This is a genomic window from Carboxydothermus ferrireducens DSM 11255 (genome assembly GCF_000427565.1).
Lineage (GTDB): Bacteria > Bacillota > Z-2901 > Carboxydothermales > Carboxydothermaceae > Carboxydothermus > Carboxydothermus hydrogenoformans.
The window spans coordinates 1-57,671 of the sequence record NZ_ATYG01000009.1 but is presented as its reverse complement, the minus strand read 5'-3'; the positions used below and the strand labels follow the sequence as shown (position 1 = coordinate 57,671).

The window sequence follows — 57,671 nt, the reverse complement described above, 5'->3', positions numbered from 1 at the left end:
TTAGCCCTTAATAAACGGCTTCATATCTACCCTTAATTAATGTTATACTTAATTAAGTAATTTCCACCAGGGAGGTATGTCTATGCTTAGCCAAAAGCTTTTAGCCGCTTTAAACGAACAGCTTAAATGGGAGTTTTATTCGGCTCATCTTTATCTTGCCATGGCCGCTTACTGCCACGACCAGGGGTTAGACGGCTTTGCCAATTTCTTTCGGGTCCAGGTCCAGGAAGAAACCTTCCACGCCATGAAATTTTTTGACTACATAAATCAACGGGGAGGAAGGATATTTATTTCCGGTATCGATCAACCCCAAAACGAGTACGCTTCTATCTTGGACGTGTTCACCAAAGCTTATGAACACGAGCAAATTGTCACCAAACGTATTTACGCTTTAAGCGATATCGCCCTGGAAGAAAAAGAGCACGCCACGATAAGCTTTTTAAAATGGTTTATCGATGAGCAGATGGAGGAAGAAGAAACATTTGGTAATCTCGTAAAGAAACTCTCCCGGATCCAAAATGACCAGCATGCCATTTACACTTTAGATGCCGAACTGGCTCAACGGGTCTTTACCCCTCCCCCCTCCGGGAAGTAATAATTTTAGGGACAGTCCCTAAAACTATACTTTAAGTATAAAAAAGGGGACTGTCCCTAATTTTCTACTTTGGCTACCAAGTATGCTCCGAAAAGCACCAGCACGCCTCCGGCAATTTGCCCGGGAGTTAATTTTTCCGCAAATAACAGGGCCGCAAAAATAACCGTTATCACCGGTTCAAACATGCTAATAATCGAAGCACGGGCCGGTCCCAAAAGCTCAATTCCCCGAAAAAAGGTAAACATTGCAAGAAGGGTAGAAAATACCACAATACCGGAAATTGAAAACCACACTTTTTCCGGGGGCAGAAGATCAAGAGTGCCGCTTAATAAACCGACCACCAGAAAACAAATCGCCGCAAAAACTGCAATAAAACTGCTGGCGGTTAGAGAGGGAATTTGTGTTAAAACCTTTTTCCCCAGCGTTATATAAACCGAATAAACTAACGCCGTAGCCAGAGCAAAAAGTACCCCAGTTGGATTTAATTTGCCGCTTATATTCCCCAAAACCAAAATTAGACCGGCAAAGGCTAAGGCTACCGCAACAAATCCTTTAAACCCCAGCCGGTCTTTATAGACTATGCTTGATAAAATCGCCACCAGCGCCGGGTAAGTATAAAAGATTAACGATGTCAGCGATGCTGAAATGTATTTAACCGAAAGAAAAAAGCAGGAAGACTGTATTGTATATAAAATCCCCATCGCCAAAACATATAAAATCTCTTTTTTGGTAATGCCAAAACCCTTATGAACATAATAGTTATAAACCTGAAAAATAAGCCCCGCCAAGAAAAACCGCCAAAAAAGCAGCGTATAGGGCGAAGCTCCCTCCTTATACGCAAACACCGCAAAAATCGGAAGTAAACCAAAACCCGCCGCCGATAAAAAAGTAAGTAAAACCCCCCGGTAGTACTGACTCATTCCCCGCTCCCCCAAAATTTTTTATCAATAATAACATATATGAAGGATATTGAAAACAGCGAACCTCTTTAGAAAAAAGGCTACTTTTTTCGGTAGCCCTTTTTAAACTAACGAAAAATTTTTAAAATCAAATAAATATAAATTCTTATTTTTTTTAGCCGCTTCAATAAGTTCAGAAGAAAACCCTTCTTTACTGAAAATTATAAAACTCTCGTTTCGCTTTCCTTTATTCCACTGTACTTTTTGCGCTTTTGCAATTAAATTGCTATAAACTTCATAACCAACTTTACGGTTCTGGTATTTGCATTCACCAAAGATAATTTCTCCCGAATCCTTATTAAGCCCAACTACATCAATTTCGGTTTGTCTATCCCACCATTTCCCTATTTTTGTATATTCTGTGTTTAAGTCTCCCCTTTTCACTAAATACCTGAGGAGTTCCTGGCAAACTTTTTCAAATACAAAGCTTAGATGATTTTCAATAAAACTTTCCCGGATTTTCCTTAAAACAAATTCTTTTTCGTTAATTTCAAGAAAACTTTTATAAGGATAAACAAATTTAAACCAAAAGTCCAAAAAATTATCTTTTAAAAAATATAACCCTTTTTTACTCTTTTCGGGATTATCTTCGGTAATAGGAGTAATTCTTTCTAAAATATCTAATTCAATTAAAGTTTTTAAGTATTTCGTAAGACCGGTCTGCGAAATTCCTAACGCAGTAGCTAACGCCCCTAACTTGTGATTTCCGGCAGCAATGCTTTTTGCTATAGAAAAGTAGCTACCAATATCTCTTAATTCCTTTTCCAGTAAGAATACTGGTTCTTCATATAAAAAACTATTTTTACTTAAAATATTTTTAGCAATAGCCTGATAAATATCTTTTTCTTCCTGAAAAACTTCAATATATTTAGGAGTGCCGCCGGTAACTGCATATATTTCTAAAACTTCTTCCCAGTTTTTCCCGGGAAAAAATTCGGACATGTGTAAAAAGTCAATTGATTGTAATTTAATTTGTCCCGTTCTTCTACCATAAAGAGGACTACTATAAGAAAGGGTTTGGGATTCCATTAAACTAATTAAAGAACCACATAAAATAAGCATAATATTTTTTTCTTTTAAAAAACTATCCCAGATCTTTTGCAAAATCGATGGAAAAGCCCTATTGGCCACGCCTAAATATTGAAACTCATCAATGACCAAAACTCTTTTTTCATCATCTTTTACAAAAAATTTAAATATCTCTTCCCAGCTCAAATCACTTTTTAAAATAAGCTCATTATTTAAAAATTGACCAAGTAATTTAATTAAAGCTTTCCTGTTTTCACCTTCCGATTCCTCGGTTGCTAAAAAATAAAGAGCAGGTTTATTTTTTATAAATTCTTTTATAAGAGTTGTCTTCCCCACTCTGCGGCGCCCGTAAATCACCACCAGGGAAGAACCCTGACGGTAATATTCTTTTTCTAAAAAGGAAAGCTCTTCGTCCCGGTTAACAAATTTCATAAAACCACCTCATAATAATTATACCCTAAATTATTATAATTTAAAGTATAATTTTTGGTGGTTTGGGCCCAAAGAACTGATAAAACTGGGTTTCAATCTTCCCGTTATAAAGCTTACGCCGTTTATCCGCTTTTCTGCCATAAAGTTTTTCAAAAGCCGGATGACTGGTTAAAAAATAAAAAGACCATGTGGGAAGTTTCTCCCTTAAGATTTTTAATTCCCGGTACAGTTTCTCCACTTCCCGCACATCCCCAATTCTCTCCCCGTAGGGTAAATTAGAAATTAACCAGCCGTACTCTTCAGTGAATTTAACTTCCCGGAAATCTTTTTTAAAAAACCGGATACTTTTTTCTACCCCTGCCGCTTTAGCGTGATAGCGGGCATAACTTAATTCATCTTCGGATATGTCGCTGCCGTAAATTAAAAGCTTTAGATTACGCCGTTTGCTCCTTGCCTCCTCCCGGGCAAGCTCTAATTCTTTTTTAGGAAACCAGGGCCATTTCATAAAAGCAAACTCCCGGTTTATTCCCGGTGCAATATTTAGCCCAATTAAAGCCGCTTCCACCGGTATGGTGCCGGAGCCGCAAAAAGGGTCAGAAAAAGCTCTGTCTTCCCGCCAGCGGGAAAGAATTACCAGAGCTGCCGCCAGAGTTTCCCGCAAAGGTGCCCGGCCGGTTAATTTTCGGTAACCCCGTTTATGTAAACCAGCACCGCTGGTGTCAATGGTCAGGGTAGCCAGGTCTTTTAAAAGCGAAACTTCGATCTTAAACTCCGGCCCATCCTCCGGAAACCAGTTAAGACGGTACTTACCCTTTAATCTCTCCACAATGGCTTTTTTTACAATTGCCTGACAGTCGGAAACGCTCATAAGCTTAGACCTGACAGCTTTACCGGTTACCGGAAAATTAGCGTTTTTCGGTAAAAACTCCTCCCAGGGTAATGCTTTGGTTTTTTCAAAAAGCTCCTCAAAGCTTTCAGCATAAAACTCCCCTACTTTTATTAAAACCCTGTCAGCAGTTCTAAGCCAGAGATTGGTCCGGGCAATAGTAGAATAATCCCCGAAAAACTGCACCTTCCCATTTTCCACCATGACATCGTTAATCCCAAGATTTTTTAATTCTAACGCTACCACCGACTCCAAACCAAAAGCTGCAGTAGCAATTAAGCTTAGTTTCACAAAGCCCCCTCCAGTTGCCGTAAGTATAAGACCGCTATCGCCCCTGCTAAAGCCAGTACTCCGGAAAGAAGCCATAAAAGTTTTAAACCATATAACGAAGCTACCGCTCCCATTACTACAGGCCCCGCTGAAAAACCCGCCCGGGACATGATATGTAAAAAAGCATTTACCCTTCCCCGATGGGTAACCGGAGTACGGTCGGAAATATAAACATTTACCGTGACCGCTCCCGCCACTTCCCCGGCCGTCCAGATAAAAGCCGAAATTAATAGGAAAAGATAGCTTTTGACAAAGGCAAGCATGCCAAACCCAACAGCATAAAGAATTCCGGAAATATAAATTGCCGTTAAAGGCTCCCGGTGTTCAAAGATTTTCGTTAGAGGCCCGGTTAAAAGCACTACTCCCAGCCCATTTACCGTCATTAAACTTCCTAACACCTTAGCCCCGGTTAACTCCCCAAATAAATCCGTCACCGTTAAAGACATCCCGAAAGTCGACTGGACATAAACAAAAGAATATATAAACCAGATTAGTGAAAAGAAAAACAGAGAAGGTCTAAGCTTTAAAACATCGATTAGTCCACCCTTTACTGGCGCTTCTAAACTATTTTTAGCCTCAGAAGGAGTGGTCGGTTCCTTCACAAAAAATGCCGATAACATCGAAGAAGCAAGGCAAGAGAAGGCATTCCCCAGAAAAATAACCTTGATCCCGTAGGCATAAAGAAACCCCGCCAAAAGGGGGCCCAAGGCAAAACCAATGTTAACTCCAAGGTATGTCAATGAGAAAGCCCGAATCCTCTGTTCTCCCTGGGTAAGGTCGGTAATTAAAGCTCTACTTACCGGCTGCACCCCACCCCAGAAAAACCCAGAAATAACAACAATTGTAGCTATCGCGTAGGGATCGAGCATAAAAGCCGCCGGAATAAATAAAAAACCCGCAGCGCTTTGATAAAATACCAGGACTTTTTTGCGCCCCACCTTATCGGCAATCTTTCCGGCAACAAAAGCCCCGGGGAGCTGGAATAAAATTGCTATGGTTACAATTAATCCTGCCTTTTCCGCTCCCAGCCCGAGTTTCCTGGTAAAAAGGATCGTTAAAAAAGGCCAGACAAAATTACCCATATTATTAACAATATTTGCAACAAACAAAACATATATGCTCTTGGGAAGGCCGCTATAAACTTTAAAGCTTTTTTTTAAAGATGTCGCTACCTGCAAAATCCCCTCTCCCCTCAAGAAAACTACCAGTAATTATATTACATTAGCTTCGTTTATACAAATATACAAATTACAAAATAATTATTTTAAAAATTTTTAAAATACTGTTTTTGGCTGTATTTATTGACAGCGAAATTTTTTATAAATATAATCGTAAATTGCAAAATCTTATCAGGTAAAGGAGGTAAGGAAAATGCAGCAAAAGAAAATGTCTCGTCGGGAGTTTCTGCGAAAAAGCTTAATCGCCGGAGCAGCCGGGGTAGTTGCCCTTCATGCAAAACCTAGCTACGCTTCTCCCAATACCCAAAAAAAGTATGCCATGATGATTGACCTGACCAAATGTACCGGTTGTGAAAGTTGCGTTTTAGCCTGCCGTGAAGAAAACCGTCATAAATTTCCCGAACCGGTCCACCCAATACCGGTAAACTGGCCTACCGGAAAGTACGATGACTGGTCTGATAAGCGAGAGGTTCGCGACCGATTAACGCCCTATAATTGGACAATAGTTCAAACAGTTGAGATTTTAAGGAATGGTCAGATTGAAAAAATAAATATCCCCCGGCACTGCATGCACTGTGATAATCCTCCCTGCGCCAACCTTTGTCCTTTTGGAGCAAATACCCAAACTCCGGAAGGCGCAGTGGTTATAGATGACAGCAGTTGCTTGGGCGGCGCCAAATGCCAGGCAGTCTGCCCCTGGGGAATACCCCAGCGTCAGGGGGGAGTTGGTCTTTACATGAAAATTGCCCCTGGCCTTCTTGGCGGTGGCGTGATGTACAAATGCGATTTTTGCCATCACCGCCTTACAGCAGGCAAGGTTCCGGCATGTGTCGAATCGTGTCCTCACGGAGCAATAACCTTTGGGGAAAAAGAAGAAATAATTAAATTAGCCAGGGAACGGGCCAAAGAAATAAATGGCTACATATACGGCGAAAAAGAAAACGGTGGAACTTCTGTTTTATACGTTTCCCATATTCCGTTTTCAGAAATAAATGAAGCCCTAATAAAGCAAGGAGCAGGAGACAAAAAATCTGGGAAACCAGCAATGCCTACATTTACGGATAATCCTTCCGATGCTCCGGAACACCTTGTTAAAAGCCTTGCTCTTGCTCCCTTGGCTGGCCTTTTGACAGCAGGTATTACAGCCTACAAGACTTTTACCAAGGAGGGAAGTAAACATGAAAATGATTAAGAGGCATGATTTCTCGGCAATTATAACCCATTGGCTGGTAGCTTTATCAACTTTTACATTATTTTTTACGGGCTTTGTGCAGTTGCCGGTAGCAAAAAGGTATTTTATTTCTACCCTTCCGGGTCTTAGCTGGTCAGCCGATTATAGCTTTACCCTGAAGCTTCACTACCTGGCCGCAGTGGTTTTAACTTTTGCCTTATTTTTTCATTTGGCCAGTAAAATAATTACCCGGGATTTCGACCTTTGGCCACGCCGGGGCGACATAAGGGAATCTTATTTAATTATCAAAAGTTTAATAACGAAAAAACCCGAACCCCCCAGCGATAAATACCTTGCCGAACAGCGTCTTGCCTATGCATATATGGCCTTTAATTTCTTGATCATAGTATTAACCGGCATGATTAAGGTATACAAAAATCTGCCAGGTATAAGCCTTAACCCAAAACTCGTTTGGCTGGCAACTACTTTGCATAACATCTCCTCCTTTTTATTAGGACTTGGGATCTTCGCCCATTTGTTAGCCTTTATTCTTTTTCGGGAAAACCGAAACCTCATACCCAGCATGTTTACCGGAAAAGTAAGTTTGGAATATGCCAAGCATCGTCACCCGCTGTGGTTAAAGCGTATAAAGAACAATGATAACGACCAGCAAGAAAGACCCCAAACCTTTAAGCAGCAAATTTTTGATGAAGGATAATTTATAAAAAGGGCAAATCCATTTGCCGGACTGCCCTTTTTGCTTTTTTATCTTTTATATCTTTTATGCTTGGGCTATTTAATTAAATTAAGCTTAAGTTTTTTTCCAAAGGAAAGCCAGTAGTGATATTCTTCCCTTGTAATCCTCCGGGAAAGTTCACTAAAACTGTAAGCCTTATGAGCCGGCCAGTACTGGTCCATAAGGTTTACCGCCACGTCCGAAGATAACTCCTTAGAAATAAATTCCAGAACTTTATCGGTTTTAGCTAAATTTTCCGGTAAAATTAGATGGCGAATTAAAACTCCTCTACAGGCTACTCCTTTTTCATCCAATTTAAGTCCTCCTACCTGACGGTCCATTTCTAAAACCGCCTTTTTGGTAATTGCAAAATAGCCCGGAGCCTTGGCATATTTTTTCCCGATTTCATCATCCCCAAATTTAATATCCGGCATGTAAATATCAACTATACCTTCTAACAACCGTAAAGTCTCAACGTTTTCATAACCACTGGTGTTATAAACAAGAGGAATTTTTAACCCTTCTTCTGCTGCTATAAGGACGGCTTTTACAATTGCCGGTACATAATGGGTAGGGGAAACTAAATTGATATTGTGGCATCCTCTCCTTTGTAAGATAAGCATTATCTTGGCTAAAGCTTGGGGCGTAACTTCCTCCCCTTCGCCGTACTGACTTATCTCACAGTTCTGGCAGAAAACACATTTTAAAGTACAGTGGCTAAAAAAGATTGTGCCGGAACCATGTTCCCCCACTAAAACCCTTTCCTCTCCAAAATGCGGTCCATAGCTTGCCACTACCGGTAAATAACCTCCACCGCAAAATCCCCTTTCCCCACGGCTTCGATTTACTTGACAGTTATGAGGACAAAGGGTGCATTTTTTTAATACCTCCTCTAACTTTACAACTCTATCCCTGAGTTCACCGGTCTTTAAAAGTAAGAGGTATTGAGGCTCCATTATCTTCTACCCCCATAATTAGTCTTACTGGCAATTACCGAACACAACGTTCCCTCCATTGAACCTTCCAGCTTTATTTTAAAAATTTTCCCAGAAAAATGCAGTGGTTGCGGCAACTGCGTTAAAAAATGTCAAATTAACGCTCTATCGCTAATAGAAACCGAACCGGGCAATCCAAAAAGCAAAAAAGCCCACGTAAACAAAAACCGCTGCATTGGCTGCGGCCTTTTAAGAGAAGCCGCCAAAAAAGCCGGCCGGTTAAAAGACAACAATCGAAGTAACCAGTCAACATGTAAATTTCCCTCGAACCTCCATTTTCCAACCTCTAATCTCTAATTGGCCATAGACCGCAAAACCGGTAGCCTACACCCCAGATGGTTTCAATATACTGGGGGTTAGAGGGATCCTTTTCGATTTTTTCCCGAAGTTTTCGAATATGCACAGTAACTGTAGATAAATCGCCCAGGGAATCCATCCCCCAAATCCGCTCAAAAAGTTCTTCTTTGGTAAATACCCTGTTGGGGTTTTTAGCTAAAAATAAAAGTAAATCAAATTCTTTCCCGGTTAAATTTACTTCTTTATCTCCTGCAAAAACCCGGCGGGCAGCGGTATCAATCACTAAACCCGGAAATTCCAAAAGATCTTGATTTTTTCATCCGCCGGTTAACCGCTCGTACCGGGCTATATGAGCCTTTACCCGGGCTACCAGTTCACTGGGGCTAAAGGGCTTGGTGATATAATCATCCGCTCCCAACCCCAACCCCCGGATCTTATCGATATCTTCCCGGCGGGCCGACACTAAAAGCACCGGTGTATCTTTTTCTGCCCGCACTTTGCGCAGTATCTCAAAGCCATCAATTCCCGGAAGCATTAAATCCAATAAGATTAAATCATACTCTTCTTCTAAAGCTTTTTTTAAGCCCTGATCACCATTAACTGCAATCTCCGCCAAAAACCCCGCCACTTCCAAATAATCCCGCTCAAGTTCCGCAATACTCCGGTCATCTTCGATAATAAGCACCTTTTTCATGCGCCTTCCCCCAGTTTTTTCAAGGTAAAACCGATAGTGGTTCCCTCATTTAAAACACTATTGGCCCAAATTTCCCCACCGTGCTCTTCAATAATCTTAGCAGCAATTGAGAGCCCCAGACCCGAGCCGGAAGTTCCTGTACGGGCTGAATCTACGCGGTAAAAACGCTCGAAAATTTTCGGTATTGCGTCAATCGGTATTCCCCGGCCATTATCAGTAATTTCTATAATAACCCGATTTTCCTCATCTTTAACATTAATAACCACTTGCGAATTTTCTTTATCCATAAATTTAACGGAATTATCCACAATGTTGTTGATAACTCGCTTTAGTTTTTCGCGGTCGGCCCAAACAAAAACTTGCTGGCAAGGCAGATGAAGTTTAAGCTTAATCCCCTTCTTTCTTAAATCAAACTCCAACTCCTCGGCCACATCGCTTAAGTAACGGTTTAAATTAACTTTTTCAAAATTAAAAGGTAGCTTTTTTAAATCCAGCTTGGAAAAAAGAAACAGCTCATCGATAAGTCCATCCACTTCTAAAATTTTACGGTAAATGGTATCAACATACCGGGATAACTTTTCCGGACTGTCCGCCACCCCATCCCGGATCCCTTCTACATAACCTTTTATCGCAGTAATCGGTGTTTTTAAATCGTGGGAAATGTTGGCTATTAGTTCCTTGCGATTTTCTTCGTATTGTTTTTTTAATTCTTCGGACTCTTTAAGCCTTTTTCGCATCTCCTCAAAAGCAACAAAAAGCTCTCCAATCTCATCTTTGGCACTGTTTTTAACCGTAAAATCAAGATTGCCATTTTTTATCTGCTCCGAAGCTTGTTTAAGCTGGGAAAGAGGTTTTAAAATACTGTGGGAAACAAGAAAAGTTAAAGTACCGTTTGTCGCTACCAGAATTAAAAGAAAAACTACCAGCATGGTAATGCTAAAGCGAGTCAAGATTTTACGGACATTTTCGACATCGGTAATAAAATAAATACTTCCCGGAGTCTTATCACTAAAGTAAAAATCAACCTGTTTTAATAAATAACGTTTCCCATCCGGCGCCTTTATTGCCCCTTCTTCTTCAGGATTCCCAAAGGCAGGTAATTGCTCTAAAAGCTTTTGTTCCCGCATAAGATCTGACGCATAAATTAAATCCTTTCCTTTTTTAACTACAAGATAAGTTTGGTGATTTACCAGTTTTTTCTCCTCAGCGGCCCAGAAACTTTTACTTAAAGCCTTTTCCGGCTGTTTTAAGATATTTATTTTAACTTCATTAATTGTCTCCTGGCGCTCGCGAAAAACTTCTCGAAAGGCTTTAGGCCCATGGGGAAGATTAAAAGCCTGGCCGGCGTCTCCAATATAAATTAAACCCACTAAAAAGCTGGCTACCGCCGATAAAAAAATAGGTATCACTAACATTGCCAAGTAAGACAGTATAAGCCGAAACTTTAAAGACACCGGCCCACCTCCTTTATTCATACCGTAGTGATTCAATCGGATCTAACTTAGCTGCTTTTCTTGCCGGATATATCCCAAAGAAAATTCCCACCGCCGAAGAAAAAACAAGCGCTCCTAAAACCGCCGTTAGCGACAAAGCCGGTACTACCCCTATCATACTTCCCACAATATTTGCCCCCACAATGCCGACAAACATGCCAATTAATCCACCAATCAAAGAAATAATGATCGATTCCATTAAAAACTGGATTAAAATATCGGTGGTAGTCGCACCTATGGCTTTTCTGATCCCTATTTCTCGAGTCCTTTCGGTAACCGACACCAGCATGATATTCATAACCCCGATACCGCCAACTAATAGGGAAATAGCCGCTACCGCTCCGATAAAAGCCGTAAAGATGCCTAAAACATTGTTTATCTGTTCGAGCTGCTGCATCACATTTTGCGCCGTATAAATTTCGTTACCCGCATTGTTATGCCGGGCCTCTAAAAGGCGAATGGCCGCATTTCCGGCATCCTCGACCGCATCCTTTGAAGTAGCCATAATGGTTAAAGTATCAAAGACAACCTCGCCGGAAAATAGTCCCTGAAAAAAGGTTACCGGCACCGTTACAAAAACCGGCATGTTATCGCCGCCGCCAAAAGGTCCGGTAAAACCCTTGGAAACTCCTATAATTGTGACCTTTTTAGGGTTAGTAGCGGGACCAATTTTTAAAGTGTTGCCTACCGCATCTTCATAGCCAAAAAGAGCCTTGGCGGCATTACTGTCAATTATTGCTACTGCCATTCCTTCGTTAAATTCCCGTTCGTTAAAAAACCTTCCGTAAAGGATTTCCACGTTATCAGTATAAAACGAATCCAGCGTTCCTCCAAAAATTACAGCCCGCTTGTTTTTCTGGTCAGTTATTGCCACCCCTTGTTTCTGAACCTCAATAGCCGCATATTTAACCGTTTCTACTTTTTCTTTGATTTTTTCCACGTCATCCAAAGTAAAATAGTCACCGGCACTGGCTTTAGAACTATCAACTTTAATGTTAACACTTGCTACCCCGATTTTTTCGAACTCTCCGGTAATAGCATTTTGCCCGCCCTGCCCCAGGGAAACAATAGCAATAACCGAGCTTATACCAATAATAATCCCAAGCATAGTAAGAAAAGTGCGAAGTTTATTGGCTAAAATACTTTCCAACGCCATTTTCAGGCTTTCATAAATCATAGTAGCCCCCCTATAATACAATCCGGTTTACCACCGGTTCGTCGGATATTATTTGGCCATCACGAAAACGTATTATCCTCTTGGTATGCTGGGCGATATCCGGCTCGTGGGTAACTACCACTATCGTTACCCCCTCATCATTTAGCTTCTGAAAAATTTTCATAATTTCCTCTGAAGACTTGGAGTCTAAGTTCCCGGTCGGCTCGTCCGCTAAAATTACTTTAGGGGTATTAACTATAGCCCGGGCAATGGCAACCCGCTGCTTTTCCCCACCGGAAATTTCATTGGGATAGTGTTTAATACGATGTAGAAGACCTACTTTGGCTAAAGCCTCCAGGGCTTTTTCCCGCCGCACTTTACCAGGGATGCGGGCATAAACCATCGGCAGCATAACATTGTCTAAAACCGTCATGCGGGGAATTAAATTAAACGCCTGAAAAACAAAGCCAATCTCCCGGTTTCTGATAAAAGCCCGCTCTTTATCGGAAAGCTTAGACACATCACGACCGTCTAAATAGTAGCTACCAGAAGTCGCCCTATCAAGAAGCCCTAAAATATTCATCAATGTTGATTTACCGGACCCCGATGGGCCCATAATCGAAGTAAACTCTCCGGCTTTTATCTTTAAACTAATATTTTTTAAAGCCCGAAAGCGCTCTTTCCCTACCTCGTACTCTTTAACCACATCTACTAATTCAATCACTGCATCCGCCTCCCCAGTCCGCCGGCAAAAGGAAGCCTGACCGGAGCACCATCAGTAACTTTTAATCCCGGGTTTAAAATCACCGTTTCCCCCGCTGTTAACCCGGAAGTAATTTCAACTTCATCATCCGACCAAAGACCCGTTTGTACTTCCTTTTGCTTTGCTTTCCCCTGTTCGACTACAAATACCGATGTTTTATCTTTTTCCTGGCGTATTGCTTCCACCGGCACCTTTACCACCCCGGTTTTGCTTCCTATTAAGATATCAGCATCCACATCAAAACCAACCTTTAAATCAGGGTTTTTATCTAAAATTTTAATTTCTACCCCAACAGTGCTTTCCTGCCCCGAGGCAGTCATTGTGGTGCTGGCTACCGGCTCAATAAAGCTAACCTCGCCATTGTAACTCTTTTTGCCATTACGTAAAATTACTTTTTGGCCTAAAGAAACTTTAGCTGCATCAAACCGGCCAAGCTTTGCTACCGCCTTTAAATTAGAAAGATCCATAACGGTCACCGCCGGCTGCATTGAGTTAGCCATAGCTCCTTCCACCACGTTCACCGCGGTAACCACCCCGGAGAAGTCGGCGGTTATCTTGTCCTGGGCCTGAGCTGCTGCTTTTTTGGCATTATCTAAGGCAAGTTTTGCAAGCTTTACCGAGTTTTCCGCTTGCTTAATTTTTGCTTCGGATACCGGCTGGATATTATCCCGCTGTTGTTTTAAGCTTTCAAGTTTTGCCGCATCTTGATTATTGCTTTTTTCTAAGCTACTTATCTGAGCATCAAGTTCTTTTATTTTATCTTCAATATCCTTTTTCTGAGCATAAAGCTCATCCCGCTGTAGCACTGCATTTTCATACTGAATTTGGGCCTGTTCGATTTGCAAGCTTAAATCCTGGGTTTCAAAGGTAACTAAAACATCACCTTTTTTAACCCTATCTCCAACTTTAACATAAACCCTTTTTACCTTAGCTTGAGGAGCATAGTAATCTTTTTTCTTTTGGGACTCAATTGTCGCAGAAACCGAAAGATAAGCTTTCACATCCCCTACGGTAGCTTTAGCGGTTTTAACATCAAGCTGAAGGTTTTTTCTATCCGTCACTGCCCGATAGGAAAAAAACCCCACCACAACTACCGCTAAAACCACCAGCACTAACGCAATCTTTACACCCTTTTTCATAATTCACCCTCCATTTCAAATATTTTAGTTTTATTCTAACTTCTTTTTCTAAATTACGTCTTAATCATTTCTTAAAATTTTCTAAATTAACCAAAGAACTAAAAACTTAACATGCTTTTTTACAAAAAAAAACGGTTTCGAAAACCGCAATAGTTTAAGGACCAGTGTAAATTAAATAAAAAATGTAAAGTACTTTACGGAATTAAGAATTTTTCTCAAGTATACTAAAAGTAATCAAAATCGGAAGGATAAGGGGTAGGTATTATGAGTGTGGCGTGGGAATATTGGCATTCGCGAATTATTCAGAAAAGTTAAATTTATCCCGCAATATTGTCAATTTAATCGAATTACAGAGGCCGGTGAGCCCACTCAGGGAGGAAGGGAAAATGAACAAAGTAATTTTTAATAAAAACCTTTGTGTAGCCTGTCATAGCTGTGAAGTTAGCTGTTCAATCATCCATTCTTCGGAAAAATCACTAATTTCCGCAATATTAGAGGGTATTAGACCAAGACTACAAATTGTTTATACCACCGGCGACAAAACCGAAGGAATTACCATAGAACAATGCAAGCATTGCAAAAGAGCCAAATGCATTGAAGCATGTCCTCAAGGAGCGCTTTTTTATGATGAAGAAGGGAGAGTTGTTTGTTCGGAAGAAAAATGCACCGGCTGTGGGCTTTGTGAAAAAGCCTGCCCGTTTCATGCTATCAGGGTGATTGACCGCTGTATAAAATGCGATTTATGCAAAGATGTTTCCGTCTTTCCGGTCTGCGTTACCTCCTGTCCAGTTGGTGCTCTAACGGTAAAGGAAGTCCAATAAAAAAGGGGTGAAGATTTAATGGCTAAGCAAAATTTAAAGTCTACCGACCGTGCCGTCCAGCAAATGCTGGATAAGGCAAAACGCGAAGGTATCCAAACGGTATGGGATCGGTATGAGGCTATGAAACCTCAGTGTGGCTTTGGTGAAACTGGTTTATGCTGCCGCCACTGCCTGCAGGGTCCCTGTCGCATCAATCCCTTTGGTGATGAACCCAAAGTGGGTATTTGCGGGGCAACCGCCGAGGTGATAGTAGCCCGGGGATTAGATCGGTCCATTGCTGCTGGAGCAGCAGGACATTCCGGGCACGCGAAACACCTGGCTCATACTTTGAAAAAAGCTGTTCAAGGCAAAGCAGCAAGTTATATGATTAAAGACCGGACCAAGTTGCACTCCATTGCCAAACGCCTTGGTATTCCCACCGAGGGACAAAAGGATGAAGATATCGCTTTAGAGGTAGCAAAAGCCGCTCTGGCTGATTTTCACGAAAAAGATACTCCGGTCCTGTGGGTAACTACGGTATTGCCTCCCAGCCGCGTCAAGGTTTTGTCGGCCCACGGTCTGATTCCCGCCGGTATCGACCACGAAATAGCTGAAATTATGCATCGTACTTCCATGGGTTGTGATGCCGATGCTCAAAATTTATTACTGGGCGGTCTACGCTGTTCCCTGGCCGATTTAGCCGGTTGTTATATGGGTACCGATTTAGCCGACATTCTCTTTGGTACCCCCGCGCCGGTAGTTACCGAGAGCAATCTTGGAGTGCTCAAAGCCGATGCGGTCAATGTGGCCGTTCATGGGCATAACCCGGTCCTGTCCGACATCATCGTTTCGGTAAGCAAAGAAATGGAAAACGAAGCGCGCGCAGCCGGCGCTACCGGTATTAACGTGGTAGGTATTTGTTGTACGGGCAACGAGGTTTTGATGCGTCATGGCATCCCCGCCTGTACTCACTCGGTAAGCCAGGAAATGGCCATGGTTACCGGAGCCTTAGATGCCATGATTCTTGATTATCAATGTATTCAGCCTTCCGTAGCTACCATAGCCGAATGTACCGGAACTACCGTTATCACCACTATGGAAATGTCAAAAATTACCGGGGCAACACACGTGAATTTTGCCGAAGAAACGGCCGTTGAAAATGCCAAGCAAATCCTTCGCCTGGCCATCGATACTTTCAAACGGCGCAAAGGTAAACCGGTCGAAATCCCCAATATAAAAACTAAGGTAGTTGCAGGGTTTTCTACGGAAGCCATCATCAATGCTCTCAGCAAACTGAACGCCAATGATCCGTTGAAACCGTTAATTGATAATGTAGTTAACGGTAATATCCGGGGAGTTTGTCTCTTTGCCGGTTGTAACAACGTCAAAGTTCCCCAGGATCAAAATTTCACCACAATTGCCCGCAAACTACTAAAGCAAAATGTTCTCGTAGTAGCCACCGGCTGCGGTGCCGGCGCTCTGATGCGTCACGGCTTTATGGATCCAGCCAACGTAGAAGAGCTTTGTGGTGACGGCCTTAAAGCGGTACTGACTGCCATTGGGGAAGCCAACGGTTTAGGTGGCCCTCTGCCACCGGTCCTTCATATGGGTTCCTGTGTGGACAACTCCCGGGCAGTCGCTTTAGTGGCCGCTTTAGCCAATCGACTGGGGGTAGATATGGATAAACTTCCGGTGGTAGCCTCAGCCCCAGAAGCTATGCATGAAAAGGCCGTTTCGATTGGCACCTGGGCCGTAACCATAGGCTTACCCACTCATATCGGTGTTTTACCGCCCGTTACAGGCAGTTTACCGGTGACCCAAATCCTTACGAGCAGCGTCAAAGATATAACCGGAGGCTACTTTATTGTCGAACTCGATCCCGAAACAGCGGCCGATAAGCTCCTTGCAGCAATCAACGAACGCCGGGCCGGCCTGGGATTACCATGGTAGAAATTTTAAAAATGGCTTTGGTCCATAACATTGTTATATCCCTCCGCGAAGGAGGGATTTTTTTGCCCAGCCAAACAGGGAATTCTTCGGAAGTCAAACTCAGTGGTATAATGGCTGCAGGGGGCGATTTTAATGCGCAGTTTTGGTTTAATAACCAATAATAAACTGCTCGGTGAGTTATCTTTAGACCAGCTTAAGGAGTTTATCCCCAGTTTTAAAGAGATTTACCTAAAGAAAAAAGAAATAGCCTTTTCCCCAGGAATCTATCCCAACGATATTTTTCTCGTTACCAAAGGCCGAATCAAGGTCTTTCTCACTTATCCCGACGGTAAGGAGTTTATCCTAACAATACTGGATCCGGGAGATATTTTTAGCGGACATACCCGCGCCTTTGGTCAGGCTCTTGAAGATTCGGTTATGTTGCTGATGCCGTTAGATGCCTTTCGGAAAATGCTGGCAAGGTATCCTAATTTAATGTATGGTTTGATTCGGGTGCTGGGAGATGCGTTAAAGCATTCTTTAGACGTAATCGAACAACTGGTATTCATGGAAGCCAAAATCCGCCTGGCTAACCTTTTATATCAGTGGACGTTTAGCCGAGGCATTCATCAGCATGATGGCATTCTGGTGCATACCGGTTTGACCAGGGAAGAACTTGCCTATCTAATTGGAGCTACCAGACAAACACTGACTACTTTATTAAAAGAATTTGAAGCCCAACAAATCATTACAGTGTACAGGAGAAGCATTTTAATACGGGACATCGACGCCCTTAAAAAGGTAATATTTCAGTTAAGTTTGTAACAGTCTTCAGCCATTAATCCAACTCAATTATTCAACGCCTTATCTTACTTTACAATTAGCACCGGGCAACGGGCAAGCTGCGATACTTTGTGGCTGACACTTCCTAAGAGCAATTCCTTTACCCCAGAAATCCCCCGATTGCCCACTACAATTAACTCCACCCCTTTTTCCTGGGCATAATTTACAATAGCGCTGGCCGGTTCTCCCTCTAACACCTTAATTTTTCCGCTAACTCCAGCCTCTTCGACTCTTAAAAGCCTTTCTCTAAGGGTTTTTTCTGCTTTAGCTTTAAGCTCATCGGTAAGCTCCTGGATCACCGATTCCGGCACGTAGGCAATCGCCCCAGGCGGAAAAACATTGGGCAAAGTCGGCCAGGGGGTTACATGGACAAGATGAATTTCAGCTCCACTTTCTTTGGCAAGCCCAATAGCCATCTCCAAAGCCTTATCCCCTTTAGCTGAACCGTCAATCCCCACTAAAATTTTTTTAAACACCTTTTTCACCTTCTTTACCCTTTATCTTTTCTTTTATTATACCTTAATTTGCCAGGAAAAGATACTTAAATCCAGGCTTTTAACCCCTGCCCATAAACTCCTCGGCATTTTTAAACAAGATTAAATCTTCCTTCTCCCGCCCCAGGTTAAAAGAAAAAAGCTCTTCCAAAGCTAATTCAGGTGAATAATCCATTATCGGAAAGTCGCTTCCAAAAATTATCCTTTCCGTATAATTTAAGAGAACATTTTGCAAGTACTTATTATTAAATTTGGGATTTCCCAGGACATAGGCTGTATCGAGCCAGAGGTTTAGATACTTATCTACCAATCTCAAGTACTCATTTAAATAATCCGGTAAGCCAAGATGAGCAACCATAATTTTCATTCCCGGAAAAGTTTCCAGGAGTTTCTCTACCTGCTCCGGTAATATAAACTCCGCTTTTACCGGCATACCGCTTCCATGAAGGACCAAACCTTTTCCTTCTTCAGCTAAAATTTTATACACCTCAAAAAACCTGGGGTCATCGGCTCCCACTTTTTGCACAAAACAGTGAATTTTTACTCCTAAAAATCCCTTATCTAAAAATTCCCGCACCATTTTCCCCTTATCCCGGTCGTCTTGATGTACCGCTAAGTAAGGCTTCACCTGCGGATGCCTTTCTTTAACATTATCTAACCATTCGTTTAACCCCCAGCTCATTTCCGGTTTATGGATATACCCCAAAACCATCATTTCAGAAATCCCCAGAGACTCTAAATAATTAAGATAGCCCTCTAAATCATACTTAAACGGCATATTCCAGCCCAAATTTTCCTCAAACCACCGGTATATTGCCCGCATGAGCTTATCCGGCAGTAAGTGAACGTGACCGTCAATAATTTTTCTTTTCATCATTGCCCCCCAACCTTTACCTTATTCTACCGGCACAAAAAAGTATATTTTAGAATCTTTTTGATTCGGGCGGTACCGTTCATTATAAAGTTCAAAATCATAATTACCAACCGGCTTTAAGCCCTCATCCTTTAAGTGGCGACAGTAAATATCGTGGATTAACTTTGGAAGTTTATCCGGATCTCCCGGCAAAGTAAAAACCGCATACTTGGCAGGATCTACTTCTACCGCAACCATTTCTTCAGGTACTTCCTCTATTTTTGCTACTTCCACCGCCGCCAAATAAAGAAACTCGCCGGTAGCAAAAAACTTCTTGCTATAAATACTAAGCCCATAGCACTCTTTCTCATTTACCCGATTTTTAATTTCAAAAATTCTTTCGCTAAACTTTTTCCACAATTCTGAAATTTCTCCGTTTTCATTTCGCCCTTCATATTTCATTCCCACTAAGAAAAATCCCGGTTTGAAAATTATCTCCGGCGTCATCCAATTCCCCCAATCTTTTAACCTAATTATAAACCAAAAACTCCATGCCCGAAATAACGTTACGGACATGGAGTTTAGCTTATAATTTACTCAATTCAACTGCCAGTCTTGCCGCCAGCCGGGCATTATTAAGAACCAATTGAATATTAGCCTCCAAACTTTTACCGCCGGTTATATCTTTTACTTTCGCCAGCAAATATGGAGTTACTTCTTTTCCCCTTACCCCTTTTTCTGCAGCTTCCAAAACCGCACTATCTATCGCTCGCGTAATTTCTTCATAGTCCAAAGAGTATTCTTCAGGTATCGGATTGGCCACTACAACGCCTCCGTTTAAACCTAAATCCCACTTAACTTTAATAATGCGCGCAAGCTCCGCTGGAGTATCAGCAGTAATATGCACCTTATAGCCGCTTTTCCGCGTATAAAAAGCGGGAAACTCATCGGTACCAAAACCTATCACCGGAACTCCATAGGTTTCAAGATATTCTAAGGTAAGTCCAATATCTAAAATTGACTTAACTCCTGCCGACACCACCGCCACATTGGTCCGGGCAAGCTCCTGTAAATCGGCGGAAATATCAAAGCTTTTTTCGCCTCCCCGGTGAACTCCACCTATGCCACCGGTAGCAAAAACTTTTATACCGCTCATCGCAGCAATAAACATGGTTGCTGCTACCGTTGTCGCCCCATCCAACCCTTTGGCTACCACATACGGCAGGTCCCGGCGGCTTACCTTTATAACCTCCGGTCCCTTTTCTCCAAGATACTCTATTTCCTCGCAAGTCAACCCTACCTTTATTTTCCCGCCAATAACCGCAATAGTGGCCGGAACGGCCTCATTTTCCCGAACAACCTTTTCTACCGCTAAAGCAGTCTCTACATTTTGCGGATGCGGCATACCATGAGCAATAATGGTTGATTCCAAGGCTACTACCGGCACACCTTCAGCCAAAGCCTCTTTTACTTCCTTACTTAAAACCAAATATTCATTCATAGTCCCAACACCTCCATTTCCTTTTTAATTTTTTCTTCGGATATTTCAGGATTAACCGTTTCTTCCACCAGAAGAGTTAAAATTGCCGCAGCCGCCCCAAAGCGGGCAGCCCTATCTATATCATATCCTTTTAAATAACTGTAAACAATCGCTGCCGTAAAGGCATCGCCAGCTCCGGTAGTATTAACCGGCTGTACCGGTGGCAATGTTATTTTTCCCCGGCTCTTGGTGTTAGCGTAAAAAACCCCTTCAGCCCCAAGGGTAAAATAAACCTGTTTGATTCCTTTATCCAGGAAAAAGTGTGCCGCTTTTAAAAGCCCCGCCTCGGTATTTAAGTTTTCTCCGGTTACCCCTTCCGCTTCCAATTTATTTAATTTTACCGCATAAAATGTTCCTCGAAGTTCTTTTAATTTAAGAGCTTTGGTCACCGATACCCCATCCAAGAAAAATACTGTTTTTCGCGCATTATCTAAGAGAAACTCTAAACTTTTTACCGGAAGATTGGTATCTACCACGCAAACGGGAGATGAATTTATTATTGAAAGTTTCTTTTTTAGAAAATCTAAACTTAAATGGTTTAAAATATCCATCCCTGCTACAGCCACCGCCATATCCCCGGCTTCATCCATTACGGCAAGATAAACCGAAGAGCTTTCTCCACTTACGGTTAAAATTTCTTCCATGTTCACACCTGCGTCCCGGCAGCGCTCGATAATGTATTTCCCGTAAAAATCATCTCCTATAGCGGTAATAAGTCTTGTAGCTACCCCCAGCCGAGCCAGATTTTCCGCTATATTCCTGGCAACCCCGCCCACGTTTATTTTTACTTTCCCCGGATTTGAATCCTGCAGGCGAAGCTTTTCATAAGGAAAGCCATAAATATCAATATTGGCCCCACCGATAACGGTAACTTCCGGCTCATCGGCAGAAAGAATGTAACCCCGTCCTTTAATTTTACCTTTTTTCATTAAATTAACGATATGCACTCCCACGCTGGACCGGGTAATCCCGAGAATCCGGGCTATTTCTTCTTGATTGATAAAAGGATTTTCCCGAAGTAATTTTAAAATTTCTTCCTCCCGCCGGGTCATAACTCCTCCTAAACTTTTGCTTATAAATTTTAAACATCTATATTATGATTATAAGCAATCAAGCTTATCATTGTACACATTATATAATAACCAATGTTAAATTAACCAAAATATTCTAATTTAATATATTTTTTATTTTCTTAAAATTTAGATAATAATCAAAATATTGTGATTATATGCTCAAAATGAATTTAGAATTATTTAATTTTAAAAAATTCGAACTTTACCCAAAATTAAACACTCATTAAGCTGTTTTAATTTAAATTTTTAAACAATAACGAATATATTTAAAGTTTTTAAAAGTTTCATTTTTATGTTAATATTATGTTAAGCAAATTAAATTATTTTAACAATAAAGTGGGAGGTGGATTTATACTGGCTTCAGCATAAAAAATGCTTTTGAAAGAAAGATTAAGTTTAAACAAAAAAATTGGAGGGTGAGGAGAAAAAATGGATATTTTTCGCAAAAAAACAATTGAACAAGCAAAGGAACTGGCTGAAGAAGAAAAGTATAAGTTAAATCGTGCCCTTGGTCCATGGGAGCTATTACTGCTGGTTCTTGGAGCTACGATCGGCGCCGGAATTTTCGTTTTACCGGGAGTAACCGCTGCCAAACACGCAGGTCCCGGTGTTATCGTATCATTCTTAATTGGCGGTATTATCTCTATCGCAGTAGGTCTTGCTTACGTTGAATTTGCTTCCCTTGTACCAGTTGCAGGTAGTGCTTATACTTACTCCTATGTAGCATTGGGTGAGATTATCGCCTGGATTGTTGGTTGGGACTTATTATTTGAGTTTACCGTTGTTACCAGCACGGTTTCTGTTGGTTGGGGTGGGTACGTAACTTCTCTCCTTAAATCTATTGGCATAAATATCCCTACAGCCTTTAGCCAAGACATTGCTCATGGAGGAATAATTAATATTCCTGCTATAATTGGTATTCTTATTGTGGCCAGTATCGCTTTAAGCGGTATTAAAGCCGTCGGACGTTCGAACACTTTATTTACCGGAGCCAAAGTCTTGGCAATTATTGTTTTCCTGGCAATCGGTATTTTCCATATTAAACCTGAAAACTGGCATCCTTTCACTCCCTTTGGCTGGGGAGGCGTTTTAACCGGTGCAGCCCTTACTTTCTTTGCTTACACCGGCTTTGACGGGGTAACTACCGTCCTCGAAGAAGTTAAAGACCCGCAAAAAAGCATTCCCTTTGCTTTAATAGGTGGTATTGGTGCCATCACCTTCCTTTATATCGCAGTGTCAACTGTTTTAACCGGTATGGTTAGCTTTACCAAGCTTGATGTTCCTGATCCTGCCGCCTTTGCTCTGCAACAAGTAGGTGTACAATGGGGCGGAGCTATGATTTCAGTAGCAGTTATTTTTGGCTTGATTGCTACAATGCTCGGGAATGGTTTAAGTTCGACGCGGATTCTCTTTGCCATGAGCCGCGACGGCCTCTTACCTGAAAAATTTGCTACCGTTCATCCCAAAACTCGGGTTCCAATTGTTTCTTCGATAGTAATTTTTGGAACAGCATTAATTTTAGGTGGTGTTTTATCCATCGGAGAATTAGCTGAATTAGCTAATATTGGTGGCTTAACAGCTTTCGCCTTAACTACATTAAGCGTTATGGTTCTCCGCTATACAAAACCTGATGCTCCACGTATATTCCGTGTTCCAGCATTATGGATTGTAGGACCAATTGGTATTTTAGGTTCGTTAGCACTAATTATAAGCTTACCAAAAATAACAATAATCCGTTTTATAATTTGGCTAATCATTGGTTTATTCATTTACTTTGGCTATGGTAAAAAACATGCAAAAGTTAGTGTTGGTGCTCAAGCTTCAAAAAATTAAAACAAGGTTAAAATACTATACAGGACAGAAGCTACCAAAAAGAGCATTATGGCAGATAAAAATTTGGAACGCATTACGCTCATGTTTTCAAGTTGAAGCGGGGTTAAAACCCCGCTTTTAATTTTTAAACTTCTTTTAAATTAATTTTACTCCCTAGATTTTTTGTATTATCATTTTTAATTTACTTTAACTTTTAAGCTATATTAAGGTGTTATTGTTAAAATTTTAATATAAAATTGAATATTTAAAATTATTAAAATATGTGTCATGATAATTTAGGTGCTGCCTACAAATACTATTTACAAACCACAAACAAAGGAGGTAAGCTATGGCGCAGCTTGTGGACTTCTTAAACAGCCTTGTCTGGAGCAAAGCTCTAGTCTATTTCTGTCTTTTAGCGGGCATTTATTTTTCAATTCGGATGCGCTTTTTCCAGGTAAGGTACATCAAAGACATGTGGAAACTTCTCTTTGGCGGCCAAAGTTCGGAAAAAGGAGTCTCATCCTTCCAGGCATTCGCCATGGCCGTAGCCGGACGGGTAGGTACCGGTAACATCGCCGGAGTAGCTACCGCTATCGCCATGGGCGGTCCCGGTGCAGTTTTCTGGATGTGGGTCACAGCATTCTTGGGTGCTGGTTCTGCCTTTGTCGAAGCAGTCCTTGCCCAGATTTACAAAGAAGAACACGAAGGCGAGTACCGCGGTGGCCCTTCCTACTATATTGAAAAAGGTCTTGGACTTAAATGGTACGCTGTTATTTTCTCGGTAGCTACCATCGTAGCCACGGGCTTACTGCTACCCGGAGTTCAGGCTAACAGTATTGCCGCCAGCATAAACAACGCTTTTGGTGTTGCTCCAGCAATCACCGGCGTTGGTCTTGTTTTACTCTTAGGCCTTATTATCTTTGGCGGTGTCAAAAGAATTGCCAGAGCTGCAGAATTTATTGTTCCTTTCATGGCTCTTGGTTATATTTTGGTTGCTATAATTATAATTGCCGTTAATATTGAAAAACTTCCGGGAGTCCTTGCTCTCATCTTCGAAAGCGCTTTTGGTCTTAAACAGGCTTTTGCCGGAATCTTGGGTTATGCTATTTTCTGGGGTGTAAAACGAAGCGTCTACTCCAACGAAGCCGGTCAAGGTACCGCTCCTCACGCTGCAGCAGCTGCTGAAGTAAGTCACCCAGCAAAACAAGGTTTAGTACAGGCTTTCTCGGTTTACGTAGATACTTTGTTTGTCTGTTCCGCTACAGCTTTTATGATTTTAATTACCGGTAAATACAATGTTTACAACCCAAAAGGCGGCTTTATCGTCGAAAACCTGCCGGGAATGGATATCGGTCCCGGCTACACCCAGCGGGCTGTAGAAACGCTCTTTCCCTCCTTTGGAGCAGCCTTTGTAGCTATCGCCCTGTTCTTCTTTGCCTTTACTACTTTAATGGCATACTACTACTACGCCGAATCCAACATCGCTTATCTTACCCGGAAAGGCAGCAGCCGCTTATTCATTAATGTTTTAAGGGTTGCCCTCTTAGCCTCCACCTTCTACGGCACCATCCGCACCGCGACTTTTGCCTGGGGGCTGGGCGACCTCGGAGTAGGCATCATGGCCTGGTTAAACCTTATAGCTATTATACTCCTCCAGAAGCCTGCCTTAAAAGCTTTTGAAAACTGGAAAGAGCAAAGAGCTAAAGGTGTTGACCCGGTATTTGATCCCATAAAACTTGGCATTAAAAACGCCGATTTATGGGTGCAAAAGTTTGGTAAAAAGCAAGTAGCCGGTGAGTAAAAGCGGGGATTTATTCCCCCGCTTTTAATTTTTCCCAGCATCCTTACGCTTTTAAGAAAACGGAACCGACTTCCCGGTAAAAATTAAATCTTTATAAGCATCTTCCCCATGAACTGTAATATCCAAGCCTATGCTTTCCGCTTCATCTTTAACCCGCAAAGGTAGGAAAATACCGATTAACTTTAAAATTATAACAGTTCCAATTACCGCTAATGCAATCGCTAACCCTACTCCAGCTAACTGGTTTAATAGTTGACCAAAATTTCCGTAAAGTACTCCATCAGCTCCCGCCGGGTTTACCGCTTTAGTAGCAAAAATGCCCGTAGCAATTGCTCCCCAGATACCTCCAACCCCATGACAGCCAAAGGCATCTAAAGAGTCATCATAACCAAGCTTTGTTTTTAAGATACCAACCGCGATATATACTAATAACCCACCTATAAATCCAATTACCACGGAAGATGCTGGAGTAACATAACCCGCTGCCGGAGTTACCGCCACCAGCCCAGCCACCGCCCCGGTAGCAATACCTAAAACCGTAACCTTCCGGCGATGGAGCCACTCGGTCAAGGCCCAGGCCAGAGCTGCCATTACCGCCGAAGTATTGGTGTTAATAAACGCCAGCGCTGCAAGGTTATTAGCCGCCAGCGCACTTCCCGCATTAAATCCAAACCAGCCAAACCAGAGAAGCCCTGCCCCTAAAATGGTAAGCGGTAAGTTATGCGGCATTAAGGGAGCATTTTCCCCTTCTTTTCTCTTACCTAAAATAAGTGCTGCCACCAGGCCCGATATTCCCGAACTTATATGCACCACCGTTCCTCCAGCAAAATCTAAAGCCGGAAGCTTAAAGAGTATCCCACCACCCCAGACCATATGGGCAAGGGGGTCATAGACTAATGTCGTCCAGAGAGCAATAAATAAGATCCAGGCAGCAAAGCTCATCCTTTCTACCACCGAACCTGAAATAATTGCTGCGGTTATGATGGCAAACATTAATTGGAAAACAACAAAAACGTATCCCGGAAGATTAGAAACAGTAAGATCCATTACGTTTTTTAATCCAAGGTAAGAAAAATCTCCGATAATTCCTTTTACATCATTCCCAAAAGAAAGGGTATAGCCTATTAAAATCCATTGCAGTGAAACTACCACTATCGCAATAAAACTCATCGCCACCGTATTTAAAACATTTTTCCGGCGTACCATTCCACCATAAAACAGGGCAAGCCCCGGAGTCATTAAAAAGACCAACGCCGCTGAAAGCAGTACAAAGGTAACATCTCCCGGGTTATACCCTGGCTCTCCGGCTAAAGATAAATTAGGTAAAAGGATTAGGCCAAAAAGCAAGGATAAAAATTTCTTCTTCATCTTTCTCCCTCCTTTGGTGACGTTATAGCTGCTGTCCCCCGTTCACCGGTTCTAATTCGGACCGCATCTAAAACCTCACTAATAAAAATCTTGCCATCACCAATTGCACCCGTTCGGGCACTCTCGGAAATTATCTTAATAATTTCCTCCACCTTTTCATCAACAGTAACAACTTCAATCTTCACCTTGGGCAAAAGATTAATCTCGTACTCAATACCCCGGTAAATTTCCTTCTGCCCTTTTTGCCGCCCGCAGCCCACCACTTCTGTTACCGTCATACCCGAAATACCCAATTTATTAAGAGCCTCTTTTACTTCCCCTAATTTCTGGGGCCTTATTAACGCTTCAATTTTCTTCACGAAAACCACCTCCTAAAAAATTTAGCCCCTGATAAAGGGCGGAGCCGGACCCTTCACCAGAGGCTTCATCGCCTGTAAAAGCAAAAAAGCCTTTTGGAACACTCTCCAAAAGGCTTCATCGCTCTCGATGCAGCACTGCATCGTTGCTAAGTATATTTTCTCATTAGTTTTCTTAAATGTCAATTCACAATCTTCAGGTATACAATATTCTATAAAATATTTCACACTGTTAACTGGAAGAGCTATTTTAATTTTGTTTAAAGGTCCCTTTATAATCTTTTCTCTTTAATTAGAATGTCTTAGTCTTCTCAATAAAACATAAACCAGCAAGGCACTTAAATCAGTAAAAGCAATAACTATAGCCATGGAAATATCTATATTCCTACCCCCAATCCCAACCAGCGGAGCAACAATTGCCCCAAAAATAAACGAAACCAATCCAAGTAAAGCCGAAGCACTACCAGCTAAATGACCGTAATTTTCCAACGCTAAAGCTGAACCAGCAGTACCTACTATCCCTACGCAAGAAACCACAATAAACAAGGGAATTAAGATAGCAAAAAATCCTGCTTTAATCACAACCATAATTAATAAAGAAGCGCCACCTATAGCAGCTAAGATAAGGCCACTAACAAAAAGTGTTGTTCCACTAATACGACCTGCTAACCTCCCGGTTAGTTGTCCTGCCAAAATAATTCCAAGACCATTAATAGCAAAAATAAGGCTAAACATTTGCGGAGTAACTCCAAAAATATTTTGAATAACAAAAGGCGAACCTGCAATGTAGGCAAACATTGCTGCTGAAACAAGCCCCTGAGGAAGAGCATACCTCATAAAATTACGGTCCTGAATTAATCCTCGATAAATAACTAAAGTATTTCTGAGGCCAGCCTGGGAACGACGTTCAAGAGGCAGTGTTTCTGGCAAGCTAAAAAAAAACTATCAAAAACATAACTAATCCAATCAACCCAAGGATAAAAAACACTCCCCGCCAGGAGGTAAAATGCAAAAGTTGAGCTCCAATAACAGGTGCAACTATTGGCCCTAAACCATTAACCAACATTAAATGAGCTGTAAATCTCATCATTTCTATACCCGAATATAAATCCCTAACTATAGCACGTGCAATAACAATTCCAGCTGCTCCCGTTAACCCCTGAATAAAACGTAAAAAAACCAAAGAAAAAATCGAGTTACTAATAGAACATAACAGCGAAGAAAAAGTATAGAAAATTAAACCAACGATAAGTGGAGTACGCCGTCCTCGAATATCACTTTGAGTACCGGCAAGTAATTGTCCCAAGGCCAGTCCCACTAAGCATGCAGTTAAACTTAACTGGGCAAAGGAGATACTGGTATGTAAGTCCTTAGCTAAAAAAGGCAATGAAGGCAAATACATATCAATAGATAATGGTGCAAAAGAAGTTAAAGCTCCTAAGACAATTGCCAGCCACAAACGTTGAGCTCTGGATAAAATTAAAGTGGAAGTATTCATATTCTTTACTTTTTTCACCTCAAATCTTACCAACTTTTTAGAAGGTCTATAATACCCCAAAATATTCCTTGCCCGGTAACTTTTTAAAGCTCTCTCCCCCGATAAAGTAAGACCAATCCTTCTAAATCAATTCCTTTATATATACCGGTAGTTGTTCCAAGAATAAAGCCTCCCACCGCTGAAAGCTCATTAACAAAACTTATTACCTTTTTTCTCCCCTCAGGTTCTTTCGCATTTTTTAGATCCTCCACCGTTAAATGGCCCCAAAGACAAAGATTTTTTCCAACTTCTTTTTTTATGGCTTTTATATCCATTCCCGAATCCCGGTCAAGACAATGTAAACCATCAAAGCCAGCTTTTATAATATCTTCAAGTACCTGCTGATAATTCCCATCGGAATGGAAAAAAGCCACCAAATTTTGCTTTTTTATTTCTTCCACCAATCTTGCATACGAAGGAAAAAAATACTCCCTCAAAAACTTAGGACTTAAATATAATCCCTGTTTAAAAGCTATATCATCGGCTAAAATGACCCCGTTTATACCTCGTCCGGCCAGTTCCCTGATTTTTTCTCGATTTACTTTTTCTATCTTTTCTACTAATTCCAGCACCTGTTGTGGTGATTTTCTAAATAAACCAAAAAAATCGTTTAACCCTAAAAGCCTAAGTCCCCATTCAAAGGGCCCATCAAGAATGGCACAAGTAAATAAAGAGGTAGCTGCCCATTTTTCTACATCCGGAAAAACCAAGTCAGAAGCTTTAGGAACTTCTTTGCCAAACTCTTTTTCTAAAGGAGTAATTGTTACCATATCTAATCCAAGCCACTCTATAAATTCATACTTTTCAGTAAACCCTACTGGTTGTTTGTTTAAAACTTTAGCAACAACCTCATCTTCAATAATCAATTCTCCTTTAACGAACTCTTCCAGCGGTTGTTGCTTTATGGCTTTATATACTCTCTCCCGGGACAAGCTCATTTTTCCCCACCTAAAACTTTAATTTTTTTGCGAATATGGAGGTAAATTCGTTTTTAGCACTAAGCTCAATGTAATGGATCTTTTGGGATAACTCCATCGCCCTTTGATACTCCTCCACCGATAACAGTGCAAACTTAGCGCCAGCGCCTGCAGCATTACCGATTCCTTTAATCTTATCCTCTAATTCAGTAGGAATTAAGCCAATCCGGCAGGCACTATGCGGATTAAGGTAGTTCCCAAAGGCTCCTGCCAGCAAAACTTCGCTAATGTCTTCCACTCTGGCCCCATAGGTTTCTAAAAGTATTTCTATACCAGCGGCGATTGCTCCTTTGGCCAGCTGTAACTCCCGAATGTCTTTTTGAGTAATATATACCCGCTGTCCGGTAGCTTCATTTTCCTCCAGCACAAAAGCTTTTATTCCATCAATTTCCACTACCCTATCTTTATACTTCTGCCCTAACTCATGGGTAATCCGCTCCAGCGGTAATAACCTTCCGGTCTGGTCAACAATCCCCACTTCCAAAAGCCCGGCAACTACATCTAAAAGCCCCGAACCGCAAATCCCCCGGGGGAAAACTTCCCCGATTACCGTGTATTTGTATTCTTCACCAATAAAAACATGGTCAATGGCTCCTTCTGCCCCCAGCATCCCGCAGGCAATCTGTGCACCTTCAAAGGCAGGACCAGCAGCCGTCGAGCAGGCAAGAAGCCGCTCTTTGGTTCCTAACACCATTTCCCCATTGGTACCAATATCGATTAAAAGTCTTAGTTTGTCTCCTCTATCCATCTCCGCCGCTAAGGCCGCAGCAACCGTATCGGCTCCCACAAATCCTGCTATGTTAGGAAGGGCAAAAACCTTACCCGCTTGATTAATAGCTATTTTTAAATCCTTAGCGTCCGCAATTGCCGCATCCTTTACCACCGGCACATAGGGAGCCCGGGCCAAATTCTCCGGAGGTATTTTTAAAAACAAATGATGCATGGTGGTATTTCCGGCAATAGTAATGGCATAGATATCTTGTGGGTTATGTCCAGCTTGCTCCGTAGCTTTTGCTATTAAATTATTAATTTCATTAATAATTTCCCGGTGTAATTTTTCTAAACCATCCTTTTCCTGAGCTGAAAAAGTAATCCGGGAAATAACATCGGCACCGTACTGGGTCTGGGGATTTAGAGTGGAAACATGAGCTAACTCCTTTCCCGTATTTAAATCCAAAAGATATCCCACTACAGTAGTAGTGCCAATGTCAAAAGCCATCCCCAGCAATCTATCCGTCGTATCCCCGGGCTCTACCGCTAAAACTTCATCCTCGGTTAAGACAATAGTAACTTTAAAATCATTTTCCCGGAGCTTTTCCGGCAGCTCTTGCAGCAAATTAACCTTGGTTTTTAAATCTGCTCTTCCCAGGGCCTCTTTGATGCGAGTCCAGTCAGGGCGATTATCTTCTAATGTGGGTTTAGGTAATTCAACGTAAATTTTCCTTACCAGAGGTTTTAACTCAATTTGACGGTTAACCCCTTCGTTTAAAATATGATGTTTTTGTTCCCGCTGTTGAAGGTTAATTCTTAAGTCACTTTCTACCTTTGTTTGACAGGCCAAAACCTCTTCTTCCAAACCGTTATTCCTTAAAATTTTTACCTTGCATTTTTTACATTTCCCCACTCCGCCACAGGGAAAGTCAAACTTTATTCCATTTTCAATAAAAATATCTTTTAGCACAGCATTTTCTTCCGCTTGTAGCTCAACATTTTCGGGATAAATTTTAATAGAAAATTTTTTCATCTTCTCACCGCCCCAAGTTATGCTATTTCGCCAAATCACCCTTAATTCCTTGTACCGAAAAATACATGCCCCTAAAAGCAATCCGACCGGACTTAATAAATTTTAGTCCGGTCGTCATTATATGACACTTTTACATATTTTACTGTTCTTAAAGCTACCTTACTCCTCCAGAATTCCTTCCCGGTGGGCTTTTAAATATTTCCGGGCAAACCTATCTTTACCCATTAAAAGTTCAGTTGTTAAGATAGCAGTAATTATTTTCTTATCCAGCGGGTCTAATATTGCGGCATCCATCCCCCGGCTTATACAAACCGTTAAAAAGTGACGGTTAATTATTCTCCGCTTGGGCAGAGAGTGGGAAACATTACTTAAACCCGATACGGTTTTTAAGCCGTATTTTTCTTTAATTTGGGTTAAGCTTTCAAAAAAGATTAAGGCGTTATTGGTATCGGTCGCTACCGGCAGTACCAGGGGATCAACATAAACTTTGTCTAAATCATAATTATGCTTTTGCAAGATTTCTACCATCCGGTCTAAAATCCGCATCCTATCTTCCACAGTTTTAGGAATCCCGTTATCATCAATGGTGAGAGCAATTACCGGACAGCCAGAATCAATCACTATCGGTAAAATATCCCGGATTCGCGCCGATTCCATATTTATGGAGTTAATCATTGCTTTCCCTTCAGTTAGTTCTAAAGCTTTTTTTACCGCTTCCGGATTGGTGCTGTCAATACAGATAGGAACATCCACTACTTCTTTTATTGCTTTAATAACCCACTCCATGTCGTTAACTTCATCTTCTAAAGCCGTATTGACATCCAGATAATCGGCCCCGGCTTGTACTTGTTTTAATGCTAAATCTTGTATAAAAGCTTTATCTTTATTATGAATGGCTTCTCTAACCTTGGGAATACTGCTATTTAATTTTTCCCCGATAATTAGCATAGTTTTTCCTCCCCCATTTATTTTTACTTCTTAGTATTAGGGGGCCTTACAGGCCCCCGGAATTAATTTTTCCCAAATACTTCTTCCGCAGCTTTCACACCATCACTGGCATTAGTAGCATAAAAATCTGCACCGCAATATTCTTTTACCTTTTCATCCATAAATGGACCACCAATGATTACTTTCGTACCTAACCCTGCTGCTTTCACCGCAGCTACCGTCTCTTTCAGTGATTCCAGGGCTGCAGTAAGAAGCACACTCATTCCTACCAAGGGCGCATTATACTCTTTAATCGCCTCAACAAACTTCTCTTTCGGTACATCTACTCCTAAGTCAATTACATTAAAGCCTGCACCTTTTAAAAGCATAACGACAATATTTTTCCCTAAGTCATGTACGTCCCCTTTTACGGTACCAATTACTATATTACCCCGATGTCCTCCGGAATCTCCTGCTAAATGCGGCTCTAAATCAACCATTACTTCTTTCATAATTTCTCCAGCCATTATTAATTCACTTAAGTAATACTCACCACTTTCAAATAATCTACCTACCTCAGTCATCCCTTCTTGTAATTTGGCTACTATTTCTAATGCCGGCACCCCTGAATCTAAGCGTTTTTTTACCAGCTCCACTACCTTATCTTGATCGAGATCAACCACCGCTTGAGCCAGTTCATCTGATAAAGTTACCATTTTCCTCACCCCTAATTTTTATTTTCTTACCGATGTACCCAGTACCAGATGTATAAGTAAGTAAATACTTCGAGCTTATCCCATTCGTTTTTAATGGTGTTTACATCACCTTTTATTTCTCCCAAATCCTTAAGTTTTTCTTCCCAGGGAATACAAACTCCCGGTGGTAAGTTTTTGAAGGTATTTTTCACGGGATTATTTTCGGTCATCACGTAACCCCCCTTTTTAATACTTGCCATACAGATGGACCGCTTCAACCATAGCTTCAACATTTCTCGGATCGGCATCCGCCTGGATTACCGCTGCTGCATCAACTATAAAGCCCCCATCAGCCGCGTAGGTATCTATTAAGCGTTTGACATAATCTTTTACTTCATCCGGTTTTCCTATTGACAGCAACGAATTTGGAACGTTTCCTTTTAAGCAGAAGCGACCACCAAGAATTTTCTTTGCTTTATCCATATCAGTCTGGTCCACATGGAAGACAATACTTTTCTCCGGAAGTTCGGCAATCTTCTCTAAGTAAGGAGTCCAGTCTCCTTCAGCATAAAAGAGCGTACGCTTCCCTTTAGCCCAAAGTCCTTCGATAACTTTCTTTAAGGTTGGCCAGTAAAACTCGTCCCACTGCTTGGGATTTAAGAAGGGATAGGCTCCCCGGTGAAGTGGTATAAATACGGGAAACTCCGTATCTCCACCTGCAGTAGCCAAACCATAAAAGATGTTATGCTCAACCAGTACTTCCATTGCAGCTTTAACTTTATCGGGTATCCGCCGGATATCCATCATGATTCCCTTTAATCCCCGTAAAGTATCCCCTAAGGTGTCAAAGGGTGCTTTTGTAATACCGGTAATTGCAGTGAAAGAACCGTATTCCTTGGCCCACCTCTCGGCTGCTTTAGCAAGCATTCCAAGTTCCAAAGTCCTTGCAATTGCCCCTTTCATTAATGCAATGCTTGCTCGATAAGACCCCGGCTCAGCAAACTCCTTATGAATCCGTGGCAAAAAAGTAGTAACAATCCATTCGGTAGGATTTTCTATAAAGGCATCGTAATCTTCCGGCCGCATGTATTCGCCTTCAATGTATTGAAATTGAGTATTGACATCCAGCTCTCTTCCTGCAAACTTAAGGTAGACTGCTCCTACTGCATCGTGCAAACCACCCCACCAAAGCATTGGCGCTCCAAAATGAGCATCAACATCATACCTTTGCAAAAAAGCATCCATCGCTTTAATGTAGTTAATTTCAGGATTGTAATAAAAATCTTGCAAAGTAAAACCTGCATATTTGATAATAAATTCATTGCCAGTTATAACTACTGGAACCCTATCTGGTTTTCCACATTCAAGGGCAGTTAAATACCTTTTTTTCCGCTCTTCATAAAGTTTTAACTTATCTGTGCTCATCCAAAACCCCCCTTAAATTTTTAAAACCTTTAAACCTGCACTAATTGTATAATTTTTTAAAAATTTTTCCAATATTCACCTCCTTATATTATAACATAATAATGTCTATACATGATATGTGAAAAAATTATTTAAAATTTATTCTTTTTACTTCATAATTCCCTCAGCAATTTTCTTTATTAGCTCCACTGCCTTAACCACATCATTTTCAAAATAGTCCGCCCCGGTATACTCTAAAATTTTTTCATTTACAGGATAACCGCCAATTACAATCTTTACTTGGTCTCTAAGTCCAGCCTTTTTAATTAAATCGACCGTTTTCTTTACCGAACCAATACAAAAAGTAAGCAGGACCGATATCCCAACGATCCGGGCGCCGGTTTTTATAATGCTGTCAACAAAAGCTTTTGGTTCTACATCCACCCCCAAGTCAATAACCTCAAAACCCGCCGATTGCAGCATGTAACTAACAATATTTTTTCCCAGATCGTGGATGTCCCCCTCTATGGTTCCCATGATAATTTTGGTCCCCTTACTTTCATTTTTAGGTGGAAAGTAGGGCTTTAAAATTTCCATTACGCCTCGGAGAATTTCTTCGGACATAATTAAATCGGATAGGTAATAGGTTCCGTCATTATATCTTTTTCCAACTATTTCGACACCCCGCCGGCAATCTTCCATAATTTCCAGTGGAGTTACTCCCGCTTTAACCCTTTCCCTGACCAGCATTAAAGTTTTTTCCTCATCAAGCTCTGCTACCGCATTAATTAACTCTTTATCCATTTACAAATACCCCTTCTTCCCTATTCCCCGTATTTCGTCCAGCCAACATAGCTTGTAAATTTAAAACGGTCTCCGCGAAATACCGATTTTCCCCAGCCAATCGGTCTTCTCATACTATCATAAAGAGTCTGTTCAACTACAAAAACCGGAGTATTTAACTTAACTCCAAGGACTTCCGCTTCTTCTTCGGTAACCACGGAAGCATGAAGCACCATTTTACTCATTACCGGGAAGCTTTCTCCATGAGCTGCCACCAGATTGGGAAAATTAGCCAGAGATGGGTCTTTGAGCTCTAATTCCAGGATTGGCTTTTTCTTGGTGTAAACCATGTATTTATTTTCAAAAATTAACGGCTCGTCGTTTGCTGAAATAAGGAGGCGTAAATAAAGGCAGGTAGTATTCAGCGGTATTTCAAGTTTCTTAGCTAAAAGCTCATCTGCCCGAACAATTTTGGTCCCTAAAAGTTTAATCCCGGGTTTCATCCCCCGCTTTTTGATTTCCTCGTGAAAATCGCCCAGTTCAAACACCATATTTTCCAACTGCGGCTTAGCGACAAAAGTTCCTTTGCCTTTTTGGGTATAAACAAGGCCGGAATTTATAAGCTCGGCTATTGCTCGTCTCACCGTCATCCGACTTATCCCAAAACGGCGCACCAGCTCATTTTCCGGCGGTAAGGCATCTCCTGGCTTAAGTTTTCCTTCATAAATATCTCGTTCAATTAATTTAGCCAGTTGATAATATACCGGTATCACAGAATTTTTATCTATTTGGTTACTATCTCCTGCAAAGTTTGTGTTCATAGTTCCCAACCTGTATATACATCTTTAGTTTTTTTTATAGTAACATGAAAATTTAAACCCCGTCAACCGGAAATTTGCAAAAAATTTTGATTTATAAAACCAAACATTTCAAAGGTAATTTTTTCTCCTCGTTCAACCACAATAAAATCTTCATCCCAGGGTCCGGTAAAAAGCTTTTTTAAATACGAAAGTGTCCCAGGTACTACCTGGAAGTCAAGACCCACATCTCTTGCAAAACTTTTAACGTTAGCCTCGATTTCGTTTATGGGATAAGCATTGGTATCCAGTAAAATAACCTTCCGGTAATGAGCTAAAATTGCCTTAAAAATTTTTTGTCCCCGCACTTCCCCATACTTTTCCAAACAGCGCTTATGTTCTTTTACAATGTTACTTTCATGAACAAGCCAGCCACGGGTAAGAAAGTAGCTGTGGGCTTCCCGGGATATCTCCATCCTTTTTTGCACCGAACCCAAAAGTAGAGAAATGCAGTCGTCAATTTTGGGCAGTACCAGCCTTCCCGTGGTAGCTCTAATGCCATTTAAGGCATTCCCGCAATTGCCAAAAACAAGAATAAGGTTTTCAACGTTTGAAATCCGGTCAATCTGCTCTTGAATTTTGGTTTTAAGTTTATCGGGATAATTATGGAGTCCCGAATCAATCCAAAGCACCGGATACTTTACCCCTGTATCTTTTAAAGCTTTTTCCACTTCATCCCGGAGGGTTTGGCAGGCAATAATGACATTCATAGGCTTTCTCCTTATTTTTCCTTGGTAATATTAGAGCCATACCTGGCAAAGACTTTATCAATATCCGGGAAAACTTTATTTACTTTTTCAAAATCAACTTTTTTATACTTAATCATAATTTCACCAACCTATATATCCATATAATGTAACCCCTTCATTTTCTATAGTCCTATAAAAAGGTACAACATCTTTATATTTTTTAAATTTATTATAACTAATATCTATAAGCGATATAACTTTAAGATATCTATATCCATATTCCCCAGCAATATCATTAAGTTTCTCTTCATACTTTTTTAATTCTTCATCATCCATATCCACAATTACCGCAATATCTATATCTGATTCCTCGTCTTGTTCTCCTCTACCGTATGAACCAAAAAGGATTACATCTTTTAATTTTGTCCCATAAACTTTTTGCAGCTCCACAACAAGTTCATTTAATAAACTGTCAATCTTCTTGTTTTCGATATAATCATTCATAAACCCCACCACCAAAAATATCCTTTTCCTTATTTTACCTTACATAAGAAAACCAAGCAATTATATTTATTTCTCATGATACCTTATCTCCAGTTCCACAATTTTAATTAACTTCTCAATCACCTTGGGCGGAAGCTTTCCCTGAAGACTGTATTCCAAAGCATACCGGGGATTTCGAAGCTTATAAAGCTTTTCTTCCAGTTCTTTTATTTTCCGCGGATAATCCATTTCTTCACCGTAACTTTTGGAATATAAAACGGCCGGTTCATAACTCTTAAGAGTATTTCTTTCCCGCAAAAAAGGATTGTAATATGAATACTCATCCCTTTCATTCAAAAGTCCTGCCTTTTCGTACACCGTCTCTAACGGCAACTGAAACTTAGCCGCTACTTTTTTTAAAAACTCGACCGAAGTCCCCCGCTCTCCTTTGGCAATTTTGGAAATAAGGCTTGGCGAAACTCCAAGCTTTTCGGCAATCTCGTTTTGCGTAAGACCGGTAACTTCCCGCAGCCACAAAACAAAATTTTCTCCACTCCTGCCCATACATAATTCCTCCCTCAGTCTAACCCTTGCAATTTTACTATATAAAAATTTTAACTCTATGTCAATTTTTATCTTGACATATATTTACTTTTTGTGCTATATTTTTATTGACAATAAGTCAAGGGAGTGAGGGATATGGGTTTAATATTAAACTTTTTTCCAGAATATGAATACTTTCCTGTAAACCACAGCACCACTTTCCATTTACTTTTAGAACTAAACGCCCCTCAAGCAAAGGATTTTAAACGCAGCACCCCGTTAAACTTAGCCTTTGTTTTAGACAGCAGCGGCTCCATGGCCGGAAGTAAAATCGAATACGTCAAAGAAGCGGTAATCTTTGCCTTAAAGCAACTAACCCCCAGCGACTCCACCTCCCTGACTACTTTTAATAGCCATGTTTATACTATTTTCCCAAGCACCAGAGTAGTAAACTCCCGGGAACTTATTCAGGAAGTTTTTAAAATCTATGCCACCGGAATGACCAATTTAAGCGGCGGCATTCTCCAGGGTTACAACGAACTTGACTGCTTTTTCTCCGACCAGGCTATAAACCGGGTAATCCTCCTAACCGATGGTCTGGCCAATGTAGGTATTACAGACCCCCAGGATCTTATCGCAATCGTCGCAAATAATACCCTAAAAAATAAAACCCTGACCTGCCTTGGAGTAGGAATAGATTTTGACGAAGATCTTTTAATGTCCTTAGTCGACGCCGGTAAAGGTAACTACTACTACATCAACACTCCCGATCGCATACCGGCCTTTTTTGAACAGGAGCTAAACGGCCTTGCCAAAATCTCGGCCCAAAACATCAAACTCACCTTAAACTTCCCGGAACTCATCGTCCCGGTAAGAATCTACGACATTAAAGCCAAATTCCACAGCAAAACCAGCCTCACCATCGACCTTGATGAACTGTATGCCGGCCAAAGTCAGCGCCTTTTGCTTTTAATCCAGGTGGAAAACGTCTCTGTACCCCAGGAACTTCCGGTAAATATCGAACTCCAATATTTTGATGCCAACACCCTCGAAACCGTTACCAAAACCTTTACTTTCCCTTTAAAATTCTCGGGCAACCAGTCCCTCTGGGAAAAAAACAATAGAGAAGTTGTCGAGGAAATAGCCTACCGGGAAATCCTTGAAGCCCGGGAAAAAACCATCTTCTACGCCGACCGGGGTGATGTGGAAAGCCTAAAACGCCTCCAGCAAGAATTACAGGCTAAAGAAAAACATTTCGTCTCTTTAAACGCCGAAATCAAAGAAGAATACGTTAAGTTTATGAACATGGAAATTCCCAGCTTTATTCTAAATCGAGACAACCCCGGCTTAAGAAAGCAGTCCACCTATGATATCTACAACAAAAAGAGAAGGAAACGCTAATAATACTTAAAACTAAAGCCATCTTCCCATAAGGGATGATGGCTTTTATCATTACAGCTTTGTCCCGCACCGATCGCAGTAATTACTCGTTTTACCAACCCTTTTGCCGCAAGCCGGACAGGTCCTAACTTCTTTTTTTCCACCAAGATCGCCAATAGTTTCGGTATAAGAAATACCGGTTCCTGGTATACCTACGGTCTTCCTAATCTTTTTATCAGCACCAAGGGATATCCTGAACCCCGGTACTCCTACCGAAAAGCCCACGCCCCTTTTGGAAACATAGATCCGAAAAAGCTTACCAAGACTTATTGACTTACGAAAGCAAAAGCCCATAATACTTCTCACCTTTTTTCAGGCTACTTAAAATAAACACATCCTTGTTCCTTTAAATTTGTAATCAGTTCCCTCAACCCTTCTTCCGTGCATTCCAAGTACTCAGCTAAACAAGCTAAACAGAAAAAACGATCTACATTATTACTAAAAAGTTTTCGGTGTAAAGAAATAACATCTTTTACTACAATTGCCCCACAATTAAAACAAACATTTTTTTTCCGCATAAACCTTCTCCTTAATGGTATATTAAGTTAGAACTTTTATATCAGGAACTGTATCCAAATATTCACTAGGTTCAAGAAGATGTAATTGTCTCTTTATTATCCGCCGCATTTCCTTGGCCGGAGCCAAGCAGTATTTTTCAAACTCCTCTTTGTTAATATCTTCCACTTTGCGCACGTGTGGGAAAAGCAGTTTTAAGAAGCCCGAGCATATTCTTTTGATAGCCGTCGTGTCCCGGTGGTCCGCCGAGCGTGGAACATCGAGAAGAGCGTCTACCAACCCTGGATAAATTAGCTCTTCCCTCAGAGCGTGCATGATCTCGGAAAAATATTCAACATTAAGTGCCCAGCCTTCCGCTTTCATGTTCTCTCTCATTCGCGGAACATCCCAACCTTTAATAAAACCATGAAAGCGGTCGAGTAAAGCTCCTTCTTTGAAAAGCTCGGGTAACTCAACAAACATGTTCTTATTTTCATCCATTCTCTCCTCTGCGATATTCCCCATGAGGACAAGACCCGCGCTGCCCGTGACCCTCTCGCTCCCGATCCGACATTCTCCTGACTCCAAATAACCTTTCAACGCACCCGCTATTTCGCTAACATCGGGAAAGCTGATGGTCTGAACTTCGTCCAGAACTACAAAATCATAGCGGGCAACTAAGCCAGGAGTTCTTCGCTGCATATCGTAAAACAGTTTCGCGCGCGAAATACTTCCACCGCTGACCAGCCAGCCATATTTCGAGATCTGCGACATGATGTAGGATTTACCCGTTCCCTTCGGCGCCAACTCAATCATATTAAGCCGTTTTTCTACAAAAGGCAGCAATCGGCTCAAGAGGGTGAGCTTTTGTTTTTCATTTAAAAAACCGGCGGGATTATAGTCAATCGCCTGCAGCAAAACATCGATCCATTCTTCAAGGGTAAACTCTTTTCTGACTTCCTGAAAAAAACCAACATCAACTTTGTAGGGGCGAAAGGGCCGAAAGTCGGTCATGTAAATGGCTCCTTCTTTACCGTTCATTTGACCGTATTCGCACTCAATTACCCCCCAAGCCTCGTTTTCCCCAAGCAACTCATCTTTATATTTTCTTAACACATGGCTGCTTACAATCGCTTCATATTTGCGGGAGGGAAAACCAAGACCGGGCAGAGAAAACAAACCCTCCCCCGTTTTAACGTCAATCTCCACCCTCACTTTGGCCAAAAAACGCACTCTTTGCCCTTCCTTAATCATCATCCCCTTTAGCTTTTCCCAGTCGTTGGGTCCGGGCAAATAATTCCTGATGAACTCCGATACTTCTTCCAGATCAACTCTCCCGTCTTCGTCAGCAAAACGCATTATCATCCAATCCCGTAAAAAGGAAGGGATACTCTTGGCAGAAAAAAAGCTGTTCTGCTGAGGATTCTTGTAAATAGCCATATCGGAAAAATAGGTTTTAACCTTTTCAGAAAGTTTTTCGTTGACCGTCATTCTTCTCTCACCTACAACCCTAAGTCATCTTTTTTTATCCCTTTGCGCCGTTCAACTGTAAAGGAAACCTCCCCTATCTTCCACGCCAACTCCCACAACTCTGCAGTATATTCCTTCTCTCCAAGCTTTTGGAGGGAAAACTTCCATCGCTGAGGAGATACCTCCTCTCCTGAGAAAACTTTACCGCCTATGCGTAGCTCCAAACTCGCCAGAGGTTTGTCCACCTCAATTTCCAGCCAACCTTCTCCGCGGTGATCAAGTTTTACCCTTTCCCCTTCGTTAAGCACATTAATCCTGACGGCCTTTCTTCCCCGATAGACGATAATCACCGGTACCAAGCACTCCTCTGGTGTTGCCCCACCGTGGACTTCCCCACCAGAAAAACCTCCGCCTTCGAAGCGGTCGTAGGTTAACCAGATCAAATTTCCATCTTTAACTATCATCTTCTTTCTTTCTTCATCCTTAATCTCATAGCCAGCACTCCCTTCTCCGCCCGGGCTTGCGTAACGTCCGCCCCGCTCCACTGCATATCCAGGAGGAAGTTCCTTTTTCTCCTCCCCGGACAACGCAAACCTGCTCAAACCATGGTCAGATGTAATAACCACCCGCGGGCAGAGGTTTAACTCTTCCTTAACCTTGCGCGCCACACTCTTGATAAACTCCATCGATTTAATAAAAGAAGCGGGAAAACTGTAAGTGGAGTCATGAGCAATCTTATCCAGCTCGTATTCGACTCGTTCATCCATTTCCTTCCATTCCTTATTGACTTCGGTAATACTCGGGACCACCGCTCGAACTATCTCAATTTCCGCCTCCACCTCTTCCTCCCCTTTTTGCAACTCACTGGCCAGCAGATTTGCCCACTCTACCCCCATACCGTCTACCCAAATAACTTTCGCTCCCTTTTCCCTCTCCGCTTCAACTATTTCGCGCCGCGGCTTGTAACTCCAGTATTTCTCCTCCGTCCATTCCTCCTGTGCCCTTCTTAGCTCCTCATCAACCCGATTCTTCACTCTACTCACGCAGTAAGCCCGGAAATAATCAGCCGCAAACTCATCCCTTACCGGCACGTTCTGCAAATAGCACCACAGATCCGGATATGCTACCCGCAAATACTCTCTCCAACTACCGTTCGCGTCTTCCTCCAGCAGACTGCCGACGACCATTATCACCTGTTCTTTTTCTCTCTCCGAAAGGTCGGTGAGAACTTGTAATTTTTTCAATGGGTCCCGAAGCTGGGCGAAACAATCCCAGAACTCCGCAGGCATTGAGTGAACCTGCAACAATTCGAGCAGTTCCCTGCGCTGCTGGCAGAGTTCTACCGTAGGAGAAAGAGAAAAAATTGTTAGCGCCGCTTCCTTCTCTAAATCAGCTACCTTCTGCGTTCGCTGCAATACTGCATTCAGATATGAACCTTTTTCCTCTCTCAGCTTCCCCCACAGCCAGATCAACCATTGTTCGTCAGCGCCATAACTATGCCATCTGATTAAGAGTGTTTTTCCATCGTAATTTTTAACGTTGAGAATCTTCCCGCACAGGCTGTCAAAATCCGTTTCTTCCTCTACCTGTTCTACAAGCCACTTCCACTGCTTCTCTGCTCCCCATTCAACTTTAAGTTCTTCATTAAAGCGGTCACTGATAAAGGAAAAGGCATCGGTGTAAACTTTCACTTTAAAATTTATCGCTTGGGAAGGAGGAGGAAGGTGAGAAGCCCAGGAAGTAACCAGCCAGAGGGAAGGAACACCGCCCTTTTCCCAACCGTCCTTTTCCCAAAAGGAAAAATAGTCTTTCACCCCGTTCCGGGAAACAAATTCCTTCTCCATCCCTTTCCTTGCAAAAGGCGCAACTATCAGTTCACACTTTTCCTCTTCCCCTCCCTTAAGGTGCCAGACAGGAGGTAAAAGCCCCTCTCGGTAACGGTTGAAGGCTCTCAGCCCCTGCTCCAGCATCTCCCGGGCCGCTAACAGAGGAACATAAAGCCTTTTAATTTTCCCTTCCGGCCATTCCACAATTTTGGTTAATAATTTGCTTCCGTCCTCCCAGTCTAAGCGTAACCATTCGGCAAGAGGAAAAAGAAGTACAGTTTTCCCCTCCCCTACCTCCAGGGTGTCTAGCACACCCTGGAGGTAGGGGAACACATCATCGCCCCTGCAAAAATGGGAGAGAGAAACAACTACGTCTACTTCAAATTCTAAGGCCTTTATTAACTCCCGCCACTGCTGCCAGCTTGTAACGAGGATAAAGCGTGTGGCAAACCTCTCTTTCTTTTTCCTCTCCTCGCGTAAATAAGCAATTAAATCCTCGCGCGAAGAAAAATTCAGCAATGCTTCCACCATACCTTATCCCTCTTTTCTCTCAAAAGCAGCTAAGAGCCTCATCCCAATGAGGGAATCCTCCCGTGCTAATTCGCTAACAAATTCTTTTAAAGCTTGGGGAGGCAGGGTCGCCAAAACTTCTTCCACCCGCGGGTAAAAGACCTGCCGGTAGTTGCCGTTAATCCATTCCCGCGCCAACCCTAACACTCTTCCTTGCTCTATAACCCATCTCCTTACTTCTCCACCCATTTTCTGGTAAATATAATCCTGCAATTTCCGGGCCATCTCTTCCTCTTGCACCAAAGAAGCATACTCCCTCGCCGCCGCTTCTAAAAACTTTTGCAAAACATACCGCTCATCATGCACAACTTCCAGTTCAGTGCCTCTTTCCTGCAGGAAAGAAAGCAGGCCTTCTATCTCCTGTTTCGGTAAGTTCCGGCGTTGCCCGAATTTTTCAAAAAACTCCCCAAACTCCCTTTCTGCCAGCACCCACTGAATAGGAACGCGGTGCTTCTCACTCCACTCATCGGGAGAAGGAGAATCTGTAAGCTCTCGCCACTTCTCTTCCAGGTCTGCGATAGCCTTATTCTTGGATATTGTAGCCAATACCTTTTCTAATTCCCTTTTTACTTCTTCTTCCCCGCTTTGACCAAGGCGCGGTAAGGCCTGGTAAATCTCTTCCGCTTCTTGATAGCCGATTTTCTCTCCTGTGGCCTCTTCCACCAGCCGGATAACAACAGGCAGGGGATTCCTGAGTACCTCTTGGAGCCTCGTGAAATTGTCCCGAATATCCCGCGCCCTGTTTTCTTTCACCGCCTGTCGGGGTTCCCGTATAACCCTCTCCAAGAAAGCTATAGCTGCTGCTAATTCCTGCGGCTGACCTTTCTTATATAGAGCAAGGGGAAGTTTGCTCTTCCACCAAACTTCCTGGAAATGCCGGACAGCTTCCCCGACATTTTTTGCTCTTCCTCCACAGAGTTCGTTAAGAACAACAACGAGTTCACACTCTGCCAGAACCTCAGGCAATTTCTCTCTTACCTTTTCTTCTTTCCACAGGTAAACATCCTCTTCCAGTAACCCCCGCAGCTTCTCCCGCACATCGCGCACAGTCAGACCAAGAGTAGACATGAACTCCCGCAAAGCCGGAACATAGGTGTTAAGGAAACTCGCCATCCCCTGCTCCATCTTTGCCTGGTCGAGATTAAGAGCGATTTTCTTGGCCTGAGGTGCCACAGCATTCACAATCCGTTCCATATCCTCATCTTTTAGCTGGTCTACGTCGTAACTTAAAACCCACATCAAAGTAGCCAGAGCTTCACGGAAGGATGCGTCTTCCCCTTCTGCTAAATAAGCGATAGTCCACAGGGGGTATCCCAGAACTCGCTGCTTTTCCCGCATGTTCTTCCTGGCTTCTTCCGGGTAGGAGGTTTTCTCAGGGGATAAATTGAAGAGATTGCGCGCTAACTCGCAGAATTTCTCTCCTTCGCGCGATAAACGATGAATAGAATAATTCCCCGCATTTCTGTGCCCTTTAACCACCTGGTCGAGAATCTCCGCTAATTTATGCGGATTCAAAGGTTGGGAATTAACGCCGTCCGAGAAATAATAGCCGTCTACATATTTCCTGAGAAGCCGAGCAAAAAGGAGGAGCCCCATCGGCGAAGGCATGAGGCCAAAAGGAGGCTTCTGCAGTTCTTCCCAGAGTTCCACCAGTATCACTTTATTTCCGCAGCGAGCGAAGAAATCATCTACAACCTTTTGCATCCTACCTAAGGGATGATGGGAAAACTCAGCCAAATTCTTGGCTCCCCACACCCCCCCTTGCTTCTGCAATTCCTGAACTACCTCTCTATAAGGAGCCCTGTCGGCCTTTGCGCAGCCCAAACCCATTTCCGCTACCGTTTTACCGTACGAACTATTGTAAAGAGTGATAGTGGTACTTATTTTCTCTGGCCGTTCGGAAAAAACTATTTCGCCAATCTCTTCTTCTAAAAAATCGCCAAGACTACCGATTCCCTTTCTTTCCCACTTCCTTCCCCGGAAAAAGATTTGCATAGGGGCAGAATCCAACTCGCTAAACCAATCCGAGCTTAATTTGCGCATTTGGTTTTCGTGATATCTTTTCTGCGATGGATCTCGTACTTCCTCATAATACATAGCCTTGGCACAGTGGTCCTGCCAAGCCTCCCATCTCTTCTTCCCGAAAGTCTTCTCACAAATCACTACACCCCATCCCGTCTCCTCGGCCACCCTGGCAGCAATCTCCTCGAGCCCATACAATTCTTCATCATGACAGGCTAGGACGAGGGCAACTCCTACCTGGTAAGGTTTAAGGGAAGCAGAGCTTATCACCTGCCCACCCCGCTGTCTCAAATCCTTAGCTCCAACAATCTGAACGGGATAACGAAGCTTGGCTGCCCCCGCCAAAGAAAGCCTATTTTCAATTTCTGTCCTAAAACCACCTTCTCCCTGGCTTTCCTTGAGAACTTTTTCAAAATTCTTAACCCTGCTTTTACATTCTCGCAACTTGGCGTCGTCCACTCTGGTCCCGGGGAGGAGGAATTCACGCTCAGCGCCAAGGTCGGAAATTAAGATAATCCCCTTTTCCTCCAGCTTCTGAGCAATTTCCTCCACTCGCTGTTCCAGGGAAGTACCGCGGAAAGCTACCCTTTGTACAGTTGAAAGGAGAGGACGATGCAAGGAATTTATACTGCCCTCCTGGCGGCTCAGAGCAATAAGTAAAAGGATGACCCTCAATATTTTTCTTTCCTCTTCGTTCTCAATGTTCTCCTTAACACTTTCGTAGTGGGAAAGAGCTAAATTCAACGCCTCGCTCATTTCCGTCAAATTTTCGCTGCTTTCAAAAAAGTACTGCCATAGGCAGTCAGCAGTAAGCCAGTACCAATCATCCCGAGGATTTTCCCGAATAAACCAGCGGAATCCCCCCAGTTCATCGCTCTTCAAGAAGTTAAACAGCGTCCTCTGACTTGAGCTGTAAAATTTGGAAATTTGAGACAAAAGATAGGCCGCGTAAGGATGAATCGGTACCAGCTTCTTGGCTTCTCCTCTGTTAAGCTTATCCAGTCCAAGAACGTTGAGATGGAGGAGAATTCTCTCTACTTCCTGCCACAGGGTTTCCCGTTTGTCTTCCCACTCTTCTTCTTTTCCGGGTAAAGCTTCTACCGCGTTACCAAGGAGGGTGTAAGCGGTCACTTCCTCCATTTCCAGGCGGCACGTATGAAAACGATCCAGCAGCTTTCTTCGGTTATCCTCGTCTAAGGCTGTAAACTGGGCCAGATCCCGATGGGTCACCAGGAACCAGTAAAAGGGGATTTCCTGGGTGACATGCGCCAGTTCCTGAAGGGTGGTAACGTTGCGGTTCTGATTGAAAAACTCGGTAAACTCGTCCCAAATGAAAACAATCCCGCCTAAATTGTTTTTTACGATAACTTCCTTCAGCCATTCCTTTACTGCCCTGGCCGAATCCGTTAATGTTACTCCCTCTTCTTCTAAAACCCGAGCAACAATCTCGCTCAGTTCTAAATCTCTGCGCTGGAGCGCTGCAATGACATCTTCCGGCGCAGCAACCGAGCGAAAGTGGCTGCGGTACTTAACAAAAAGCTGTTCCCATTTAAGGATGTTAAGTTTCTCAATCATCTGGTCAATTATTCCTGGAACGAAAGTATTATATCCCAGTTCACGCAGCCGCTCGGTGATAGCCTGCTGTACCTCCAGCAGCAGGCGCCGGTCGGAGGTGATATGCCCGGAACCGGAAAGATAAACCACTACGTATTTCCCGTTTTTCTCGCGCAATTGCTTAAAACGGGGCCAGAGGGAGATAATATTGCTGTATTTTTTAAAGTACTCCTCAACTTCCGTGAGTTCGTCTTCTAAGATATGCTTGATCACAAAAGAAGCGAAAGTCTTGCCGGTTCCGTAAGCACCGGTTAGCCAGAAGGGCTTGATGTCGCTCTTGCTTTCCATGTCCAGAGCAGCAATAAGCTTATCCAGAAGCTCATACATTTGCTGGTGAGGAATAAAAGCTTTCCAGCTCCCTCTGCGCTTTTTATCCTCATGCTCTGTATAAACGGGAATAAAATCTTCCTTTACAGCCAGGTAGTCAGCGTACTTCCATTCAGCCACTGTTCCAGTTCCTCCCCTTCTCCTGTGGTATAAATTCTCTCTTCATCTATTTCAAAAAGAATCTGATCTGCCACCAGAAGTCGCTTCAGGACCGCCTCCCTGCTGCAGCCAAAAACCACCCACGGCCAGGTCAAATCATCTGTGAAAAATAACTCTTTTGCCCCTGTTTCATGGAAGAGATGAACCAGTGCTGAAATTGCCGCCACCTCTCCTGGTTCATAACCTCGGCGTAAAAGGTATCTCTTCCCTTTTTCCAGCCCAACTTCACCCTGGCCCAATTCTCTTCCTACCGGCGTACGTTCACACAGGCCCGCTAATTCCAAAACAGCATTGGATATGGTCCTCCCGGCCAGGTGGGGTAAAGCTGAATGTAAAAGTTTTTTCAATTCAGTTGTCGTCCAGCTCCCTGTCCCCAGGTGGGCATACCAGCGAGCAGTGGGAAAGTTAAAAACCACTTTCACCCACAGCAGTTCCCAGAGCGGTAAACAGTCCACACCTTCCCGGCGGAAAAGCTGACCGAAAGGGGTAAGTCTGCCATCCCTGTCTTCCAGCCCGGCCGTCTTCACCCATACTTTCAAGGCCTGAACCTGTCTGTTCCCCAGGGAAGCCCCCCTCTCCCAGTCCGGCCAGTGATCCAGGTAATACTGCAGCCACTCTCTCCTTAAGCCAAAATGCTGGTGGCGAGCCCACCCTTTCATTTCCGACCAATCAGGCATAATCGAGAACCTCCAGCGAGCGCCGGTTTCTGTCGAGGAAGATATTATCCAAATCCCGCACGAGGTCAACTTTGATAAAGCCATCACCCCGGGAAGCTAGGCCGCGGAGAATGGCTTTCAATTTCTCCTTGTCCACGCCAAACAAGGCATACGGGCCCTCTTCTATCCCCTCATGATACAGTTCCCTTACTGTCAGTTCATAACGTCCCGTTTTTTCCGCGTAGCGGTAGAGGGAATAAAGAACGGCATCGGGAACAGGATTTTCCCACCCTTTCTTTATAATCTGCCTTTTCCTTCCTTTTTCTTCAACTTCTCCTAACCCCATCACGTTCCCTAATGGCGTTTCCTTAAATAAATTAAATAATGCCTTAACCGCGTTTTCACGAGTTCTTCTGCTTTGTGGGAAATAATCCCCCATTAATTCAATTAATTCTTCTTTTTCAACCGCAGCTCCCCAATTAATATTTGTAAGATACCATCGTATACTTGCAGAATTTCGAGCAAGATTTGTCCAAATTACTGCCCAAGTAAGCAAATTGTCTACTCCCATCAGTATCAGTTTTTCCGCAATATCAGTAAGGAAAAATTTCTTACTAATGGTGTTATCAACTAGTTCAGCATGATTTAGCCATAATTTCATTGAAACAACTTGTTCAGGTCCTATTTTCGTTTTTTGAGACCATTCTTCTTTTAACACGAAAAACTCTTTAAGCCATTCTTTACGTAACCCAAAAGAACGATAATCTCTTAAAGTATTTTTTTCCTTTCCGCTATCTGCCATTACTAATCCCCCTTCTGGTTTAAGAGAAGAAGCAGTCAAACAAGCACCTCTCCCTATTCTTAAACACTCCCCACAAGCCAAACAGTTCCCAGAAATTAATACGTTTTTTCTTGTGTCTAACGCTCCAACAGGACACTCTACCTCGCACCCCTGACAGTGGGTACAATACGCACTTTTTAAAGCTACTGCCCGGAAATCCCGCAGAGTATAGCGGTCAGCCTGTTGCAGCCCTTCAATAGTAACTGTAACTTCTCCTTCGTTCCGTTGCAGGTGAAAAGGAAAGACCAGCCCCTCCCGCTCTATATGTCCCCTTCCCTCCCCTTTCAATACCAGTTTTCCCAAAGTTTTCGCCCATTCCAGCCAATTCTCCGTCGGTTCAAATAAAGTATAGATAACTTTTTCCCCATCCCACTGCTCAGCTACCCTTTTGCCGCCGTTATCTAAAAAACGTCCTCCTGCCCTGCCCTTCCAACTTCCCTTCTCTAAGTAAGAGTCAAGTTTATCAGCACTAACACCAGCCTTTTTAGCGTATTCTCGCAGCACATTAACAAATTTTTCTACGTCATCTTTATATACTATAGCATTTATCGTTTCTTTCCACTCCGAAGCCATCGGACAAACAGCACATCCCACCCGCACCGCGCCGTAGCGGTAGGCCTTGTTCAACAGCAAAGATCGACTAAAGAGATAGAGAAAAACCTCGCCGGAATTCCATGATAAAAGAGGTCTTGCATTTGTTTGAAGTTGATGTTTTTCACCATGAGAAGTTGAAAGATACCCCGCCCGCGCTGCGCTCTCCTCATGGCGCACACCGTCGAAGATCAATGCTCTCACTGCCGGTTTGCCGGTAATCTCCCGCAGGAGGAGAAGGGTAGGAGCGGACTTGTGCACCACACAGCACCAGCGGTGGATACGACTGGGTGGACCCATCTCCCGCCAGGTGGTGAGGGCATCTTTGCTGCTCCTGGCCGTGTAAAAGGAGAGATGGGGCCAGCGTTTACGAGCTTCTTCCACCGCCCTGTAGGTATCCCGCACCTCCATCCCGGTGTCGCCGAAAATCACCACAAATTGTTCCGGCTCCAGCACCCTCTGCACTAAGTCAAGAAGGACAAGGGAGTCTTTCCCTCCCGAAAAAGCCACGGCCGCCACATCCACTTCTTTGCGGTAGCGGTTGTAGGTCTGGTAAATAAAGCGCAGCGACTTTTGAATCAACCCCTGGAGAAGGCTGTTGTTTTTTTTCACCATCTCCTGTACCTTTACCGGCTGAAGCTCAAGCCCCTCCCGGTGGATTTTGAGGTGGGGCGGAGTGAACAGTCCTCCTCCCTCCGCTTCCGCCACTAATTCTCCCTGGTAGTAGTACTTGCGCCCCCCAATTGCCCACAGTAAGGGCTCTTCACAGCGGGGATATTTCCAGTAGTTATCAAATCCCAATAAATCTAATTCCTCAAAAAAAACAGGCCGGATCTCCTGCCTTATCCATCCCTCTAAATCATTCGTCAGCAAAATACCTCCTGTTTCCTGGTCCCACTGTACCGCGTACATCTTTATCTCCTTTCTAAAACTACGTTTAAAAATTTCTGTATTTATATTTTGTGTTGACATTTTTAATTTTAATAAATTTAAATAAAGTTTAAGAAAATTATAGTTTTTTAACCAACATGATACCCTTTTAATGTTCCACAAACTTTTATTTTTTCTATTAGTAAGTAAATTTCATCATCAAAATCTTCTGTACCTAAAGAATAATCATCATAGGCTTCAATGTCTCTAAATTTATTTAAATCTTCAGGAATATCTATACCTTTTGATTTTAAAAAATCAATAACTTCCTCAAATTCTCTCACAGAAAGGCAACACTTTTTTAAAATTCCTTCAACTTCTTCTGCTTTAAGAAAACCTCTTTCAAGCCAGAAATAAATCAAATTATCTATTGCATTCTCTAAACATAAAATTTTATCTTTTTTATTTTTATCAGCTCTATAAAATGCTTTTTTATAAAATTTCTTATTTTTTTCATTAAACCTCGCTTTTTTATTATCTTTATATGACTTTTTGATTTCTAATTCTTCTGGTAAGTTATCAACAATTTTAATTGCTGATTTATTTAGCTCATCATATAAATAATCAAGTTCATTTATTGTAAACTCATTTCCATTACTCCCCAATATTTGATTTATACTTTCAAAAGTAATATAGCCATTTTGCTTGCGCCCTAATTTTAAAAGCTTTTGGAGACAATCCTCCAGCCTATTTTTAATCGCCATTTTTGGCTCACACTGCTTCCCTATATTTGTAAATCATAATCGCCTTTTTGTTATTTTTTAGTAAATATTCGATATTATTTCACTAAAATCCTGCCTGTTTAAACGACTAAAGAAAAATAGGAAGGATTTTGCTTGGTAAGCCAATAGATTATCAGTTTTATTTTTTATCCATCCTTATTTTTTCTACCTCCTTCCCCTCCCCAACATTCCCAATATTCTTATTTTTTGTTAAGATAAACCCAAGGAGAGGGGATATGGCTTTTCGAAAAGAACTCCCGCTAATTTTTTTATCCTGACTCCGGTAATTCTTTTTCTTATTCCTTTTTTTATCTGGCAGTTGACACCTGCAAAAACCCTAAATGTCTGGGTAATAGATAAGACCGTTCCGGTCAGTGATTTTCAGGAACATAAGGGGCTTTTCTGGACTTTAAACTTTCTTAAAGTAAAAGATCAAGACGGTCGAAATTATAATTTCCATCAGGACTATTTTGGCTTTTTCCCCAAAGGGGATGATTATGAAATCCGGGAGATTAAGGGCCAAAAGCCGGATTTAATTTACCTTGCCGATACCTACGGAGTTTATTCCAACGATCTTAATCAAGAAAATAAAGAAGGTACAAGGTCGTCTTTAGTCTACGGGGGATTAACGGAAATTGAGCTCTATAAAATTAAAGCCCAGCTTAAGGGAGGCACTACGCTTGTTTCCGAGTTTAATACCATCGAATCGCCCACTTCCGAAAAAGTAAGCAGTGAATTGCAAAAAATTTTTGGCATTAAGTGGAGCGGCTAGATTGGCCGGTATTATGTGGATTTAAAAAAAGGAGTCGAGGTACCTTCCTGGGTGGTAACTGCGTATGAAAACCAGTATCACCAGACCTGGAACTACTTGGGACCAGGTTTTGTGTTTATTTATAAAGATAATACAGTTTTCGCCCTGGAAAAAGATAAAGACTTTACTGAAGATAAGCTGCAGATAAAGTTTCGCCGTAACTATGCAAATGAGTTTGGAGCAAAAGACAGGGTAAATTACTACTACTGGTTTGAAGTGCTAACCCCCACCGATTCCGAAGTTTTAGCCGACTTTAACTTACACTTAACTCCTGCAGGCAAAGAAAAACTTCAAAAATTTCACTTACCGACCCGTTTCCCGTCTATCTTAAAAAAGACTGCCAGCGGTTATACTGCTTATTATTTTGCCGGGGACTTTGTCGATATTAAAAATCTTCCATCTTTTTATCAATACAGCCTCCTTCCCTTTTACAATAAAAACCTTCGCTTTTACTCCGAAGGCAGCAGCGAACACTTTTTCTGGCAGGTTTACTTTCCGGTAATGAAAAAAATTATTCGGGAAGCAAAACACTTTCCTGTAAAGCCGGTAAAGCTTGAGTATTTTGAAGATAACGGCACAAAACTTGTTGCCCGGACCGAAGGGCAAAAGTTTAAAGTTTACCAAAAAGGCCGGTGGCAGGATTTTTACATTAAAGGGGTCAATCTGGGCCTGGCTACCCCCGGAAAATGGTTTACCGAGATGCCAGAGGATGAGGGCACTTATTTAGACTGGTTCACTTTAATTTCCGCAATGAATGCCAATACCGTAAGACTTTACACTTTAGCTCCGCCAGCTTTTTACCGGGCGTTAAAGACTTTTAACGAAACCCATCCGGATAAACCTTTATACCTCTTGCAAAAAATTTGGCCGGAAGAAAATCCACCGGACCAGAATTACTTAAATAAGGAGTACTTTACGAGCTTTAAAAAAGAGATTGAAAATGTAGTTAACGCCGTTCACGGAAAAGCCGACATCCCGGAGCGAAAAGGCCGGGCTTATGGTAAATACGACGCCGATGTGTCGTATTGGACCATAGCATATCTGGTGGGCCGGGAGCTTGAGCCGGATGAAGTTATCAGTACCAACGAAAAAAATAAAGGCTATAAATTCACCGGGGAGTACCTTTTAAGCCACGGTTCTCCCACGGAAAGCTGGCTGGCAGAAAGCTGCAATTATGTCCTAAAATATGAAGATAATAAATATAACATGCAGCATCCGGTCGCTATTGTTAGCTGGCCGACATTAGACCCCATAGAGCATGACTCGGAATACAATGCCGCCGGGCGCAAAGATTTAGAATACAATGACAAAGTATCCGTAAACATTAATAATTTTGACATAGCTTCCAAAAACAAGGCTGGCTTTTTTGGGGCGTACCACATTTATCCCAATTACCCGGACTTTATGAACAACGAAGAAAAATATAAAAAGTACTATGATGACCAGGGTCGTTTCATGTACGGAGGCTACTTAAAAGAATTCATGGCAGTCCATCGAAAATTTCCTGCGCTGGTAGCGGAGTTTGGCCTTTCTACCGGCATGGGTAACGCCCATACCAACCCGGACGGCTACAACCACGGCGGTCTTGATGAAATTACCCAGGGTAGAGGCATTGTCCGCATGATGGAAGCTATCCGCCGGGAAGGTTATATCGGCGGCAGTATTTTTGAATGGATAGACGAGTGGGCGAAAAAGACGTGGATAACCGAACCGTTCATGATACCATATGAGCGGCACGTCCTGTGGCATAACGCCATCGACCCGGAACAAAACTATGGTATTTTAGCCTTTGAGCCCAATACGCCGGAAAAAGGACTGGTTATCACCGATACCGGGCAGATAAAAACGGTTAAAATCAGCAGCAATGAAGCTTATCTTTATCTTGACCTCGAGTTTGCCCAAAAAATCAATCTTACGAAAGCCGAGCTTTTAATCGGGCTCGACACCTTTGACCGCAACCTGGGAGAATTTAAATACGACCCGGGTTTACCCCTCACTGCCCCCTCGGGGATGGAGTTTTTGTTAAGACTTAAGAATGGTAAGCTTAAAATTTTAGCCCATCCCAACTACAATATCGGGGAATACAAGTTTGCTCCGACCAAAAGCAGTTATGGTATCTTTACCGAAATTCGGCCGCTTATCAATAAAGAGCGAGTTACCAAAGATGGTCGAAAGATCGCCCCTATTTACCAGGACGGAAGTACCTTAAACTACGGAGACTTTAGTGATTCCAACCACGCCTGGTATGTGGAGGGAAATGTGCTGCATCTAAGGCTTCCCTGGAATAAGCTTAACTTTACCGACCCTTCAAGCCACCGGGTGCTTTATGACCCGGGTAAGTACACACTTTTAAACCGGGACCAGTTAAAGACTACTATCACCGACGGCATTGTAGTTACTGCCGTATTAAAAGAAGGTAGTAATATAGTAGACCTCTTCCCCGGAGAGCTGGAGTTTACGCTTGTTAAGTACAACTATGACGGCTGGGAAGTGCCAAAATATACAGTAAGGCTCAAAAAGAGCTATGAGATTATCAAAGAGTATTTTGGAAAGTTAAAGTAAAAGCTAAAAGGCGAGTGCCCTTTTCAGGGATTCGCCTTTTTTAGTTAGCTTTCTTTTACTCCTAACGCATATAAGTAAATGTCTAAACTTTTCTCCACCGCTTACGATACTACCCTACCCCAAAAGCCCCAGGGAATTTAAAAAGATTACAATAACCAGGATTGGGGTTACATATCTTACAATAAGATAGAAAACATCGATAATCCGCTGGTTGTTTATTAAGCCAAAGTTGCCGAGTTCCTGGTATAAATCATCTTTTTTTACAAAATAGCCAACAAAAATTGCAATAAATAAGCCACCAAGGGGTAAAAGGATGTTTGAAGATACATAATCAAATAAATCAAAGATGTTTTTACCAAATAATTTAAAGTTGCTTATTACCGGGCTTCCACCCATGGATAAAGTAGCAAAGATTCCAAAAATAAAAATTATCGCTGTAGTTAAAAGCACCGCTTTCTTTCTCTCCATACCTTTTTCTTCGGTAAAATAAGCTACCGGCACTTCTACCATGGAGATCATCGCTGTAGTCGCTGCGATTGAAGTTAGGATAAAGAAAAGAGTTAAAAGAACAGTTCCCAAAGGTAATTTAGTAAAGACCAAAGGAATAGTGATAAATAAAAGTCCCGGTCCGGCTGTCGGCTCCATGTTAAAGGTAAAGACTACCGGAAAGATAGCCAAACCGGCTAAAAGGGATACCAGGGTATCGGAAAAGGCCACTTTTGCCGCTGTGGCAGGCATGTTGTTTTCCCTGGTAAAGTAACTGCCGTAAGTGATCATCGTGCCCATACCTATGGACAATTTAAAGAAAGCAAGGCCTAAGGCGATGAGAATACTGTCTCGGGTTATTTTAGAAAAATCCACGTTAATTAAAAAGTTAACCCCTTCCCGGGCACCATCTAAGGTTAATGCCCGGATGTCAATAATTAAAATTAAAAGAAATAAGACCGGCATCAAGGTTTTGGTAACCCGTTCTATTCCTTTTTTCACACCAAAAATTAAGATTGTGGCTACAACCAAAAGAACAACAAACTGCCAGAGGATCGGATAAAAAGGATGAGAAATTGTTAGGTTAAAAAGTTCTTTGGATTTTTCAACGGTTATATTGTTAAACTCTCCGATAATGCTTTTAAAAACGTAAGAATAAACCCATCCTGCTACAGAGCTGTAAAAAAACATAATTAAGAACGCAGCTCCAACTCCCATCAGCCCTATAAATCTAAAGTTGGAATGGTTTAACTTTCTAAAAGCTCCTACAGCGTTACTGCGGGTTTTTCTTCCGATATAAAATTCACTGATCATGATGGGTATACCCACAAACAAAATGCATAAAAAGTAGATTAAAAGAAAGCCGCCGCCACCGTTCATGCCGGTAATGTAGGGGAATCTCCAGATGTTCCCAAGGCCTATGGCAGAACCCAATGTTGCAAAAAAGACCGCAAGGCTTGAAGAAAAAGTTTCCCGTTTTTTCCCTTCCATACTGCTCCTCCTACTGCCATAAATTTAATAAAAAAGAAAACGCCCATTAATATTTGGGCGGTCAAACCGTGCATAATTCTACATAAAACCTTATAATTTGTCAATACACATCTTTAAGGTAACTCTTACCCCTCATATACATTTTCTGGTAAATTTCTTCCGGTATAAATATGCCCCCTGTGGCCCAGGAAATATGGATCGCATTTGCCCTGCTATTGACTAAAAGCGGCCCTTTTAGCGAGGCTGCTGCCGATGGCTCAACTTTAATGTTTTCGCTGTCTTTTAATAGAGCTAACAACTTAAAAAGTTCCTCATCTTCGATGGTATAAATCCCGTCAATTAAAATATTGGCTATTTCCGCTACGAGCTTGGAAGGAGACCCCACCGCCAGTCCGTCCGCTTCGGTAATGTTATCGAGACCAAAATCCCTTACGTGGATAGCGGAAAATTTCTGGGTAACCAAGCCCAAAAGCATGCAGGGTGAATGGGTAGGCTCCACAAAATAACAGGAAACATCGTCTTTAAAGATGGATTTAAGCCCAAAGGAAATACCTCCCGGGGCCCCACCTACACCGCAGGGCAGGTAGACAAAAAGGGGGTTTTCTTTATTTACTTCAATGCCAAGCTCCGTTAACTGGTCTTTTAGCCGTAAAGCCGCAACAGAATAGCCCAAAAACAAATCCCGGGAGTTTTCATCATCGATAAAATAGGTGTTCTTCTCCGCCGCCGCTTTTTTCCGGCCTTCTTCTACCGCTTTAGAGTAATCCTCCCGGTATTCGATCACATTTACGCCGCGGTCTCTTAAGATTTTTTTCTTCCACTCCTTAGCATCATGGGACATGTGGACATCTACCTTAAAACCTAAAGCTGCTGCCATGATTCCAATAGATAACCCGAGATTTCCGGTAGAACCCACCGCTACTTTGTAGTTACTGAAAAATTTTTTAAACCGCTCCTCAGCGATTTTGGAGTAATCATCCTCCAGGGTAATGAGTCCATTTTCTAATAAGAGGGTTTCGGCATGCTTTAACACTTCATAAATACCGCCCCGGGCTTTGATAGAACCGGCTACTTTTAAGTAGTTGTCGCATTTTAGGAAAAGACGGCCGTGAATTTTCCCGCCGTAAAGCTTTTCAATTTCCTGTTTCATCCGGGGAATTTCTACTAACGGCGATTCGATAATCCCGTTTTCCGTCTCGGGGAAAAGCTTTTTTATAAGAGGGGCAAATCTTTGGAGTCTCTTATGAGCATCGAGGATATCATCAAAACTAAAATTAATCCTGGCCAAAGCCTCATCAGCCGAAAGTTTATTGGGATTTTGCCAGAACATCTGCTGGTAATTTTTAATACCTGTTAAAAGGTCGGACATTCTTTCACCTCAAAAGTTAAGTTATAGTCCCGAGCTTTCCTTTTTGCTGTTTGAATTACATTATTTAAACCTGATACAAACAGACGCTTTTACTGGCATTAATGGAAATGGTATTAAATGGCGTATCTACAAAAAAACCGAAGATATAACAAGAGTTCCTCTTCGCTTCTCAAAAAGTGAAAACAGGAACGTTGGCTACGCAACATAAGTATATACGTTTTATACCACCTAATCAACATTCTGCATCAAAATAGGGCTGTTTCTACTCACATAAAATAACCGTCCAATGCTCAGATTTCGTGGCCAAATAGAAAAGGAATTTGTTTAGATAATGGCGAATAATTGGAGAAAAAATCTAAAGAAGGAGAAAAAGGAAAAGTCTTCGAGTAAGGTTTACGGAGCTGACACTCCCCTTACCGAAGACTT

53 protein-coding genes (1 of these 53 running past the window's edge) are annotated in these 57,671 nt (G+C 42.2%); 13 read left to right on the top strand and 40 right to left on the bottom strand.

What is annotated here, in order from left to right; all coding sequences use genetic code 11:
- Together CARFE_RS14185 and CARFE_RS0103795 are read left to right on the top strand one after the other, a co-directional pair.
- Positions 1 to 11, top strand: partial view of an HD-GYP domain-containing protein gene (locus CARFE_RS14185; protein ID WP_051250140.1) — the final stretch only. The gene continues 913 nt to the left of window position 1, outside the view; 11 of the gene's 924 nt are visible here — the last part of the coding sequence; its start codon lies beyond the left edge, outside the window; the stop codon is at positions 9 to 11.
- Between the two features lie 71 nt (positions 12 to 82).
- Entirely contained in the window at positions 83 to 595 is a 513-nt protein-coding gene (locus tag CARFE_RS0103795) for a ferritin (RefSeq protein ID WP_028051799.1), read from the top strand.
- Positions 596 to 651: 56 nt separating this feature from the next.
- Here the strand turns inward: CARFE_RS0103795 and CARFE_RS14180 are convergent, their stop codons facing one another.
- The 4 genes from CARFE_RS14180 to CARFE_RS0103775 all read right to left on the bottom strand — a co-directional run bounded on the left by CARFE_RS14180 (position 652) and on the right by CARFE_RS0103775 (position 5,409).
- Positions 652 to 1,515 (bottom strand): DMT family transporter, encoded by an 864-nt coding sequence (locus CARFE_RS14180; RefSeq protein ID WP_051250139.1) that lies wholly within the window; start codon positions 1,513 to 1,515, stop codon positions 652 to 654.
- Positions 1,516 to 1,617: 102 nt separating this feature from the next.
- Positions 1,618 to 3,015, bottom strand: a complete 1,398-nt coding sequence (locus CARFE_RS0103785) for an ATP-binding protein (protein ID WP_028051798.1) — start codon at positions 3,013 to 3,015, stop codon at positions 1,618 to 1,620.
- Between the two features lie 40 nt (positions 3,016 to 3,055).
- Positions 3,056 to 4,267, bottom strand: a complete 1,212-nt coding sequence (locus CARFE_RS0103780) for a THUMP domain-containing class I SAM-dependent RNA methyltransferase (RefSeq protein WP_245570750.1) — start codon at positions 4,265 to 4,267, stop codon at positions 3,056 to 3,058.
- Complete coding sequence (locus CARFE_RS0103775) at positions 4,189 to 5,409, bottom strand: MFS transporter (RefSeq protein ID WP_028051796.1); 1,221 nt, start codon at positions 5,407 to 5,409, stop codon at positions 4,189 to 4,191. Before CARFE_RS0103775 ends, CARFE_RS0103780 begins: the two co-directional genes overlap by 79 nt.
- A gap of 193 nt (positions 5,410 to 5,602) precedes the next feature.
- Between CARFE_RS0103775 and CARFE_RS0103770 the strand changes: the two genes are divergently transcribed.
- Positions 5,603 to 6,601: a 4Fe-4S dicluster domain-containing protein gene (locus tag CARFE_RS0103770; protein WP_028051795.1), complete on the top strand. Its 999-nt coding sequence runs from the start codon at positions 5,603 to 5,605 to the stop codon at positions 6,599 to 6,601.
- A complete protein-coding gene (locus tag CARFE_RS0103765) occupies positions 6,588 to 7,298 on the top strand; it encodes a formate dehydrogenase subunit gamma (protein WP_084138749.1) in 711 nt (236 codons plus the stop codon). Before CARFE_RS0103770 ends, CARFE_RS0103765 begins: the two co-directional genes overlap by 14 nt.
- A 74-nt stretch (positions 7,299 to 7,372) precedes the next feature.
- Here CARFE_RS0103765 and CARFE_RS0103760 read toward each other — a convergent pair whose 3' ends face one another.
- Positions 7,373 to 8,272: a radical SAM protein gene (locus tag CARFE_RS0103760; protein ID WP_028051793.1), complete on the bottom strand. Its 900-nt coding sequence runs from the start codon at positions 8,270 to 8,272 to the stop codon at positions 7,373 to 7,375.
- A gap of 27 nt (positions 8,273 to 8,299) precedes the next feature.
- Between CARFE_RS0103760 and CARFE_RS16535 the strand changes: the two genes are divergently transcribed.
- Complete coding sequence (locus CARFE_RS16535; RefSeq protein WP_257020511.1) at positions 8,300 to 8,608, top strand: 4Fe-4S binding protein; 309 nt, start codon at positions 8,300 to 8,302, stop codon at positions 8,606 to 8,608.
- Here CARFE_RS16535 and CARFE_RS16915 read toward each other — a convergent pair.
- Genes CARFE_RS16915 through CARFE_RS0103730 form a run of 6 tightly spaced genes read right to left on the bottom strand, consistent with a single transcriptional unit; the run spans position 8,598 to position 13,853 of the window.
- On the bottom strand, positions 8,598 to 8,909 hold the full coding sequence (locus CARFE_RS16915) for a winged helix-turn-helix domain-containing protein (protein WP_456064299.1): 312 nt from the start codon (positions 8,907 to 8,909) through the stop codon (positions 8,598 to 8,600). The genes CARFE_RS16535 and CARFE_RS16915 overlap by 11 nt on opposite strands.
- A 15-nt stretch (positions 8,910 to 8,924) precedes the next feature.
- On the bottom strand, positions 8,925 to 9,302 hold the full coding sequence (locus CARFE_RS16910; protein WP_456064298.1) for a response regulator transcription factor: 378 nt from the start codon (positions 9,300 to 9,302) through the stop codon (positions 8,925 to 8,927).
- Positions 9,299 to 10,756: a sensor histidine kinase gene (locus tag CARFE_RS0103745; protein ID WP_028051792.1), complete on the bottom strand. Its 1,458-nt coding sequence runs from the start codon at positions 10,754 to 10,756 to the stop codon at positions 9,299 to 9,301. Before CARFE_RS0103745 ends, CARFE_RS16910 begins: the two co-directional genes overlap by 4 nt.
- A 13-nt stretch (positions 10,757 to 10,769) precedes the next feature.
- Positions 10,770 to 11,972, bottom strand: coding sequence for an ABC transporter permease (locus tag CARFE_RS0103740; RefSeq protein ID WP_028051791.1), 1,203 nt, complete (start codon positions 11,970 to 11,972; stop codon positions 10,770 to 10,772).
- Positions 11,973 to 11,982: 10 nt separating this feature from the next.
- Positions 11,983 to 12,675 carry an ABC transporter ATP-binding protein gene (locus CARFE_RS0103735; RefSeq protein ID WP_028051790.1) on the bottom strand — a complete coding sequence of 231 codons (693 nt, stop codon included), beginning with the start codon at positions 12,673 to 12,675 and terminating at the stop codon, positions 11,983 to 11,985.
- Entirely contained in the window at positions 12,672 to 13,853 is a 1,182-nt protein-coding gene (locus tag CARFE_RS0103730) for an efflux RND transporter periplasmic adaptor subunit (protein ID WP_028051789.1), read from the bottom strand. Before CARFE_RS0103730 ends, CARFE_RS0103735 begins: the two co-directional genes overlap by 4 nt.
- 386 nt (positions 13,854 to 14,239) lie before the next feature.
- On the opposite strand from CARFE_RS0103730, the gene CARFE_RS0103725 reads away from it, so the two are divergent.
- The 3 genes from CARFE_RS0103725 (at position 14,240) to CARFE_RS0103710 (ending at position 17,407) form a co-directional block, all read left to right on the top strand.
- A complete protein-coding gene (locus CARFE_RS0103725; RefSeq protein ID WP_028051788.1) occupies positions 14,240 to 14,674 on the top strand; it encodes a 4Fe-4S dicluster domain-containing protein in 435 nt (144 codons plus the stop codon).
- 18 nt (positions 14,675 to 14,692) lie between these two features.
- Positions 14,693 to 16,603, top strand: coding sequence for an anaerobic carbon-monoxide dehydrogenase catalytic subunit (gene cooS / locus CARFE_RS0103720; RefSeq protein ID WP_028051787.1), 1,911 nt, complete (start codon positions 14,693 to 14,695; stop codon positions 16,601 to 16,603).
- 132 nt (positions 16,604 to 16,735) lie between these two features.
- Positions 16,736 to 17,407 carry a Crp/Fnr family transcriptional regulator gene (locus CARFE_RS0103710; protein WP_028051786.1) on the top strand — a complete coding sequence of 224 codons (672 nt, stop codon included), beginning with the start codon at positions 16,736 to 16,738 and terminating at the stop codon, positions 17,405 to 17,407.
- Between the two features lie 44 nt (positions 17,408 to 17,451).
- On the opposite strand, the gene CARFE_RS0103705 is transcribed toward CARFE_RS0103710, so the two are convergent.
- From CARFE_RS0103705 to CARFE_RS0103685, 5 genes are all read right to left on the bottom strand, one after another.
- Positions 17,452 to 17,901: a universal stress protein gene (locus tag CARFE_RS0103705; RefSeq protein WP_028051785.1), complete on the bottom strand. Its 450-nt coding sequence runs from the start codon at positions 17,899 to 17,901 to the stop codon at positions 17,452 to 17,454.
- A gap of 79 nt (positions 17,902 to 17,980) precedes the next feature.
- Positions 17,981 to 18,793: an amidohydrolase family protein gene (locus CARFE_RS0103700; RefSeq protein ID WP_028051784.1), complete on the bottom strand. Its 813-nt coding sequence runs from the start codon at positions 18,791 to 18,793 to the stop codon at positions 17,981 to 17,983.
- Between the two features lie 21 nt (positions 18,794 to 18,814).
- Positions 18,815 to 19,279, bottom strand: coding sequence for a GyrI-like domain-containing protein (locus CARFE_RS15485; protein ID WP_051250138.1), 465 nt, complete (start codon positions 19,277 to 19,279; stop codon positions 18,815 to 18,817).
- Between the two features lie 79 nt (positions 19,280 to 19,358).
- Positions 19,359 to 20,273 carry a pseudouridine-5'-phosphate glycosidase gene (locus CARFE_RS0103690; RefSeq protein ID WP_028051783.1) on the bottom strand — a complete coding sequence of 305 codons (915 nt, stop codon included), beginning with the start codon at positions 20,271 to 20,273 and terminating at the stop codon, positions 19,359 to 19,361.
- Entirely contained in the window at positions 20,270 to 21,364 is a 1,095-nt protein-coding gene (locus CARFE_RS0103685) for a PfkB family carbohydrate kinase (protein WP_028051782.1), read from the bottom strand. The genes CARFE_RS0103690 and CARFE_RS0103685 overlap by 4 nt, the downstream gene beginning before the upstream one ends.
- Before the next feature lie 450 nt (positions 21,365 to 21,814).
- Between CARFE_RS0103685 and CARFE_RS0103680 the strand changes: the two genes are divergently transcribed.
- Together CARFE_RS0103680 and CARFE_RS0103675 are read left to right on the top strand one after the other, a co-directional pair.
- Entirely contained in the window at positions 21,815 to 23,218 is a 1,404-nt protein-coding gene (locus tag CARFE_RS0103680) for an amino acid permease (RefSeq protein ID WP_028051781.1), read from the top strand.
- A gap of 328 nt (positions 23,219 to 23,546) precedes the next feature.
- Positions 23,547 to 25,001, top strand: coding sequence for an alanine/glycine:cation symporter family protein (locus CARFE_RS0103675; RefSeq protein ID WP_028051780.1), 1,455 nt, complete (start codon positions 23,547 to 23,549; stop codon positions 24,999 to 25,001).
- A 51-nt stretch (positions 25,002 to 25,052) separates the two neighbouring features.
- On the opposite strand, the gene CARFE_RS14165 is transcribed toward CARFE_RS0103675, so the two are convergent.
- From CARFE_RS14165 to CARFE_RS14155, 15 genes are all read right to left on the bottom strand, one after another.
- Complete coding sequence (locus CARFE_RS14165) at positions 25,053 to 26,369, bottom strand: ammonium transporter (RefSeq protein WP_034541562.1); 1,317 nt, start codon at positions 26,367 to 26,369, stop codon at positions 25,053 to 25,055.
- Positions 26,366 to 26,728, bottom strand: a complete 363-nt coding sequence (locus CARFE_RS0103665) for a P-II family nitrogen regulator (protein WP_028051779.1) — start codon at positions 26,726 to 26,728, stop codon at positions 26,366 to 26,368. Before CARFE_RS0103665 ends, CARFE_RS14165 begins: the two co-directional genes overlap by 4 nt.
- A gap of 285 nt (positions 26,729 to 27,013) precedes the next feature.
- Entirely contained in the window at positions 27,014 to 27,655 is a 642-nt protein-coding gene (locus CARFE_RS16905; protein WP_218852349.1) for an MFS transporter, read from the bottom strand.
- Between the two features lies 1 nt (position 27,656).
- Positions 27,657 to 28,241: an MFS transporter gene (locus CARFE_RS16900; RefSeq protein ID WP_210432925.1), complete on the bottom strand. Its 585-nt coding sequence runs from the start codon at positions 28,239 to 28,241 to the stop codon at positions 27,657 to 27,659.
- A 65-nt stretch (positions 28,242 to 28,306) separates the two neighbouring features.
- Positions 28,307 to 29,200, bottom strand: a complete 894-nt coding sequence (locus CARFE_RS0103650) for a uroporphyrinogen decarboxylase family protein (protein ID WP_028051778.1) — start codon at positions 29,198 to 29,200, stop codon at positions 28,307 to 28,309.
- Positions 29,201 to 29,210: 10 nt separating this feature from the next.
- Positions 29,211 to 30,983 carry an ASKHA domain-containing protein gene (locus CARFE_RS0103645; RefSeq protein WP_028051777.1) on the bottom strand — a complete coding sequence of 591 codons (1,773 nt, stop codon included), beginning with the start codon at positions 30,981 to 30,983 and terminating at the stop codon, positions 29,211 to 29,213.
- A gap of 159 nt (positions 30,984 to 31,142) precedes the next feature.
- Positions 31,143 to 31,931 carry a methyltetrahydrofolate--corrinoid methyltransferase gene (locus tag CARFE_RS0103640; protein WP_028051776.1) on the bottom strand — a complete coding sequence of 263 codons (789 nt, stop codon included), beginning with the start codon at positions 31,929 to 31,931 and terminating at the stop codon, positions 31,143 to 31,145.
- Positions 31,932 to 31,993: 62 nt separating this feature from the next.
- Positions 31,994 to 32,626 carry a cobalamin B12-binding domain-containing protein gene (locus tag CARFE_RS0103635; protein ID WP_028051775.1) on the bottom strand — a complete coding sequence of 211 codons (633 nt, stop codon included), beginning with the start codon at positions 32,624 to 32,626 and terminating at the stop codon, positions 31,994 to 31,996.
- 26 nt (positions 32,627 to 32,652) lie between these two features.
- Positions 32,653 to 32,835, bottom strand: a complete 183-nt coding sequence (locus tag CARFE_RS0103630; RefSeq protein WP_028051774.1) for a hypothetical protein — start codon at positions 32,833 to 32,835, stop codon at positions 32,653 to 32,655.
- 16 nt (positions 32,836 to 32,851) lie between these two features.
- The gene (locus CARFE_RS0103625) at positions 32,852 to 34,030 is read right to left on the bottom strand and encodes a uroporphyrinogen decarboxylase family protein (protein WP_028051773.1); all 1,179 of its coding nucleotides are present in this window, start codon (positions 34,028 to 34,030) and stop codon (positions 32,852 to 32,854) included.
- 147 nt (positions 34,031 to 34,177) lie between these two features.
- Positions 34,178 to 34,813, bottom strand: a complete 636-nt coding sequence (locus CARFE_RS0103620) for a cobalamin B12-binding domain-containing protein (RefSeq protein WP_028051772.1) — start codon at positions 34,811 to 34,813, stop codon at positions 34,178 to 34,180.
- A 20-nt stretch (positions 34,814 to 34,833) separates the two neighbouring features.
- Positions 34,834 to 35,613 carry a GntR family transcriptional regulator gene (locus tag CARFE_RS0103615; RefSeq protein WP_028051771.1) on the bottom strand — a complete coding sequence of 260 codons (780 nt, stop codon included), beginning with the start codon at positions 35,611 to 35,613 and terminating at the stop codon, positions 34,834 to 34,836.
- Positions 35,614 to 35,675: 62 nt separating this feature from the next.
- Entirely contained in the window at positions 35,676 to 36,359 is a 684-nt protein-coding gene (locus tag CARFE_RS0103610; RefSeq protein ID WP_028051770.1) for a DUF1638 domain-containing protein, read from the bottom strand.
- A 120-nt stretch (positions 36,360 to 36,479) separates the two neighbouring features.
- Positions 36,480 to 36,842: a nucleotidyltransferase domain-containing protein gene (locus tag CARFE_RS0103600; RefSeq protein ID WP_051250137.1), complete on the bottom strand. Its 363-nt coding sequence runs from the start codon at positions 36,840 to 36,842 to the stop codon at positions 36,480 to 36,482.
- 66 nt (positions 36,843 to 36,908) lie between these two features.
- A complete protein-coding gene (locus CARFE_RS14155; RefSeq protein ID WP_034541561.1) occupies positions 36,909 to 37,385 on the bottom strand; it encodes a helix-turn-helix domain-containing protein in 477 nt (158 codons plus the stop codon).
- Positions 37,386 to 37,520: 135 nt separating this feature from the next.
- Here CARFE_RS14155 and CARFE_RS0103590 point away from each other — a divergent pair, with 135 nt between their 5' ends.
- On the top strand, positions 37,521 to 38,765 hold the full coding sequence (locus CARFE_RS0103590) for a vWA domain-containing protein (RefSeq protein WP_028051768.1): 1,245 nt from the start codon (positions 37,521 to 37,523) through the stop codon (positions 38,763 to 38,765).
- Positions 38,766 to 38,816: 51 nt separating this feature from the next.
- On the opposite strand, the gene CARFE_RS14150 is transcribed toward CARFE_RS0103590, so the two are convergent.
- The 7 genes from CARFE_RS14150 to CARFE_RS0103550 all read right to left on the bottom strand — a co-directional run bounded on the left by CARFE_RS14150 (position 38,817) and on the right by CARFE_RS0103550 (position 51,009).
- Positions 38,817 to 39,098, bottom strand: a complete 282-nt coding sequence (locus CARFE_RS14150) for a DUF4236 domain-containing protein (RefSeq protein WP_034541559.1) — start codon at positions 39,096 to 39,098, stop codon at positions 38,817 to 38,819.
- A 246-nt stretch (positions 39,099 to 39,344) separates the two neighbouring features.
- Complete coding sequence (gene brxL, locus CARFE_RS0103575; protein WP_028051766.1) at positions 39,345 to 40,790, bottom strand: BREX system Lon protease-like protein BrxL; 1,446 nt, start codon at positions 40,788 to 40,790, stop codon at positions 39,345 to 39,347.
- 11 nt (positions 40,791 to 40,801) lie between these two features.
- Positions 40,802 to 43,126, bottom strand: coding sequence for a BREX-4 system phosphatase PglZ (gene pglZ / locus CARFE_RS0103570; protein ID WP_028051765.1), 2,325 nt, complete (start codon positions 43,124 to 43,126; stop codon positions 40,802 to 40,804).
- 3 nt (positions 43,127 to 43,129) lie between these two features.
- Positions 43,130 to 47,248: a hypothetical protein gene (locus tag CARFE_RS0103565; protein WP_028051764.1), complete on the bottom strand. Its 4,119-nt coding sequence runs from the start codon at positions 47,246 to 47,248 to the stop codon at positions 43,130 to 43,132.
- Positions 47,212 to 47,964, bottom strand: coding sequence for a hypothetical protein (locus tag CARFE_RS0103560; protein ID WP_028051763.1), 753 nt, complete (start codon positions 47,962 to 47,964; stop codon positions 47,212 to 47,214). The genes CARFE_RS0103565 and CARFE_RS0103560 overlap by 37 nt, the downstream gene beginning before the upstream one ends.
- Positions 47,957 to 50,287, bottom strand: coding sequence for a phosphoadenosine phosphosulfate reductase domain-containing protein (locus tag CARFE_RS0103555; RefSeq protein ID WP_028051762.1), 2,331 nt, complete (start codon positions 50,285 to 50,287; stop codon positions 47,957 to 47,959). The genes CARFE_RS0103560 and CARFE_RS0103555 overlap by 8 nt, the downstream gene beginning before the upstream one ends.
- A 107-nt stretch (positions 50,288 to 50,394) precedes the next feature.
- Positions 50,395 to 51,009 (bottom strand): RNA polymerase sigma factor region1.1 domain-containing protein, encoded by a 615-nt coding sequence (locus CARFE_RS0103550; RefSeq protein ID WP_028051761.1) that lies wholly within the window; start codon positions 51,007 to 51,009, stop codon positions 50,395 to 50,397.
- 337 nt (positions 51,010 to 51,346) lie between these two features.
- Here CARFE_RS0103550 and CARFE_RS16150 point away from each other — a divergent pair, with 337 nt between their 5' ends.
- Entirely contained in the window at positions 51,347 to 51,799 is a 453-nt protein-coding gene (locus CARFE_RS16150; protein ID WP_154652714.1) for a hypothetical protein, read from the top strand.
- A gap of 15 nt (positions 51,800 to 51,814) precedes the next feature.
- Positions 51,815 to 54,400 (top strand): hypothetical protein, encoded by a 2,586-nt coding sequence (locus CARFE_RS14145; protein ID WP_154652713.1) that lies wholly within the window; start codon positions 51,815 to 51,817, stop codon positions 54,398 to 54,400.
- A gap of 114 nt (positions 54,401 to 54,514) precedes the next feature.
- Here CARFE_RS14145 and CARFE_RS0103540 read toward each other — a convergent pair whose 3' ends face one another.
- Both CARFE_RS0103540 and CARFE_RS0103535 read right to left on the bottom strand, forming a co-directional pair.
- Positions 54,515 to 55,876, bottom strand: coding sequence for a sodium-dependent transporter (locus CARFE_RS0103540; RefSeq protein ID WP_028051760.1), 1,362 nt, complete (start codon positions 55,874 to 55,876; stop codon positions 54,515 to 54,517).
- Positions 55,877 to 55,976: 100 nt separating this feature from the next.
- Positions 55,977 to 57,245 (bottom strand): D-serine ammonia-lyase, encoded by a 1,269-nt coding sequence (locus tag CARFE_RS0103535; RefSeq protein WP_028051759.1) that lies wholly within the window; start codon positions 57,243 to 57,245, stop codon positions 55,977 to 55,979.
- Between the last annotated feature and the right edge of the window lie 426 nt (positions 57,246 to 57,671).

Excerpts from the sequence above, each read along its gene's own strand:
- CARFE_RS0103795 (WP_028051799.1), top strand. The coding sequence starts at position 83 with ATGCTTAGCCAAAAGCTTTTAGCCGCTTTAAACGAACAGCTTAAATGG.
- CARFE_RS14180 (WP_051250139.1), bottom strand. The coding sequence starts at position 1,515 with ATGAGTCAGTACTACCGGGGGGTTTTACTTACTTTTTTATCGGCGGCG.
- CARFE_RS0103785 (WP_028051798.1), bottom strand. The coding sequence starts at position 3,015 with ATGAAATTTGTTAACCGGGACGAAGAGCTTTCCTTTTTAGAAAAAGAA.
- CARFE_RS0103780 (WP_245570750.1), bottom strand. The coding sequence starts at position 4,267 with ATGGCTTCTTTCCGGAGTACTGGCTTTAGCAGGGGCGATAGCGGTCTT.
- CARFE_RS0103770 (WP_028051795.1), top strand. The coding sequence starts at position 5,603 with ATGCAGCAAAAGAAAATGTCTCGTCGGGAGTTTCTGCGAAAAAGCTTA.
- CARFE_RS0103765 (WP_084138749.1), top strand. The coding sequence starts at position 6,588 with ATGAAAATGATTAAGAGGCATGATTTCTCGGCAATTATAACCCATTGG.
- CARFE_RS0103760 (WP_028051793.1), bottom strand. The coding sequence starts at position 8,272 with ATGGAGCCTCAATACCTCTTACTTTTAAAGACCGGTGAACTCAGGGAT.
- CARFE_RS16910 (WP_456064298.1), bottom strand. The coding sequence starts at position 9,302 with ATGAAAAAGGTGCTTATTATCGAAGATGACCGGAGTATTGCGGAACTT.
- CARFE_RS0103740 (WP_028051791.1), bottom strand. The coding sequence starts at position 11,972 with ATGATTTATGAAAGCCTGAAAATGGCGTTGGAAAGTATTTTAGCCAAT.
- CARFE_RS0103730 (WP_028051789.1), bottom strand. The coding sequence starts at position 13,853 with ATGAAAAAGGGTGTAAAGATTGCGTTAGTGCTGGTGGTTTTAGCGGTA.
- CARFE_RS0103725 (WP_028051788.1), top strand. The coding sequence starts at position 14,240 with ATGAACAAAGTAATTTTTAATAAAAACCTTTGTGTAGCCTGTCATAGC.
- cooS (WP_028051787.1), top strand. The coding sequence starts at position 14,693 with ATGGCTAAGCAAAATTTAAAGTCTACCGACCGTGCCGTCCAGCAAATG.
- CARFE_RS0103710 (WP_028051786.1), top strand. The coding sequence starts at position 16,736 with ATGCGCAGTTTTGGTTTAATAACCAATAATAAACTGCTCGGTGAGTTA.
- CARFE_RS0103700 (WP_028051784.1), bottom strand. The coding sequence starts at position 18,793 with ATGAAAAGAAAAATTATTGACGGTCACGTTCACTTACTGCCGGATAAG.
- CARFE_RS15485 (WP_051250138.1), bottom strand. The coding sequence starts at position 19,279 with ATGACGCCGGAGATAATTTTCAAACCGGGATTTTTCTTAGTGGGAATG.
- CARFE_RS0103690 (WP_028051783.1), bottom strand. The coding sequence starts at position 20,273 with ATGAATGAATATTTGGTTTTAAGTAAGGAAGTAAAAGAGGCTTTGGCT.
- CARFE_RS0103685 (WP_028051782.1), bottom strand. The coding sequence starts at position 21,364 with ATGACCCGGCGGGAGGAAGAAATTTTAAAATTACTTCGGGAAAATCCT.
- CARFE_RS0103680 (WP_028051781.1), top strand. The coding sequence starts at position 21,815 with ATGGATATTTTTCGCAAAAAAACAATTGAACAAGCAAAGGAACTGGCT.
- CARFE_RS0103675 (WP_028051780.1), top strand. The coding sequence starts at position 23,547 with ATGGCGCAGCTTGTGGACTTCTTAAACAGCCTTGTCTGGAGCAAAGCT.
- CARFE_RS14165 (WP_034541562.1), bottom strand. The coding sequence starts at position 26,369 with ATGAAGAAGAAATTTTTATCCTTGCTTTTTGGCCTAATCCTTTTACCT.
- CARFE_RS0103650 (WP_028051778.1), bottom strand. The coding sequence starts at position 29,200 with ATGAGCTTGTCCCGGGAGAGAGTATATAAAGCCATAAAGCAACAACCG.
- CARFE_RS0103645 (WP_028051777.1), bottom strand. The coding sequence starts at position 30,983 with ATGAAAAAATTTTCTATTAAAATTTATCCCGAAAATGTTGAGCTACAA.
- CARFE_RS0103640 (WP_028051776.1), bottom strand. The coding sequence starts at position 31,931 with ATGCTAATTATCGGGGAAAAATTAAATAGCAGTATTCCCAAGGTTAGA.
- CARFE_RS0103635 (WP_028051775.1), bottom strand. The coding sequence starts at position 32,626 with ATGGTAACTTTATCAGATGAACTGGCTCAAGCGGTGGTTGATCTCGAT.
- CARFE_RS0103630 (WP_028051774.1), bottom strand. The coding sequence starts at position 32,835 with ATGACCGAAAATAATCCCGTGAAAAATACCTTCAAAAACTTACCACCG.
- CARFE_RS0103625 (WP_028051773.1), bottom strand. The coding sequence starts at position 34,030 with ATGAGCACAGATAAGTTAAAACTTTATGAAGAGCGGAAAAAAAGGTAT.
- CARFE_RS0103620 (WP_028051772.1), bottom strand. The coding sequence starts at position 34,813 with ATGGATAAAGAGTTAATTAATGCGGTAGCAGAGCTTGATGAGGAAAAA.
- CARFE_RS0103615 (WP_028051771.1), bottom strand. The coding sequence starts at position 35,613 with ATGAACACAAACTTTGCAGGAGATAGTAACCAAATAGATAAAAATTCT.
- CARFE_RS0103610 (WP_028051770.1), bottom strand. The coding sequence starts at position 36,359 with ATGAATGTCATTATTGCCTGCCAAACCCTCCGGGATGAAGTGGAAAAA.
- CARFE_RS0103600 (WP_051250137.1), bottom strand. The coding sequence starts at position 36,842 with ATGAATGATTATATCGAAAACAAGAAGATTGACAGTTTATTAAATGAA.
- CARFE_RS14155 (WP_034541561.1), bottom strand. The coding sequence starts at position 37,385 with ATGGGCAGGAGTGGAGAAAATTTTGTTTTGTGGCTGCGGGAAGTTACC.
- CARFE_RS0103590 (WP_028051768.1), top strand. The coding sequence starts at position 37,521 with ATGGGTTTAATATTAAACTTTTTTCCAGAATATGAATACTTTCCTGTA.
- CARFE_RS14150 (WP_034541559.1), bottom strand. The coding sequence starts at position 39,098 with ATGGGCTTTTGCTTTCGTAAGTCAATAAGTCTTGGTAAGCTTTTTCGG.
- brxL (WP_028051766.1), bottom strand. The coding sequence starts at position 40,790 with ATGACGGTCAACGAAAAACTTTCTGAAAAGGTTAAAACCTATTTTTCC.
- pglZ (WP_028051765.1), bottom strand. The coding sequence starts at position 43,126 with ATGGTGGAAGCATTGCTGAATTTTTCTTCGCGCGAGGATTTAATTGCT.
- CARFE_RS0103560 (WP_028051763.1), bottom strand. The coding sequence starts at position 47,964 with ATGCCTGATTGGTCGGAAATGAAAGGGTGGGCTCGCCACCAGCATTTT.
- CARFE_RS0103555 (WP_028051762.1), bottom strand. The coding sequence starts at position 50,287 with ATGTACGCGGTACAGTGGGACCAGGAAACAGGAGGTATTTTGCTGACG.
- CARFE_RS0103550 (WP_028051761.1), bottom strand. The coding sequence starts at position 51,009 with ATGGCGATTAAAAATAGGCTGGAGGATTGTCTCCAAAAGCTTTTAAAA.
- CARFE_RS0103540 (WP_028051760.1), bottom strand. The coding sequence starts at position 55,876 with ATGGAAGGGAAAAAACGGGAAACTTTTTCTTCAAGCCTTGCGGTCTTT.
- CARFE_RS0103535 (WP_028051759.1), bottom strand. The coding sequence starts at position 57,245 with ATGTCCGACCTTTTAACAGGTATTAAAAATTACCAGCAGATGTTCTGG.